The organism is Alistipes sp. D31t1_170403_E11, from assembly GCF_015553985.1.
GTDB lineage: Bacteria > Bacteroidota > Bacteroidia > Bacteroidales > Rikenellaceae > Alistipes > Alistipes montrealensis.
Window position 1 is genome coordinate 576,713 of sequence record NZ_JADNHQ010000001.1, and the last position, 57,671, is coordinate 634,383.

The window sequence follows — 57,671 nt, forward strand, 5'->3', positions numbered from 1 at the left end:
TCCTGCAGCAGAAAGGGTACGAAGTGGACACCTGCAACAATGGATACGACGCGATCGACATGGCCTCCGAAGGAGCCTACGATTTGATCATCCTCGACGAAATGATGCCCGGCATGACGGGGCTCGAAACCCTTCCCAAGATCAAGGAGGTGCGTCCTACGACGCCCGTGATCATGGTCACCAAGAGCGAAGAGGAGAACATCATGGACAAGGCCGTGGGATCGAAAATCGCCGACTACCTCATCAAACCCGTCAATCCCAACCAGGTGCTGCTTTCGATCAAGAAGAACGTACACCAGCAGCAGCTCGTGACCGAGCAGACGACGGCCGACTACCGTTCGGAGTTCGGACGCATCTCGTCCTCGCTGCAAATGGCCGATACGTTCCAGGACTGGTGTGCGCTCTACCGCAAACTCACCACCTGGGAGGTCGAACTGTCGGAATCCACCGACCAGAGCATCCAGGAGGTGCTGACCTACCAGAAAAGCGAAGCCAACCAGGAATTCTGCAAATTCGTACGCCGCAATTACTACAACTGGATCAACAAGCGCTCCGACGACACCCCCGTGATGTCGCACACGCTCATGCGCACCAACATTTTCCCCGTTGCCGACGAAAACGAGAAAACCACGCTGCTGCTGATCGACAACTTCCGCTACGACCAGTGGCGGTCGATCTCGTCGCTGCTGAGGGGTTACTACGACGTGGCACTGGACGATTTCTACTGCGCCATCCTGCCCACGGCCACGCAGTATGCCCGCAACGCCGTCTTCGCAGGACTGATGCCGCTCGCGATCGACAAACTGATGCCCAACAAATGGCTCAACGACAACGAGGAGGGCGGCAAGAACCAGTACGAAGAGGAATTCCTCAAGCGACTGATGGCCCAGAACGGCAAAAACTGGAAGTTCTCGTTCGACAAACTGGTGCGCGCCGAGCAGGGCCGTAAACTGGTCGACAATATACAAAAGGTCTACGACGCCGATTTCTCGGTCATCGTCTACAACTTCCTCGACATCCTCTCGCACGCACGTACCGAAACCGATGTCATCCGCGAACTCACCGAGGACGATGCGGCGTTCCGCTCGCTGACGCGCTCGTGGTTCGAACACTCGGACCTCTTCACCATCCTCAAGCTGCTGTCCGAGCGGGGGCACACCGTCGTCATCACTTCGGACCACGGCACGATCCGCGTAGACAACCCGGTGAAGGTTACCGGCGACCGCGAGACCTCGGCCAATCTGCGCTACAAGACGGGCCGCAACCTGGCCTACAACTCCCGCGAGGTCTACGAAATCCTGAAACCCGAGGACGTGCAACTGCCGTCGAGCAACCTCACGTCGAGTTACATCTTCGCCTACAACACCGATTTCCTGGTCTACAACAACGATGCGAACCGCCACATCCGCTACTACCGCAACACGTTCCAGCACGGCGGTATTTCGATGGAGGAGATGATCGTACCGTATATCGTTTTAAAGCCTAAGCAATAAATGAAAACCATTCACATCACCTCGCAGGACGAACTCCCGCAGGTCGCCGGGGCGATCATCCGGTCATTGGGCCGCCGTACGGTGGTCGCCTTACGCGGCGAGATGGGCGCCGGAAAAACTACGCTCATCCGCGAAATCGCAGCCCAGCTCGGGGCTACGGACACCGTGACCAGCCCCACTTTCGCCATCGTCAACCAGTACAAGGGCGAAGGCAACCGGCGTATCCACCACTTCGATTTCTACCGCATCAATGACCTGCGCGAAGCCTTCGACTTCGGCTACGAGGAGTATTTCTACTCCGGAGACCTATGCCTGGTGGAGTGGCCCGAAAAGATCGAGCAACTGCTTCCGGACAACGTGATGACGGTGCGCATCACCGTCGACAGCGACACGGCACGGACTTTCGAGATCGACTAAACGCCTCTCCGATGAGCGAATTCCGCATCGCTTTCTGCATCATCTGCCACAAATACACGCCGGTTTTGCAGGAACTCATCGACAGGCTGTCGGTCCCGGGCAACGGGATTTTCGTACATGTGGACCGCAAAGCCCGGATGAAGGATTTCGCCGCTCTGAGCGGCAAAGTCCGCTTCGTAACGCCCCGCATCGACATCCGCTGGGGCGACTACGGCCAGATATGCTGCATGCGGCGGCTCTACGAAGCGACACGCAGCGGCGACTACCGCTATATTGTCCTGCTGTCGGGCGACACCCTGCCGCTGTATGATATGACGTATATCCGGGAATTCCTGGCCGCAAGCTACGCCCGAAACACGGAGTTCGTGGCCATGCAATCCCACCTGAACCTCGAAGAGTTCTACGGGAAGGTCCGCACGGCGCACTACGTTCCCGTCCTGCGCTGGGGCGGAAAACGGAGCCTGCGCGAAAAACTCAAGATCAAATACGCCAAGCATTTCCGCCCGGCGCGCACCCGCTCTTCGGAAAGGTCCCGCCCCTGGAAAAAGGGTGCAACTGGATCACGATCACCGACCGCCTGCGCGACTACGCGCTCGAATACGCCCGGACACATCCCGATTACAACCGGTTCTTCCGCTACACGTCGTGCGGCGACGAAATCTATTTCCACACAATCCTGGGCAGTTCGCCGCTGGCCGGGAACAACACCCGCCAGTCGCTGATGTTCGCCGACTGGAACGTGCCCATCGGCCCGAAAGTCCTCGACAATACGGACATCGACCGATTGGCCGCACTGCACATAACACCGGGGGGGGGAGGACGCAGCCCTACCTCTTCGCGCGCAAAATCGCCGACGACATCGACCTCGTCAGATTCCGGAAAGCAGTCCTCGGCGAATGAGTACCCGCCGGTGAAAACACACCTGCATGACGGCCCGATTCGGGCCGTCATGTTCATTTTACACAGACGAGGAAGGCCCGGATGTTGTCCGCATCGGAAAAAACACTATCTTTGCCGAACATAAAACCCGCTCAGACAGGCAGCATCCCGGCAAAACAAACTGCGTCCGGTTCTGCACCCGGCCTGCGCTATCTCTGCGGTAACCGGATTCCCAGCCATGAAAAAAACAGTCAAAATCGCAGGCATCGTCCTGTTTTCACTCATCGGATTGCTCGTAATTCTCTTTCTGCTGGCCCGTTTCGCCTTCCGCGAAAAAGCCGTCGATTACCTGACCGGCCTGCAAAAACAGCAGCGCACGGAGTTACTGCGCAAGGCCGGTCCCTACGCTGCCGAGCCGGACGCCGACTACCGTTTCACGTATATACAGGATACTGTCCGGGCCCGGGAAATCCGCGACTATTTCCGCCTCGACACACTGGTCGACCCGGCGGCCACGACCTGGGACAACACCCTCGCGCTGGCAACCTTCGTCGCCGAAAATATCCCCCACGCCAACCAGGAAATCTACCCCGAGGTGTGCAACGCCACCCGTTTGTGGGAGTATACCCGCACGGTGGAACCGGCCTTCAACTGCCGCCTGCACTCGATCCTTCTCCACGAACTCCTGCTCGCTTCAGGCATCACGAACCGCTTCGTCACCTGCCTTCCGGCCGATTCGCTCGACTCGGACTGCCATGTGGTGAACATCGCCTGGCTGCCCGAGCGGCAGAAATGGGCCATGATCGACTCCGACATGCAGTCCTACGTCACCTCGCCCGAGGGTGAAGTGCTCTCGCTCGAAGAGATGCGACAGCGCACCATCGACGAAAAACCGATGGTCGTCCACCGGCTCCTCGGGACCCGCAACGCTGAAAACTACCTCTCTTACTGGGCCAAGAACCTCTACTGGTTCGTCTGCTGGGAAGAGACCGGATACGATAAGGAGGTCGAATACGAAGGCCGCGCCATCAAACTGCTGCCCGCGGGATTCGACGGATTCAAGAGTGCCGATGCCGTCCGGACCTCCGACGCAGCCCGTTTCTGGGCCGCGCCCGACACCGATACTACATTATAACTCATAACGTCACCATGCAGGAATACACTTCGCAACAACACCAGATTCTACGTCCCGCCGAGCAGATTTACGCCGTCATCAGCCGCTTCGACAACCTCACGCCGGCCGTTGCCGACCGCGTCGAGGAGTGGCAGGCCACCGAGGACACCTGTTCGTTCAAAGCCAAAGGATTCACCGTCCGCCTCCGCATGGAGGAACGCGTCGAGCCGCGCCATGTCAAGATCGTGGGCGACGACGGAGGAGTACCCGTGGACTTCGCCTTCTGGATTCAACTCCACAAGGTTTCGGATACCGACACCCGCATGCGGCTGGTGCTGCATATCGAGTTAAACATGATGATGAAAATGATGATCGGCAGCAAGTTGCAAGGCGCCATCGACCAGATTGCCGAGGGCATCGCCAAGGCGATGAACGCCGCTCCGCAGGTTTAGAAGGGCAATTATCCCGGACCAGCCTGTTGTATTCATACAAAACAGAGCGAAATTTTCGGCTGAGAATCATCCGCCGCAAGGCCCGCGCCGCAGGTTTTTGCGCGGCATAGCGCGCACCTTGAATCCGCCGCGACAGCGGCCTAAAATAACCGATACGGCATGAAACCGACCGACTACATCGCTTCGCTGCTCAAACCGTCCCGCAGCCCGGAAGAGGAATCTGCGGCATACAACTTCGACCAGGTCAGCAGTTACTTCTACAACAGCCCGACCCGGGACGACGCCTTCCAGACCATCGACGCCGAAACGACCGCGGACCTCGACCTGAACGCCGTGTTCGAGAAAATCGACCGCACGACCTCCAAAGTCGGCCAGCAATATCTCTACGCCCGGCTGCGAACGCTCCGGGGCGAGGAAGATGCACGGGATTTCGACCGCCGGACGGAGATTTTCGAACAGGACGAAGCGTTGACGCAGCGGTGCGAGAAACACCTCTCGCGCCTCTCGAACGAAGACGCCTACGATTTCCAGCGGCTGATTTTCGAGACCCCGGTCAAAGTCCGCCGCATCGGGTTGGTCTACACGCTGACCGCCGTCGCCATAGTCTCGCCGCTGCTCGCTCCCTTCTACCCGCTGCTGCTCCTGCTTTTCATCGCGGTTTACGCCGTCAACGTGGTGATTCACTACGGCAACAAAATCAACATCACCCGCTACGCCTTTGCGGTCCGGCAACTCGCCGCCGCCCTGAAAACAGCCCGCTATCTCGCGTCGGAGCAGGTTCCCGGCTCGGACGAGGCCACACAGCCGATCCGGCAGGTCGCCGAAGTCGAGCGGCGCAGCCGCATCGTCGGCACACAGGGTGATGGAGGCAACGACTTCGCGGCCATCGTCTGGCTGGTGATAGAACTGGTGAAGATCGCCTTCAACATCGAAGTCATCCTTTTCCACCGCTTCATCGGCAGTATCACGGCCCACCGCGACGCCATCCACGACCTGTTCCGGTTTATCGGCGAGACCGATGCGGCCATTTCAGTCATGCGCCTGCGCCGCGAAGCGCCGACCTGCCGCCCGGCATTCGTCGAAGGCAAATACCTCGAAGCCGTACAGGTCGTTCACCCGCTCATCGCCGACTGCGTGCCCAACACCCTGACGCTCGACGGCACGGGGCTGCTGCTCACCGGGTCGAACATGTCGGGCAAAACCACCTTCGTCCGCACGGTGATGCTCAACGCCCTGCTCGGGGAGACGATCTGCACCTGCTTCGCCGAGGGTTTCACAATCCCTTACATGCGGCTCTACTCCTCGATCCGCATCTCCGACGACATTTCGGAAGGTACGAGTTACTACCTGCAGGAGGTGCTCACCGTCAAGCGCCTGCTCGAAGCCGCGGAGCAACCGGCGCCGTGCCTTTTCGTACTCGACGAACTGTTCAAGGGGACGAACACCACCGAACGCATCGCGGCCGGCAAAGCCGTACTCGCACACCTCAACCGGGGGCCGCACATCGTACTGGCGGCCACGCACGACATCGAACTGGCGGAACTGCTGCGCGGCGACGGCTACGAGCTGCACCATTTCCGCGAGGAGGTGGCCGACGGGCAACTGGTCTTCGACTACCAACTGCACACCGGGCCACTCACCACACGCAACGCCATCCGCATCCTGGAGTTGTACGACTACCCGCCCGGACTGATCGCCGAGGCCTACGACACACAGGAAAAGCTCCTCGGCAGGAGCAATATGCCTATCTGACAGACAAAAGGTTGTCATCCCCGCCTCATCCAGAACCTAAGGCGCGCAAAACCCGGTTTCGCCCCGGGTCAGATCCGCGGCTTCTGCAACATGCGGATCACCAGCGAGGCGGCGTAGATCAGCAGCGCGTAAATCAGCGATATGAACGATACCTTCAAGCCGCCGGCAACCAGCGTCAAAGGGACATCGCCTACCTGCTGCACGACCTCGGTAGCATTGAACATCCCTTTTAACTGCCAGATCAGGTCGGTCACCAACACCAGCAGGCCGATCTCCTTGACCCATGCCGGAGCTTTCCACGCGGCAAACAACAGACAAATCAATTCCACGGTCAGGATCGACATGATCCATGTTCCGCCCTGAAGAAACAAATCGAACATAACGCAAAAGTTTTAAATCATTGCGGGATTATTCCCGTATTGCAAAGATACGCCGCAAAGCCGCCGTACAGCGAAAAAACAGGCCGTCGAATCCTGCTGTTACCCGGTCGAATCCCTCCGATCGGCCCCGGAAGCATTTTTTACGGAGCCGGGCAATGACACCGAGGGCAGAATTTACCTATATTTGTAGAAACGGATTCTTCGGATGAAACAGTTTCTGCCCATCGCCTGGTGGCTCGCGGCCACACTCGTCATCGCCCTCGTACTCACCGGGCTGGGGTATCTTTTCGCCGATGCCCTGTTGCTCGGTGTATTGTTCCTGCCCGGCATGCTCGCGGCCCGCTACTTCGTGCCGCAACTGTCGTTCGAAAAACGCGGACAGGGAATCCTCAACGCCGTCTACCTCGCGCTGGCGATCCTCGGCATCGAATACCTCTCGCTCATACTGGGCCATGCGCTGGTGCTCGGGGCCGGCGAGGGCGAAATGCCGGGGCTGCTGCTTAACCCGCCCTTTATCCTGCTGATACTGACAGCATTCATCGCCCCGGAAATGGTTCTCGAAAACTACCTCGAACGCTGTCAGCCTTACGCCCCTTCGATCAGTTTCGTCTCCGACCGCCGGAAAATCACACTCGACCCTGCCGAAATCCTTTACATCGAATCAAACGACGACGAGGTATGGATTCATACCGCCACCGGCGACGCCTACCGGACCAAAACCCGTATTTCGCAATGGGAAGCGCAGCTGGACAGCCGCTTCCTGCGCATCCACCGCTCTTTTATCGTCAACACGGCGCGCCTCGGCAACTGCCGCCCGGCACACGTGGAGATCGGCGGGACGACGATCGAAATCTCGCGCAAATACCGGGAAGCCGTACGCCGCCGGCTCAAAACCGCCGCGGAGGCGTAGCCCGCAGCACGAAATTTGCCATACGGGAAATATAGCCAACACATGCGGCATTCCGGCCATTGCCCGGCAGTCGCAAAACGGCGATCTTTATACCATAAAATATTGCCCTGGGCAACCGGAGCCATCAAATACGGGAAGCTATGAAAAAGTATGATGCCATCATCATCGGCTTCGGCAAAGGAGGCAAGACCCTCGCCGCCGAACTGGCCGGACACGACTGGAGCGTCGCCATGGTCGAACGCTCGGATAAAATGTACGGGGGAACCTGCATCAACGTCGGCTGCATACCGACCAAGGCGCTGATCCACAGCGCCGGGCTCGCAGCCGCAGGTCATCCGCTCACCTTCGAACAGCGCCGGGCCTACTACAAGGAGGCCGTCGCCGCAAAGACCGCGCTCGTCGGCCTGCTCCGCGACAAAAACTTCCACAAACTGGCCGACGATCCCCATATCGACGTTTACACGGGCGAAGGGCGGTTCCTCTCGCCGGAAACCGTAGAGGTGAAGAGCGCCGACGGAAGCGTGCAGATCGGCGCAAAACGAATCGTCATCAACACCGGAGCCGAAACGGTGCTTCCGCCCATTGCCGGAATCACCGGAAGCAAACGCGTCCACACCAGTACGTCGATCCTGGAACTCGACGAACTGCCCCACCGGCTGGTCATCGTCGGCGGCGGGTATATCGGGCTGGAATTCGCGTCGATGTACGCCTCCTTCGGCTCGGAGGTCACGGTGCTCGAAGGGTTCCCGGAGCTGATTCCGCGCGAGGACCGCGACATCGCGCAGGCCGTCCGCGAGGTGCTGGAGAAGAAGGGCGTCTCGTTCCGGATGAACGTCAAGGTGGAGTCCTTCCGCGACACGGCGGAAGGCGTCAGCGTCGCTGTTTCGCAGGACGGCGCAGCGTCCCTGATCGAAGCCGACGCCGTGCTGCTGGCCACGGGCCGCAAACCCGCCACCGCAGGGCTGAACCTCGAAGCGGCCGGAGTCAAAACCAACGACCGCGGAGCGATCGTCGTGGACGAACACCTGCACACCACGGCCCCGAATATCTACGCCATCGGCGACGTGACGGGCGGGCTGCAATTCACCTACGTTTCGCTCGACGACTACCGGATCATCCGGGACGAACTGTTCGGCGACGGAGCGCGCACCACGGCTAACCGCGGCCCGATCCCCTATTCGGTCTTCATCGAACCGCCACTCTCGCACGTCGGCATGCACGAAGAGGAGGCCCGCAAGGCAGGCCGCAATATCCGGGTCCGGAAAATCGCCGTCGCCGCATTCCCCCGGGCCCGCATCCTGGGCTCGGCCGAAGGGGTCCTCAAAGCGGTGATCGACGCCGACAACGACCTGATCCTGGGCTGCACGCTTTTCGGGGCCGAATCGAGCGAAGTCATCAACACCGTAGCGCTGGCCATGAAACAAGGCGTCACGGCACACGAGTTGAGCAACTCCGTCTACACGCATCCGAGCATGAGCGAATCGCTCAACGACCTGTTCGCCTAAAAGGCCGAAACAACAAACAAAGCATTTCAAAAAAAACGACAGCAGGCGATGCGGTATTACCGCATCGCCTGCCTATTTTAAAAAAGGGGTATCTATTTCGCCGCCCGGAGCTTATCCAGCACTTTCCGCACCGTCGGGTAGCAGTCGGCCGCCCGTCTTGCAGCCTCCTCCGGCGTACACCAGGCCACGGCGTCGATCCCTTCCTCGGTCTGGGGCGTCAGTCCGGCACACCCCGGCGTATGCAGTTCGTACCAATGGGTCCGCTTCAACTCCCAGCGCCCGGTTTTCGGGAAATAATAGGCGTGCAGCGTTTCGCAAAGCGGACGCACGACTTCGGCCGCTACGCCCGTCTCCTCCTCGACTTCACGAGCAGCGCACTCCTCGATGCGTTCGCCGCACTCCAGATGGCCTTTCGGCAGGTCCCAGCGCCCGTTGCGGTGGATCATCAGCCATTCGCCGCAGTCGTTCACCACCACGCCGCCCGCAGCCTCCACCGCTGCAAACTCCCCGGCAAAGGCCGCAAAAGCCGCGTCGGGATCGTCCGTAACGACGGCTACGGAGTTGTTCGATTCGAGAAAATTCAGTATCTTGGCGCGTGATATGCCGCCGCCGGCCGCCGTCGCAACGACGTACCAGGCCCCGCCGGGGGCTTCGGCAGTGAACATCACGGCCTTATCGGCAAAAAAGACGGTACGGTTCATGTTCGAAAGATTTGATGGCAAAGATACAAAAAAAGGCAGATGGGCGCAAACCCAATTTGTGTGCGGTTTGCAAAATCTTCCCGACAAATAAAAGTGTCGTAACGACACCAAATATACATAAGAAACCTCAAAAAATGAAAAAAATTCTCCTGATGATGGCTATTGCAGCTGTGGGACTGGGCGGATGCAACAAACGCCCCGAACCCCTGAAGATCGACAATGCGCTGACGGCCGAAGAGATCGCCGCCGGGCGTCTCACCCCCGAGGTGATGTGGAAGATGAGCCGCGCAGGCAGCTCGTCGATCTCGCCCGACGGCACGACGCTTCTCTACCAGCAGACCGACTACAACATGGCCGAAAACCGCGGCGTGACCACGATCTGGGTCGAGGACCTGGCCTCGAAGGCCGTAACGCGCCTAACGGACAACACGTCGAACAACGTCTCCCCGAAATGGAGCGCCGACGGCAGCCGGATTTACTTCCTCTCGGACCGCTCCGGCTCGATGCAGGTCTGGGAGATGACCGCCGCAGGCGCGAATGCCAAACAGCTCTCCGATCTGGATAAGGACATCGAAGGCTTCGGCGTCAGCCCCAAAGGCGACAAAGCGTGGTACGTGCAGCGCATACAGGTCGCCGACCGCCGGTCGTCGGACGTTTACAAGGACATGGACAAGTCGAAAGCCCGTATCTACGACGACCTGATGGCCCGCCACTGGGACTATTGGGACGAGGGCGAATACATGCACATCTTCGTCGGGGATTTCAGTCCCGAAGAGATAAAGCCCGGCGTGGACATCATCGGCGCCGAAGCTGCATGGGACGCTCCGCTGGCCCCCTATTTCGACATGGCCGAGATCGCCTGGAGCAACGCCGGCGACAAGCTGGCCTACACCTGCAAGCCGCTGACAGGAACCGCCTACGCCGTATCGACCGACTCGGACATCTTCGTCTACGACCTGGCGACGGGCGAAACCAAAAACATCTGTAAACCCCTGACCGGCAATTCTGCTGCGGAAGGAGAGGCCTGCCTCGACCTGGCCGAAATGGTCGGCTACGATAAATACCCCGTCTGGTCGCCCGACGATCGCAAGATCGCCTTCCTCTCGCAGCGCCGTGCGGGCAACGAGTCGGACAAAGCCCGCCTGTTCGTCTACGACTGCACGACTGCCGATATGCAGGATCTGACCGCCGACTTCGACTACAACGCCATGAACGTCGTGTGGAGCGGCAACGACCGCCTCTATTTCATCGCCCCGATCGAGGCTACGCATCAGATCTGCCGCGTCGCACCGTCGGTCGGCGAAGTGGAGGTCCTCACCAAGGGCAACCACGACATCAACGCCTTCACGATGGCCGGGGAGACGATCGCCGCCGAGTTGTGCACGATCTCGATGGCTACGGAATTTTTCGACGTGAATCCCGCCGACGGCACACTGACGCAGATTTCAGCCATCAACAAACCCGTCTACGACCACATCAAAATGGGCGAGGTGCAGAAACGCTGGGTGACGACCACCGACGGCAAACAAATGCTGACGTGGGTGATTCTTCCTCCCGACTTCGACCCTGCGAAGAAATACCCCACCCTGCTCTACTGCCAGGGCGGTCCGCAGAGCGTCGTATCGCAATTCTGGAGCTACCGCTGGAACTTCCAGCTGATGGCCGCACAAGGATATATCGTCGTTGCACCGAACCGCCGCGGCCTGCCCTCGTTCGGACAGGAGTGGCTCGACCAGATTTCGGGCGACTACTCGGGCCAGAACATACGCGACTACCTCGCGGCCATCGACGACGTAGCCAAAGAGCCCTGGGCCGACGAAACCCGCATGGGCTGCGTGGGCGCTTCCTACGGCGGCTACTCGGTCTACTTCCTCGCCGGATGCCACGAGAAGCGCTTCAAGGCTTTCATCGCCCACTGCGGTATCTTCGATTTCGACTCGATGTACGGTGAAACCGAGGAATTGTTCTTCGTCAACAACGACTACGGAGGCCCCTACTGGGACACGAAAAACGCCACGGCACAACGTTCCTATGCCAACTCGCCGCATAAGTTCGTCTCGAAGTGGGATACGCCGATCCTGATCTTCACCGGCGAAAAGGACTTCCGCATCCCCTACACCCAGTCGCTCGAAGCCTTCACGGCCGCCCGCGTGCTGGGCATCCCGGCGCGGCTCGTAGCGTTTGAAAACGAGGCGCACCAGGTCTTCAAACCCCAGAATGCGCTGGTCTGGAACCGAGAATTCTTCGGCTGGCTCGACAAGTACGTAAAATAGCAGCCGATCCGACCTGAAAAGGGCCGTCTGAGAATTCAGACGGCCCTTTTTCGCTATTCGCATACACAAATACGCTCTTTATTACAGCATTTCAGCCCTGTCGTTGTTTTTTAAATCGGTCTGTTCGTTGAAAAGATCGGCTTGTTCGTTGAATTTATTTTCATCTGACCCATCACCTCCCTACATTTGCTTTCGACGCAATTAACAGATTTTGACTATGAAGAAAGTAACCACCAACCGAGAGGGAGGGGGTCTGCGGTATGTCGCACCCCTGATTGAACAAATCGACGTACGGGTAGAAAAAGGATTTGCCGGAAGCGGCGATCCCGAAAACGGAGGAGGAGGAGTAACGGAACTCTCGTCCTACGACGACTCCTACAACTATTAAACGGCGGAACCATGAAAAAAATCTTCCGCACGTTGCCGGTTATCGCTGTCATGACAGCGGTGGCCGCCTGTTCCGACGGTATCGAGGAACAGAATCCCGACAGCCCCGAAACGGGCGACAAAATCCGCATCGAATTTACCGCCGAGAACCCGGATACCGGCAGCAGTTCGGCCCCCGCAGCCGAAACACGCACCAGCATCCACATCGGCGACGGAACGTTCGTATCCCGCTGGGACGACGGGAATGAGATGACCCTGCTCTATGGAAATACACCCGCCAAGGCGACTTACAGCAGTGCAACCAAAAAATTCTCAACCGAAATCACACCCGGGTCGCAAAACTTCCATGCCTTCTCGCCCCACATCGAAAGTTCCTACTCGGGCAGTGACTTCAAGATTCCCTTCGGGAACCTGCGCACGCAGGACGGCAATAACTTCAACCACCGGTACGATCCGCTGATCACCACGGCGACCCAGACCGTCGACCCGGCGACCGAAGAGCTGAATTTCACCCTCAAGCGACTGACCTCGATCCTGAAATTCGAAATCTCCGGAGGAAGCGACCAGGTAAAAGCGCTGCTGCTGACGGCCGATGAGAACCATCCCATCGCTTCGGCCCGGTTCAACAGCTCGACCGACGGCACAGGCAGTCTCGACATGAGCACCCAGGACGAAATTCCGGTAACGTCGAACGTGATTGCCATGACTTTCGACGAAGGTACGGCCCCGGCGCTGAACAACCTGCACGCCTATTTCAACCTGCCGGAAGGCCAATACGAAAGTCTGAAACTGGACATCATCACGGCAAATGACCAAATCGGGAGCATCGACCTCTCCGGCCTGCCCGAATTCGCGGCCGGCGAGCTCTATCGCCTGAAACGAACCTCTGTCCCGACTTTCACGGAGATCGAAAAACCCTCCTTCGACTGGCCCGGACAGGATATGGACATACCGCACGAAATCCTCGACGAAAACGGCGACATGGAACTCGATTACCCCGCGGTAATCACGATCAACGCCCCGGCGGGTATTGCGGAGTTGTACGTGGATGTAGTTTCCCCGGCCCTGAATGCCATGGAAATCGGACGCCTCGACCTGTTCAACGAAACCCAACTGCCCATCGGCATCAATTATTCCAACCTGGGGCTGCATTGCACGACCCAGATCCAGTACAAAAAATCCACGCTGTTCGACATTACCCGGCTCGTTCCCATGATTCCCATGCTGAAGGACGGACTGGGCGACCTGATCTACGGCGATCACGCCTTCAACGTCACGGTCGTCGACCTGGCAGGCAATACGGAGACCCAATCCCTGGTTTTCAGGTGCAACAAGGTGGAGTGTTCGGCAAGCGACCTGTGGGCCAATACGGCGACGCTGTCGATCCATGCCATCGATCCGGAGGCACAGTCGGTCTCGCTGAATTACAAGGTAAAAGGCACATCCGACTGGCATGAATTGACCGCTACGGCCGTCGACGCCGCCAACGGAAAATGGGAAGCCGCTATCACGGCCGAAAGCGTCTGGACACAGACGACGAACGACAGCGGACACACGATATACATTCCGAATTCCAACGCCGGAGTCTTCGCACAGAAGACCTACGAATACGAACTTTTCGTCGACGGCGCTTTGGAAGAAACGGGAACGTTCAAGCCGGAACAATCCGACGGAGACGTGATCGAGAGTTTCACATCGGGCAGTACCTGTTTCACGAAAGACAGTTCGAAAGCTACCTTCTGGGGCAGCGGTAACAATACGTTCGCCGCAACTCTCTGTACTTTTTCCTCTCCGTATGCCTACATGCAGGGACGGAAGAATTCACTGATCGGAATTCTGGCCCCGGGCAACCTATTTACGGGCAGGTTCCAATTCGCATTGCTTCAACAGACCGGCACGGTTGAATTCGGGCAGAAATACACCTACACCTCCCGTCCGACAGGACTGAAACTGACCTACAAAGCGGCATTCGATGTTACGGGAAGCGGATTTTACAAAAAGTGGGAGGATTCCTACCATTCCTCGATTACCTCGGGGCAGGACCAGGCAAGCATTATCGTATGTATTATCAACTGGAATGCCCGGCACAATGTAGCCTCCGGGAACAAAGCGGCCCCGACGGGCGTATGGAATCCCGAATCCCTGTATGGATTGAGCGAAGCGGAAAAAAGCGGTCTGATCGCCTACGGCGTAGCCTACCCCGACGCGAATGCCAACTCCGACACGCTGCTGAACATTCCGCTCAATTACTACGACAAGGACGCTGCCGCTCCGGACGGAAACTACACTATCATCATCTCTTGTGCAACCAGCCGCTATGGCGATTACCTGAACGGCACAGAGAATGATTTATATGTCAAGGATATCGAGTGGATATACTAACAGCCCGATAACCGCCCGGAGCAAAGCTCCGGACAATCCTGCAAACCTCCCTGTCTCCGGCAGGGAGGTTTGTCGTTTCCATACGCCGAAACAGGGTGTACGAGAAGATAAAAAGCAACCTGTTCATGATGAAAATCATGGCGTTCGTTGAATTTATTTCCGGGAAACGGAATGCGTGCCTATTTTTGCACACATTCAGATAAAAGACTCTACTCTATGCGAATAAATTTCCGGACAATTCTGCTCGCGCTGCCTCTGGCCTTCGCGTCATGCTCCGATTTTTCGGATGCAGACCCCCGGCCCGCGACCGGAACCATCAGCGTATCGGTAGGCTCCGGCCCGAAGATCGACATCGAATCCGAAGACAAAACCCGCACCGAACTCGGCGAAGACGGCGTATCGGTCAAATGGTCGTCGGACGACCAGATCGCCCTCTGGGCTGTCAACTCCCGGTCGGAGACTACACTCGACAAGCAGGTTTTCAAACTCTACCACTATAACGCCGCCTACAACACGGCCAGGTTCACGGGCAACATCGCACCGATGCCTGAGGACACTTATACGTATTATGCCGTATCGCCCGCTCCGGCCGAAAGCAACGGCACGGAGGCTACCTACCTGATCCCCGCCGTGCAGAACGGTGCGTTCAACGGCGACTGGGATGTGATGGTCGCCGAACCTGTCACAGCCCCGGCCCTGGAAAAGGACGACACCGGCAATACGGTGCAATTCCAGTTCCGCCACAAGGTCCACGTGCTGAAAATCCGCATTCCGAAGAACGACCTCGGCGAAAAAGTCTCGGAAATCACCCTGGCCTTCCCGCAGCCCGTCACTGGACGCATGACCGTAGACGCGGCCAAACCCGATGCCGCACCGACCCTTACCAGCGGCAGCAGCACGCTGACGCTGCGTTTCGACGAGCCCAAGGATGCGGGCGACGTGGTCTTCGCCGTCATCGCGCCGACCGAACTCTCCGCCGATCAAGCAGTAACCGTCACCGCCATCTGCGAGGTCGGGGAATCCGAACCGCGCGACATCGCGGGCAAGAACTTCGCTGCGGGCCACACCACCCCGATCGCCTACAACATTCCCGCCATCGGCCTCCTTTATACGCGCCTCACGTTCTCGCTGCCTGCGGACAAAGGTACGGCGACGCTGGGCGAAGAAGTTAAAAAAATCACCCTCACGGCTCCCGAAGGTTCGCTGTTCGACAACGGTTCGAATGTCCGCGAATTTACGCCGGACGCCGACGGCAGTTACACGATGGTCCTCAAACCGTCGTGGACCGACAACCTTTCGGGACAGACCGTCGAGGTAGCCTACGAATCCGAAAGCGCCGTCGTATCGGGAACATTACAGATCGGCACGATCAAACCCGAGGAGGCCAACGAGACACCCGCTTTCGCCGTACCCTATCTGCTGGCGGAGGATTTCAGCAATATAACCACATTCTCCGACAATGAGGGGACCAAAGGAGTCAACGACCCAGCAGCCATTTGGATCCCGGGACTTTCGGGCTGGTCAGCAGCGCGTGTAGGTGGTTCGGCAGGCAAAAGTGTACGAATCGTAGGACACCGCGAGGGCGGACTCTTCGTATTTGCCGATTACGAAGCCCGTATGGATTCCGCACCCTTTTCGGGCCTCAAGGAAGGTAAGAGCGTTTCCGTCAAGATAAGCTTCGATTACAGCGGTTCGACCAACAAGGGCGCACCGAAACTCAAATACGGAACGTCCACAACAGCGGGACTCGTCAACGGCGCCAATGCCAGCGTCGAAAACCAGGTCGGTAACATAACGACCAATACGAACGGCTCTTACGATAAGGTAGACCAGTCCGTCACGCCCTTCACCGCAACCTGCACGAATGCATCACGCATCGCGTGGGTGGCCTATGGTAGCGATGGCGGTTTCTCTGGATCCTATTTCTATTACGTCTACATTGACAACGTAAAAGTATCCATCGTCAACGAATAACCGCCATGAAAAAACTGCTTTATATCCTTGCATCGGCGGCCATCGCAGCCGGAGGATGCTCCCAAGAGAAAGACACGACGCCCCGGGGCGACGGCGGTACGATCCGCATCGCCTGCGAGGCCGACCTCACGATCGATTCGTCGACGGCCTCTGCCCAGGAGATGACCCGTGCAGCGGCAACACCCGCCGGAGAGGACTTCGCCCTGCGCATCACGGGGGCCGATTTCGACCGCTCGTGGGCAACGGTTGCGGCCTACAACGCCGAAGAGACGGCCTACACGTTCGTCGAAGGCGGCTACACGGTTGCGATCACCCACGGCGATCCCGAAGCCGAAGGTCTGGACAAGGCCTATTACGCAGGTTCGGTCGACGTTGTAGTCCAGCCCCGCCGCGTCTGCGACGCAAAGATCACGGCTAAGGTCTGCAATTCACAGGCTTTGGTGCGCGCCACCGAGGCTTTCAAAAAGTACTACAACAACGCCGAGTTCACCCTGACGACCGGATCGGGCGGCGAATTCACGTTCCGCCCCTGCGACGGGGAAGAGGAGGAGTCCGTCTGGGTGAAGGCCGGGACGACGCTCACCGTGAAAGGTACGGCCCGGGGCCAGAGCCAGGACGGCACGTCGGACGGCCCGCTCTACACCTTCACGCCCGAACCGCTCGAAGCGACCCGCCCAGCCACGCGCCACATCTTCACCCTCGACGCCAAGAAAGCCGGCAGTGCGACGCTGACCATCACCCTGGGCGAAGGATACACCGAAACGCAGGAGCTCGACCTCGAACTGAACGAGGGGGCCATCGAATAACGCAAATAAAAATACCGAGATATGAAAACTTTTTCCAAGATTCTGACCGCATTCGCAGCGACGGCGCTGCTCGCGACAGGCTGTGTGAACGAAGATCCCGCCTACAAGAAAAACGACCCGGGAACGACACCCCCGGACCCGAACGCGAAAGGCTACCTGGCACTGGCCGACATGAGTATGCGCGTGGTGATCGACTCAGATACCGAGACCAAGCCCGGCGACACGTCGGACGAAACAGCGAAGCCCCAGACACGTGCGGACGAAGCGCAGCCCGATGTCGACGCCTATATCGTCGAGATCCTCGACGCATCCAAGAAGTCGGTGCTTAAGGAGAAATACGGCGACCTGATGGCCTCGATCAACGAGACGGGCCGCCTGGAACTGGCCGTGGGCAGCTACACGATGGAGGTCCGTTCGGAAGAGGCCGCTTCGATGCAGGCCGCCGCCTGGGAGCACCCCGTTTATTTCGGTTCGCAGGAATTTGCGATCGAAAAGAACAAAACCACCCCCATCGACGAGATCGTCTGCACGCTGAACAACATCAAGGTAACGCTGATGTGCTCGAAAGACCTCGCCGACAAACTCACCGACGCCACCAAGTCGACCGTCACGCTGGGCGAGACGGCGATGACCTTCGAAAAGTCCGAGACCCGCGCGGCCTATTTCCTGCCGCAGGCCGAGAGCAACACGCTCAAACTGCACCTCGAAGGCGCTTTCGCCGATGATCCCGACACCCCCGTGCGCATCAACAAGACGATCTCCGATGTCAAAGCCGGGCAATGGCGCAAACTTTCGATCGTGATCACCTACTCGGACAAGGGCGACATCAAACTGGATATCACGGTCGACGGCTTCGTAGCGGACGACGAAATCCCGGTCGGCGACCCCGACAACGACGAAGAACCCGCCTTCCCCATCGCCCCGACCCTCGAATGCCCCGGATACGACCTCACGAAACCCTTCCGGCTCATGGCTTCGATGTTCGACGCCGAAGGCAACTATACCCAGCCGTTCGCGTTCGACCTCACCTCGTCCAACGGCATCGAATCGTTCGTGCTGACGATCTCCTCGGACAACGCCCAGTTGACCGGGATGGTAGCCTCCATCGGAGGCCCCGCATTCGACCTCTGCGCGATCGGCTCGTCGGATCCCGCCTACACGCTTCTATCGGGCCTCGGTTTCCCGCTGGGCGACGACCTGAAAGGCGCAAAGGCGAAGAGTTTCGACATCGCAGGCGCTATGAAACAACTCTACCCCGGTTTCGAGGGTACGCATACCTTCGCCTTCGCGATGACCGACGCCAAGGGCCTTACCTCCTCGGCATCGCTGACACTTATCGTCGATCCGGAGCATGAAAACAACGCCCCGACAGTCGTTTGGGAGGGATATGACATCGATAAGCGATACACGATAAGCGAGGATACCCCCATCGACATCAACATCGCAGCCGAAGCCGGCATCAAATCGCTCGTAGTCAAGATCGTCTCCGAGAAACTGACGCCCGAAGAGCTGCTCAGCGTTGGTATCCCCGCCGAATTCGACCTATGCGACGTTCCCGGCGCAGGCCATAATTCGCCCGAAGAGGTCGCCAACGCTCTCAAGCAGTTCGGATTCCCCGTCAACGAAGAGGTAAAGGACAAGACCGTGCTTCCCACGATCTCCATCACACCGTTCGTATCGCTGCTGTTCATGGTTGCCAACGAGTGTAACAACGACTTTGTACTTACGATTACGGACAATGCAGGGCAGACGACGGAAAAGACCCTGATGCTTTACGTTCCCTAGCCCTAAAATAAGGTTGACGAATCATGAAAAAACAACTGTCATATATGCTGTTGCTGTTGTGCACCGCGCTGACCGCCGCCTGCTCGAACGAGGGGGCCGGAAGCACCGACGCAGGCGACACGGGAGCACTCGAAATGCGGGTTTCGGCCACGCGCGCCGAAGCCGACGGGGAGTACGACCCGCTGCAACACCTTCTCGTACGCATCTACCGCGGCAGCGACGAACTGCTCCGCCAGTATACCGAAGCGACGCTTCCCACACGGCTGGAACTCACCGCAGGCGAATACCGGGTGGAAGTCGAGGCCGGAGAAACAGTCCCCGCATCGTTCACCAAGCGCTTCTACAAAGGAGACAAGAACTTTACGGTGGCGGCCGGACAGACGACTGTCGCTGAAGTCGAATGCAAACGGCAGAACGTCGTCGCCGAAGTAAAATTCGACGCTACAGTTCCGACCGCTTTCGGTGAGAATTTCCACGCATGGGTAGTCGCCGCCGAGGCGTTCGACGCAGAAAAAGCCGAGGCAGGAAGTGTCCCGGCACTGAAATACCTAGCCGACGGCACGGGCTACTTCACCATGCCCGAAGGCGTAACGACGCTCACGACGTATTTCGAAGGAACCCACCCCGAACGCGGCGTAATCACCAAAACGAGCAAATTCGAGGGTGTGCAGGCCGGCGGCAAATACAGCGTCTCGTTCAAATTCTCGAAGGACCTGCCGGGCTTCATCGAATGTTTCGTCGTCAAGGTCGACACCTCGACCGACGATCACGACGACACGTTCCCGTTCAGCCCCGAACCGTCCATCGAAAGCGACGGATTCGACATGAGCCAACCCCAGGATTTCATCCCCGGAAAGACCGCCCCGAAACGTTATATGATAACGACGATGGCGGCAGTCCGCGATGTCGAAATCAGCATCGGCAACAATACCTACGACGCGCTCAACGGCACGACCGAAGGTATCGATGTCGTCAAGGAGAACGATCTCAGCCTGACGGTCACGCTTTCCGACGCCTTCTTCGCCGGACGCCCGGGCGGCAATCAGCCGGTAACCATCCGTGTCGCCGACGCCGCCAATTCCGAAGCCTCGGCCATCTCGGAATATCGCCTGCAAGGTATCCTGCCGACCGAAAAGGCGGATTACGACCTCTGGACGAACAGCATCACGCTGCGCGCACTGATCCTCGATCCGGACATCACGACGGCAACCTTCGGGCTGCGTGCCAAAGACGGACAATGGACCGACGCCGAGGGCGTAAGCGCCGGCAACGGCATCTATACAGCCGCGTTCAACGCCGGCTGGACCGAGTCGACCAACGACGCTGGACTGACAGTCTACACTCCGGTTGCCGGCACGGGCGTTTTCGCCAACAACAGCTATGAATCGCGGGCAGTTATCGGCGATACGCTTTATACCACGGACTTCACGACGGAAGCAGGACAAATCATTCCCGGCGGCGATATGGAAAACAGTTCAATGAGTTGTTTCACTATCGATAACACGTCAACGGAGACCTGGGGCAGCGGAAACAACTCGATGAAAGCAGGACTTTGTCTTGCAAGCGAATATACAGGAATGGGCGGCAGGCAATGCGCCAAACTCACGGCCAGCGAGACCCTGGGCAACCTGGCCGCCGGAAACCTTTTCTTCGGCACGTTCGTCTTTTCAGGCTTCACGGGCCCCGGCACAGTCGGATTCGGACAGGAATACACCTATACGGCTCGGCCTAAGGCATTAAGTGTCAAATACCACGCCACAGTAGGCAAAGTCAACATCAACAAGCACAATGGTCCGCTTGCAATCGGGGAGGACGATTTCAGCCAGATATTTGTCTGCATCGTGGATTGGTCCGCCCGCCGCGAAGTAGTATCGGGTATGAGCACTCCGAGCGGCATGTGGAACCCCGCTGACCAGTCGAATCTCGAAGGTTCGGGCGCGATTATCGCTTACGGCATTCTGCCCATACACGAATCGACCGAGGGCGACACGCTGGTTCCTGCCGAAATTCCGCTTCTCTACTACGATAAGGAAGCGACAAGGCCACAAGGCAAATACACGTTAGTAATCTCGTGCTCGACAAGCGCTTACGGAGATTATATGGACGGGTGTTCTTCCAACGTCATGTATGTCGATGATTTCGAATGGGTATACTAATCACTAAACGCAAGCAGATGCGCAAGCTATTCATCCGCACGCTCGCCCTCGCGCTGTGCCTCACGGGCACGGCGCAGGCGCTGCGCGCACAGGAAACAACGGTCGCCGGAACAACGGCGACCACCGACGAACGCCCGAAAACGATCAACGAAATGCGCCGTGAGCGCGGACTTACCGATACGCACAACCTGTTCGTACCGAAAGGTCAGTGGATTTTCGGCGGTACGGCCTCCTACTCGACCCATACCAACAAAGGTTATCAGTTCCTCATCATCGAAGGCATCAATTCGAAGGGCTACACTTTCCGCGTCAGCCCGATGATCGCCTACGCTTTCCGCGACAACATGGCCCTCGGAGGACGCTTCATCTATTCGCGCACGCTGCTCAAACTGGACGCCGCCGAACTGCACTTCGGCGACGAAGAATCGGGAACGAACATCGTGGCCAAGGATTACTACTCGCTCAGGCAGACCTATTCGGCTGCGGCGATCTGGCGGCAGTACATTCCGCTGGGGCGCAACAAGCGCTTCGCGCTGTTCAACGAGATGCAGCTTTCGGCCGGAGGCACGCAGGCACGTTTTGCCAACGACTCGCCCGTAAAAGGAACTTACGAAACCGGCTATACCCTTTCGCTGGGTATTTCGCCGGGCATCGTGGCTTTCGCTACCAACAACATGGCCGTCGAAGTGAACGTGGGTGTGATGGGTATCACCTACAACCACACCAAGCAGGTTCACAACCAGGTCACTGTGGGCAAGCGCAACTCGAGCATGATGAACTTCAAGGTCAATATCTTCTCGATAGGCCTCGGCATGGCCTTCTATCTCTAAAAACGGCATACTATGACACGAAGCATACTTTATTTCCTGCTGATCCTGACTTTCTCGTGCGGCAATGCGCTGCCTCCGCAAACGGAGGCTCCCAAAGCGCAGCCGGCAACCGAGGCCGCCGTTACGGAGACCCCTGCCCCCTCGGCGGCGAAATCCGAAGTCCGGGCCGAACCGGAGCAACCCGATGCGCCCAAAGCCGCGGCAACGCCTTCTCGCCGCCCCTCGCGCAAACCCGCAGTTCCACAGCCGGCAACCGCCCCCGCTGTAATCGCAGCCGCCCCACAGGCTGAAACCGCCATCGAAGCCGAAACCACGGCTCCGGTTCCTGCCGCAGCAGAACCTGCCGGGCCCGCAGCCGAAACCGAGACCGCAGCGGCCCCCGCACCCGAAGTTTCAACGTCGGAAGCGACTCTTCCAGCCAGCGGGGAATCCTCCCCGGGCAAGGAGCAGCTGCTCGCCCTCAAAGCCGCGGACGCCGATTCGCCGATCCGCACCAAAAAGCAGTTCTTGCCCACCCGCCAACGCATCGACCGCGAGATCAACAAGCTCAAGTTCGCGTATAAAGGCGAGGTGATGATGGGCCTGACAGCCTCCTATGGTACGATGTCGAGCGACGACACGGACATCATGCTGATCATCGACGGCATCGACGCCAGCGGTACGATGGCCACCGTCAAACCCTTCATCGGCTATTTCTACCGCGACAACAACTGCCTCGGCGTCCGTTTCGGTTACAACCACATGGGCGGCAAACTCAACAACGCCAGCTACGATTTCGGCGAGAGCAACGACACCTCGGGCGATCTTCCGAAGATCGATTTCAACAGCGACAACTACTCGTTCGGCATCTTCCACCGCTCCTATGCGGGACTCGATCCCAAGGGTCGTTTCGGCCTGTTCGCCGAATTCGAACTCTCGCTGTCCACCGGTACGTCGAAGTTCTCCTACCAGCCGAACAGTTCGAGCGACGAGATGAAAACGACCCTCAGTGACAATACGCAAGTAAAACTCGCGTTTAATCCGGGAGCTGCCGTCTATATTTTCCCCAACGTCTGCGCCACGCTTTCGTTCGGACTGGGCGGCATCCAGTATACCTCGGTCACACAGAAGGACGAAGCCGGGAACAAGATCGGTTCGCGTAAAGCCTCGAACATGAAGTTCAAGCTCAACATCGCGGCCATCAACATCGGCATGACGATACACATGTGGGACAAGAAAAAGAAGTAATTTATGATCAGATACCTGAAAACAGCACTCTTTGCAGCCGCAACGCTCCTTTCGGCATCGTGCATCCGCAACGACATCCCCTATCCCGTCGTCGAAATCTCGATTACGGGCATCGAAGGCGAGGGATTCAGCCTTTCGGAGATCGACCTTGCAAACCGGACGATCACCCTGACACTCGACGAGCAGACCGACATCCGCGAGGTCAATATCCAGAAGGTGACCTACGACGTGACGGTGCACAGCATCCAGCTCGACAAGGAGGCACTCATCGGCCAGATCCGCTCGTCGGAACCGCTCATCGGAACTTTCGATATGCGCAGTCCGATCTACACCACGCTGTCGATCTACCAGGACTACGCCTGGACAATCCGTGCCGAGCAGCCCATCGCCCGGGAATTCAAGGTCTCGGGGCAGATCGGCTCGACGGTCTTCGACACCAAAAACCGCGTCGCCACAGCCTACGTAGCCAAGACTGCCGACCTGACCAACGTCACCGTCACGGCGTTTAAACTCGGCCCGGAGGAGATCACCACCTATTCGCCCTCGCTCGACGAACTTACGGGCACGAGCTTCGAATCGGTGCGTTTCGTCGACATCAGCTATCACGGGCAGAGCGAGCGGTGGCTGCTCTACGTGCTGCACACCGACAAAGTCGTGGAACTGAAGGCATACGCCTGGTCGCGCGTCATCTGGCTCTACGGCGAAGGCATCGAAGGCACGGACATGGGCTTCCGCTACCGCAAGGAAGGAGATACGGACTGGATCGATGTCACGCCAACCATTTCGGGCGGTAATTTCGAGGCCAGCATCGCCGCCGAAGCCGAAACGAAATACGAAATAAAAGCTTACTGCGAGACTGAGGAGACGCCCGAAGGAGTGTTCTTCGAGACCCAGGCCGTCGTGCAGGTCCCGAACAGCAGTTTCGAGGAGTGGAGCACCGTCAACGACATTGTCTACCCCTATACCGACAAGGCCGACGCCTACTGGGGAACGGGTAATCCGGGCGCCAAGATCGGCGGCGAAACGCTGACCCAGAGCTGTCCCCCGCGACCGGGAGGCACGGGTGTCGGGGCCAACCTCAAGTCGAAATTCGTCAACATCGTCGGATTGGGCAAATTCGCTGCGGGCAACCTTTTCGTAGGCGATTACGTCGCGACGAAGGGAACCAACGGCATCCTGACCTTCGGCCGTCCCTTTAAACAACGGCCCACGGCGCTGAAAGTCTGGGTGAAATACACCTGCGGCAAAATCGACCGGATCGACAAGATACCCGTCGGCAGCGATTTGAAAAAAGACGACCCCGACAACGGCATCGTTTATATTGCGCTGGGAACCTGGACGCCCGAAGAGTACGGCAAAGACAGCCAGGGTGAAATGCGCGGAACGCAGAACTCACCGCTCTGCGTCGATACGCGCAGCGTCACGACTTTCTTCAAACCCAACGGCAAGGACGTGGTGGGCTACGGCGAGTATGTAATGGCTGCGAATGTCGACGAGTGGACCCAGGTGACCATTCCGATCGTCTACCCCGACAAGAGCATCGAACCCACGCACCTAATGATCGTCTGCTCGGCTTCGCGCTGGGGCGATTACTTCACGGGCAGCACCAAGAGCGAAATGTGGGTCGACGACTTCGAACTCATCTACGATCCGTTGCCCGGGCAGTAACGACAGTCCGGACAAATCTGAAAAAGCGGCAGGCCGACGGGGCCTGCCGCTTTTTTTGCCGGATAATCCTTTTTTTGCAAAAAAAATATCCGGAGGGGAGGGGTAGGGTTTTAGGGCCTTCGTTCGTGATATAGATAGAATGAAGACACCCGAACATACCATTGAAGAACTGATAGCCCGCCAACTCGACGGTGCGCCCCTTACCGATGCAGAACGCCGGGAACTGCAGGAGTGGCTCGAAGCGTCCGAGGCGAACCGCCACACCTTTCTCCGGGCTTACAAAGCCTGGGGAGACGCCCGCCTTGCGGAAACCCGGTTCGACACCGGCCAAGCCCTCGAAAACATCATGGCCCGGATCGCCGAAGCGTCCAAACCCCGGCCTCTGCTGCGGCCGCAACTGCGTCGCCTGAGCATCGGTATCGCAGCGGCAGCCTGCATCGTACTGGCCGTCACCGGCTATTACCGACTGCAACCGTCGACCGCCCCGGACATCGAAGCCTTTATCCGGCAGGCCGAAGTTCCCGTATTTACCCAGAAGGAGGTGCAACTGGTGCTTTCCGAACAGAAAACCCTCTTGCTCGAAACCAAAAAATCGACGATCCGCTACGATTCGACCGCCATCCAGATCAACAATGCCGAAAAAACCATTCCCAAAAAGGAGGCTGCGACGTTCAACCAACTGGTCGTTCCCTACGGCAAGCAGACCACGCTGACGCTCGCCGACGGAACCCGCGTCTGGATCAACGCCGGGTCGCGGCTGGTCTACCCCGTTGTATTCGAAAAGCAGAAACGCGAAATATACGTCGAAGGCGAAATCTACATGGAAGTAGCGCACGATGCCGAACGGCCCTTCTCGGTACATACGGGTAAGATGGATGTCTGCGTTCTGGGAACCAAATTCTACGTATCGTCCTACGGCCGCGACCGTACGCAGGAGGTCGTCCTGCTCTCCGGCTCGGTCAGCGTGGCCCCCGCCGGACGATCCGACCGCGGAATCCGCATCGTTCCCGGCCAGCAGGCCGTTCTCGGCGCCTCGGAATCGCTGGAGGTCCGCGAGGTGGAACCCGAAAGCTACATCAGTTGGATTTACGGATACCTGCCCTTCGACAACGACCGGTTGTCGAACATCCTCGAACGCCTTTCCCGCTATTACGACTGCCGGATCGAGTGTACGCCCGAAGCGGCGGCGCTGACGCTCTCGGGTAAACTCGAACTGAAGGACGATCCCGCCGAAGTACTGAAGATCCTGAGCGTCACAGCCCCTATCAACCTGCAAATCGACGGTTCCGGAAATTTCCGGATCGACTATAACCCGACTGCTAACCACCCAAACTGACCTGCCTATGTAACAGCCCGTCTCCCGCAAAAAAGAGACCGGATGTCGTCCCACAACGACATCCGGCGCGATTGAAAATCTAAAATAGCCTATTTTAAACTTCAAATCTTTACAAATGTACAACAAAAATGGTAAAATCGGTCTTTCTGAGGCCGATAATGGGGGATTATTCCGCCTATTCCGGATAACATTCCTGTTTTTGCTGGCAACAATCGGGTTCATCCGGCCCGTCGGTGCACAAACGGCAGAGACGGCGAAAACCATCACGCTCGACGTACAGAACCGCCCCATCAAGGAGGTATTCACACAGATCGAACGCCAGAGCGACTACATCTTCGTCTACTACGACAACATCCTGGACATCCACCGCAAAGTCACCCTGAAAGTCACGAACCAGCCCATTTCGGCAGTGCTGAAACAGTTGTTCGCCGGAACCGTCAACACCTGGAAACTCTCGGGAAGGCAGATCGTCATCGGGCGCTCCGCGGCTGCGGCCACAGGTGCACCGCGGAAGATCGCGCGCATCACGGGTGTCGTCAAGGACCAGAACAACGATCCGCTCATCGGCGTCACGATCCGCGTCAAAGCCCGCCCGAGCATCGGTACGGCCACCGACATCAACGGTAAATACCTGCTCGACGTTTATCCCGACGAAGTGCTGGAATTCAGCTATGTGGGCTATAAACCGCAGGACGTTTCGGTCGCAGGGCAGGAAATCGTCGACGTAGTGATGCAGCAGAACGACGCCATCCTCGACGCCGTGGAGGTAGTGGGTTACGGCGTACAGAAAAAGATCAGCGTCATCGGTTCGCAGCAGACCATAGCGACCAAGGAACTGAAAGTCCCCGTCGCCAACCTCACGCAGGGCCTCGCAGGCCGCGTATCGGGCCTGGTCTCGGTGCAGCGGACCAGTGAACCGGGCTTCGACGACGCGAATATCTACATCCGCGGCATCTCGACGCTGACGGCCAGCATGAGCGCCCCGCTGACACTCGTCGACGGCGTTCCCCGTTCGTTCGCCAACGTCGACCCCGAAGACATCGAGAGTTTCTCGATCCTCAAGGATGCATCGGCAACGGCCGTTTACGGCGTTCGCGGCGCCAACGGTGTCATTATCATCAACACAAAAAACGGTCTGAAAGGACGCCCCAAATTCAGCGTACGCTATACCGAAGGCCTCACCAAGCCGACCAAGATCACCGATTTCGCCGACGGCGCGACCTACATGGAGATGTCGAACGAAGCCTCGCTCACCCGCGGCGGCGGCAGGCTTTACAGCCAGGACATCATCGACAAGACCCGCCGCGGAGAGGACCCTTACCTCTATCCCGACGTAGACTGGATGAAACAGATTCTGCGTGACTTCAGCCACAACCGCTCAGCCAACGTCAACGTGCAGGGCGGTTCGGACAAAGCCGTCTACTACATCGGCCTGGCCTACTACGACGAAAACGGCATGTACAAGGACACGAAACTGGCCGATTACAATTCGAACACGTTCTACCGCCGTTACAACGTCACCTCGAACCTCACGCTCAATCCGTTCCGCACCACCGAGATCAAACTGGGCATCCAGGGCTATTTGGCCAACGCCAACTACCCGGCATCTTCGCAGGCGAGCATTTTCGAATCGGCCTACTTCACGCCGCCGACCTACATCGCACCGCTCTATCCCGACGGCAAACTCGGCGCCTTTTCGGGCGGCAACCTCAATCCCGTAGCGCAGCTCGGCGCAACGGGCTATGCCAACCAGTGGCGCAGCCAGGTCTACTCGAACCTGCGCGTCACGCAGCAGCTTTACAAAGGGCTTTCGGTCTCGGGCATGTTCTCGTTCGACACCTACAACTACACGAGCAACCGTTTCACCAAAACTCCGAACACCTTCCACGCCACCGGGCGCGACGCCAACGGCAACCTGCTCTACGAACAGACCCGCCAGGGAACCGAAAACCTGGCCTACAACCTCAGTGCAAAGGGTAACCGCGCCATCTACCTCGAAGCCGCGATCAACTACCGCAACACCTTCGGCCGCCACACCGTATCGGGCATGATGCTCTTCAACCAGAGCGACGAGATCAACACCAAAGCCTCGAACGTCGAAGAGGCGCTGCCCTACCGTTTCCGCGGCCTCGCGGGACGTTTCACCTACTCGTTCGACGACCGCTATTTCGGGGAGTTCAACTTCGGATACAACGGTTCGGAGAACTTCGCCCCGAAAAACCGTTACGGATTCTTCCCGTCGGTCGGACTGGGCTGGGTAATCAGCAACGAACCCTTCTTCAAAGGAGCCACGGAGGTGGTCCAGTACCTCAAACTGCGCGGCACATGGGGCCGTGTCGGCAACAGCCAGATCAGCGGACGCCGCTTCGCCTACCTGGCCACCGTCAAGGACAACAACGACACGAGTTACCAGTTCGGCAAGAACATGGACCAAACCTACGGGACTACGGCCATCGACGAATACGCCGTCGACGTGACGTGGGAGATCGCCGACAAGACCAACCTCGGACTGGACATGCGCCTGCTGAACAACAAGTTCAACCTGCAATTCGACGCCTTCAAGGAGTCGCGCAAGGGCATCTACCTGCGCCGTACGAGCATCCCGTCCTATTTCGGCATGATCAACAACCCCTACGGCAACATCGGCAAGGTCGAGAACAAGGGTATCGAACTGTCGGTCAGCTATGCCAATTCGTGGCGGGACTGGTCGCTGAGCATCATGGGCAACTACTCGTTCAACCGGAACAAGGTCCTCGAAGACGACAGCACCGTGGCTTATCCCTGGCAGAAAACCATCGGCAACAAGGTCGACCAACGGTTCGGGCTCATCGCACTGGGACTCTTCGAAAGTCCGGAGGAGATCGCCGCAGCACCCGTACAGGTCGGCGACACGCGCCCGGGCGACATCCGCTACAAGGACATCAACGGCGACGGCAAGATCGACGAATACGACAAAGTGCCCATCGGCTGGGGAAGCGTTCCCGAGATCATCTACGGCTTCGGATTCTCCGTAGGCTGGAAGGGCCTCTCGCTGTCGGCCATGTTCCAGGGCGCCGCACACGTCGATGCGATACTCAGCGGCGAAGGCGTACTGCCTTTCGCACAGGGATCAAGCCGCGGCAACCTGCTGAGCAACATCACCGACCGTTGGACCGAAGCCGATCCCCGCCAGGATGTCTTCTATCCGCGTCTCTCGATCGGCAACATGAACATGAACTACGAGGCCAGCACGTGGTGGCTCAAGAATACCAGCTACCTGCGTCTGAAAAACATCGAACTCTCCTATACGCTCCCCGACCGCTGGATGAAACGCATCCACATCAACAATGCGCGCATTTTCATCCAGGGCGTCAACCTTCTTACGTTCAGCAAGTTCAAACTATGGGACGTGGAACTGGGCGACGGCCGCGGCGCAAAATACCCCAACATCGGTTCCGTCAGCCTGGGTATCAATTTCAACTTCTAAAATCCCCGACAAGCTATGAAACTTAAAACAATACTCACTTTACTGGCCGCCCTCGGCATCCTGACCGCCTGTAACGACGACTTCTTCGACCAGGTTCCCGACGACCGGATCACCATCGAGCAGGTATTCCAACGCACCTCCTACTCCGAGAAATACCTGGCTACCGTTTACAGCTACATCCGCGACGAATCGCACCGCACCAACGGCGTGCCCTGGGACCCGTGTTCGGACGATCTGGACGTTACCTACGACCGCGAGGATTATAACTCCTTCAAGATGAACCTCGGCAACTGGAGCGCATCGTCGAACTACTACGAGTACTGGTCGCACTACTACCGGGGCATCCGCTCGGCGACCTATTTCATCCAGCACATTGGCTCGAACCAGGAGATGCTCAGCGATCCTACGCGCGGCCCTATCGTCGTCGAACAATACAAGAACGAAGCCCGCTTCCTGCGCGCCTGGTTCTACTACTGCCTGCTGCGCCAGTACGGCCCCTGCGTACTGCTGGGCGACGAAGTACTGCCGGGCGACCTCGACCGCGACGACGTGAAGATGAACCTGCCGCGCAGTTCCTACGACGAGTGCGTGGATTACATCGTCGGCGAACTGGACGACATGATCGACAACAACCGCCTGCCGCTGCACTTCACCGTGCAGGCCGACAAGGACTACGGCCGTGCGACACTGGCCATGTGCATGGGTCTCAAGAGCCGCGTACTGCTGCTGGCCGCCAGCGACCAGTTCAACGGCAACCCGGCCTACGCCAATGTGGTCAACACGGACGGAAAACACCTCTTTTCGACCCGGAAAGACCCCGAAAAGTGGAACAAGGCCGCCCAAGCTGCAAAAGATATCATCGACCTGGGAATTTTCGACCTCTACAAGGAGTACCACACCGACGGAACGATCGACCCTTACCTGTCGTGCCGCAACGTCTTCCTGGAAAACTGGAACAGCGAGGTGATGATGGTCCGCATCAGCAACTCCCTCAAGCACTGGGAACGTTCGGCTTCACCCCGACAGTTCAGCGGCTATGAAAGCATGGGTGCGACCCAGCAACTGGTCGACGCTTTCCGCATGAAAGACGGCACGGCCATTACCCCGGACAAGGAGAGCGGTTATTCAACGGCGAACTACAAGGACGACAAGTCGGGCTGGGTATTCGCCCCCGCCGGCACGCGCAACATGTTCGTCAACCGCGAACCGCGTTTCTACGTCAACATCTGCTTCAACGGCGCCTACTGGATCGGCGACCAGAAAACCCGCATCCAGCTCTACTACACCGGAGGATCGGGTAAAAAAGGCACGTGGGACTTTCCGCGTTCGGGCTACATCGCCATCAAAAACGTTTCGCCCTCGTCCAATCCCAAGAACGACAACTACATCAAGCGTCCCTTCGTCATCATGCGCTACGCCGAGATACTGCTCAACTATGTCGAGGCACTCAACGAATACGACCCCGGAAATGCGGACATCGAGACCTACCTGAACAAAATCCGCGAGCGCGGCGGTCTGGGTCCCGTCCAAAGCGACCTCAGCCAAGGCCAGATGCGCGAACAGATTCGCCTGGAACGCCGCATCGAACTCTGCTTCGAGCAACTGCGCTATTTCGACACCCGCCGCTGGCTGATCGCCGACCAGACCGACTCAGGGTCCTTCTACGGCATGAACGTCGACGCGGGCAACAGCTTCACCGACGATGCGTTCTACGAGAAAACCGTGTTCGAGACCCGCGTGTTCCGGCCCGAGTTCTACCTTTTCCCCATTCCCCAGTCCGAAATCAACCGCGATCCGCAGATCGTACAGAATCCCGGATGGTAACCGTAAAAAACGAATAACGACTATGAAACTTACGAAATACCTGGCTGTCCTCTGCTGCGGAACGCTCTTCGCAGCCTGCGAAAACCCGATTCAGGACGACCTGAACGTAGACAACCCCGAGAACTATACGCGTATCTACACGGTCAACGCCGCCGACGACACCTCCAAGAACACCCTCACATTCCCGCTCGAACGCGACACCTCATTCATGGTCTACGCCAACCTGAGCGGCATCCGCAACCCGGGATGCGACGTGACGGTCAAATTCCGCGTCGCGCCCGAACTGGTGGAGACCTACAATCAAAAGAACCAGAGCGCCTACCCGATGATGCTCGACGGAAGCTACACGATCGAGAACCTCGAAACCGTGATTCCCAACGGGAAATACATCTCCTCGCCCATCCGGATCGCCATCAACAGCAAGGCGTTCGACGGCGTGGGCGTCTTCCTGATGCCTGTCCGGATCGAGAGCGTAACGCCCGACCTGACCATCAACGAAGCGTTGCAGACGGCTTACCTGCGCATCAACGGCTACTACACCGAAAACCCGTTCCCGAGATACGACAGGACCGGCTGGTCGATCGCCGGTTTCTCGACGCAGGAGGCTGAGGCGACATCGACCTACCCCAACCGCGGATTGGCCGTTTCGATCATCGACGGCGAAAACAACACCTATTGGGGCACGCAGTGGCGCAACGCCAAACCCGGCCCGCCGCACTGGATCGCCGTCGACATGGGCGCCCACAAGGAACTGCACGGACTCACGATCCGCGGACGGGCCGACAAGGAAGGCTCCGACGTTCCCAAGAGCAGCGGCAACCCGCGTATCTTCAACATCGACGTGAGCGACGATAACCTGAACTGGACCCATGCGGGGACCTTTACCGTCGAAAACCGGATCGAGAACACGGTATACCTCGACCACAAGGCGACGGGACGCTATTTCCGCATCTTCGTCACCGCCACGCAGGCCGACCTCTACCAGACCTGCATCGCCGAAGTATGGGCTTTCTGATCCGACTAACGAAATTTTAAAACAAAACGAGAGACTATGAAAAAGACTATATGTCTGTGGGCGCTGCTCCTGATTGCCGTTTCATGCACCAACGACGACAATTACAACGACGAGCACGGAGACAAGGCCGTCATTGAGCCCAAAGGCAGGATCATCCGCATAATGACCTACAACATCTACGGCGCACGCGCCACGAGCCCCGCCGATGCGGCCGACCTGGACGCACTGGCCGAGGTAATCCGCCGGCAGAATCCCGACTTCGTGACCCTCAACGAAGTGGATGTCTTCACCAACCGCACGGGAAAAGACGTACACCAGGCCCGCGACCTGGCGGCCAAACTCGGCATGGAGTGGCACTTCTCGAAGGCCATCGACCGCGACGGGGGCGAATACGGCGACGCCGTGCTGTCGAAACACCCGATCCTCGAAACCCGCAGCTACCGGCTCCCCTGCGCCGCTTCGCAACCGGGCGAGGACCGTTCGCTGTGCGTCATCCGCGTCGAAATCGACGGCAAGGACCTCTACGTCGCCTCGACGCATCTCGACCATCTTTCGGGCGATGCGAGCCGCCTGGTGCAGGCCAATGAAATCCGCCGTATCCGCGACACGGAACTGGGCGGGGACCTCATCCTCGCGGGAGACCTCAACGCCATTCCCAGTTCGAACGTCATCGCCACGATGACCGCGTTCCTGACCAACGTCGGAACGATCGACCAGTACACCTTCCCCTCGGACAACCCCACCCGCAAGATCGACTACATCCTGTATGCCCCGATCGAACACTTCGGCGTGCAGAACTGCACCGTGGTTCCGCGCGGCGACCAGCAGGTCGGAGGCGTCGACGCCTCGGACCACCGCCCCGTCGTGGCCGACATCCGGTTCCAGACCGAAGAGGACCTCCCCGAGACCCAGGAATAAAACACCCGGACGATGAAAAAACTACTGTTCACACTCCTCGGGCTGGCAGCGGCGCTGACGCTGCCGGCCCAGGATTTCAAGATCACCCACGGCCCGTGGCTGTGCGACATGACCGCGGACGGCGTAACCGTCCTGTGGACTACCGACAAACCCGCATTGTCGTGGGTCGAGGTGGCCGAGGACGACGGACGCAGTTTCTACGCCGCCGAACACACCCGCCATTACGAGACCGTCGCAGGCCGCAAGCAGGCGAACAAGACCCTGCACACCGTGCGGCTGAAAGGCCTGCGTCCCGGAACGAAATACTGCTACCGCATCTTCTCACAGGAGGTCCTCGAATGGAAACACGGAGACAACGTCCTCTACGGCAGGACCGTCGCCAGCAATGTTTACAAACGCGCTCCGTTCCGGTTCCGGACATTCCCGGCAACGGGAACCGACCTCTCGTTCATCATCCTGAACGACATCCACAGACGCGCCGATGACATGACCCAACTGTGCCGGGAGGTCGATTTCGGCAAACACGCCTTCGTAATGTTCAACGGCGACATGGCAAACAGTATTGAAAGTGAGGAGCAGTTGTTCCGGGATTTCATCGACGCATCGGTAAGCCTTTACGCCTCGGAGACCCCGACACTCTACAACCGCGGCAACCACGAGACACGCGGCGTCTTCGCCGACCGCCTGCACGACTATTTCCCGACGCGCGACGGCCGCTACTACCAACTCCGCAAGGTCGGATCGGTCTGTTTTCTGCTGCTCGACTGCGGCGAAGACAAACCCGACACGGACATCGAATACGGAGGACTTGCCGACTACGACGCCTATCGCCGCGAAGAGTGCGAATGGCTCCGCGAGGCGGTGGCCTCCGAGACCTTCCGCAACGCCTCGGCGCGCGTCGTCTTCCTGCACATCCCGCTCGACGGCGGGACGTGGCACGGCAACAACCACCTCAGGGAATTGTTCCTGCCGATCCTCAACGAGGCCGGCATCGATGTCATGTTCTCGGGCCACACGCACCGGTACGGTTTCCACCCGGCGGACAGCGACATCCGTTTCCCGGTCGTAGTCAACGACAACCAGAGCTACGTACAATGCGACATGACGGCCGACCGGATTGCGGTCCGGATCGTCGGTCCCGGCGGACGCGTCGCACATACGCACGAATTCCCGCTCCGCTAACCGAAAGGGAGAAAGCAATGCCCGGCACCTTCGGGTACAGGGCATTTTCTGTTTTTCAGAGGAAAAGCCGCAAAAATCCGCTGCGGCTGAGCCGGAGCCGGAGTTTGGAAAGCGCCGCCCCGATATGCTTTTCGACGGTCTTGACGCTAATGTTGAGCTGCTCGGCGATCTCCCGGTTTTTCAGGCCTGTCGTGCGGCTCAGCAAAAATACCCGGCGGCACTGTTCGGAAAGTTCGGAAATGCAGAAATCGATCTCCTCGCTCAACTGCGACAACTGGAACTCCTCCTCGATATGGTCGGCGACAAGTGTACGGATGCAAACATCCAGTTCGTCCTGCCCGGACTCCCCGCCCCGCCATTTTTTAGAGCGCAGCAAATCGATGGCGCGGTTTTTCACGGCGACAAACAGCAGCGGCAGCAGCGGCCGGTCGAAGTCCACCTCCTCCCGCCGTTCCCACAAGGCGAGAAAAACATCCTGTACGATGTCTTCCGACGCCTTGCGGTCATGGACCATCTGAAAAGCCCGTGCACACAAAGGTTCATAGTGATCGCGGAATAGCTGTTGAAAATGCGCCGAATGGTTTTCCACTGTTTTCTTAAAATACGCCGGAATACTCCGAATCATCCAAATATAGCGATAATTCGGGAAACCGCAAAATTCGAATTGTCAGTATCTTCTAAAGTGCGGTTTTCGAGCCGGTTCCACGCCGCAGGACATTCCGCAGCACTCCCACTGCGCGGGACACGGACACAAAAAAGCAGGACCCCGAAAGGTCCTGCTTTAATTATCCTGCCCGGCGTTACCTCCCGGTAATGCGGCAGTACTTGTCGTAGCGTCCTATCACGTCGTCCACATAAGCCAGCGTCTGCCGGCTGCCGGTGAATCGTCCGCACCTGACCACTTCGTTCTCGTAGAATTCCGGCTCGGCCTTCAGACTGAGGTAACGGGCCACCACCTCCCACGAGTTGGGGTTTTCGCCGTTCAGGCGGGCCAGGCGGCGGGCATCGTTCACATGGCCTATACCGCTGTTATACGAGGCCAGGATAATGCTCATGCGGTCCTTCTCGGGAGTTCCTTCCGGAAACCTAAGCGACGACATAATCTTCGACATCAGTTTGTTGGCCAGCCGGACATTGGTCTCCGGATCGGAGATCTTCGCCGTGGAAACATCGAACTGGCGCGCCACCGAAGGCATGATCTGCATCAGGCCGCGGGCCCCGCTGCGCGAGGTGATATCGGGCGTGAAGCGCGATTCGTGGTAAGCGATGGCGCTCATCAGGCGCCAGTCGTGGCCCTCTTCTTCGCTGATGTTGCGAATCAGGTTGTCGTAGGCAGAAATGACGTAACTGCCCTCGGGGAGCAGCGAGTAGTGCATTCCGGCCAGGTCGTTCAGTGCGTCGTCCGTCGCGGGTGCGCTGAACTTGGCGTTGAAGCCGTAAAATGTCGTAAGAATGGTTAAGAACGCAAACGTTAATACGGTCTTTTTTAACATAAAAGGTTGTTTTGCGGGCAGCTTACACCGCGCAGAACAGCACGTCAATCATAGAATCCCCACGAGATACCGATTTTGAACATGCCCGGATTCAGCGGATAACGAGCCGCCGAGAAATATTCTCCGTTACCGAACAGTCCTTTATTCACATGCTGATATTTCAAGAATATCCGCATTCTCTTCCACTTTCCCATAACGAAAGCGTCCATGTAGGGATAATTCCCCACTTCGACCTCCCGTTGGTTGTAATACACCGACAGAGCCGGATTGTAACTGGGCGCATAATACCTGGTATTATAGCGTCCGTCCAGACCGATCTGCAGGCGCAGCACATCGCGCACGACCCAGAATTCGTAGTAATACGAAAGGAATGCGCTCAAAAGCGGAACGGGTACAACATCTTGATCCGTACTCCACTGCAACAATACCCTGTTGTCCAAATGAAGTCCGCCTAAGCGGAAATCTTTGCGAGCATACACACTCGTGAGGCTTACGTTTCCGCTGTGCTGGGCGACGTTACTGTCCGACGCGTAGTAAATCTTGTCGGAGATGACTCCCTGCCACGCCCCCGCTTCGAATGCGAAATCGGGAACCGAAAACTTGACCTCGAACCGAGTTTCATTCTCCTTACTTAAAGGAGTGTTCCATATATAATGGTTCGAGAATAGATTCTCCTGCCAGTAGTTCGGCGAACGGCGGTCCATCGAGAACCGGCCTTCGAGAATCAGGGGGTGTCCGCGGAGCGATCCTTTCAGCGCGAGGTGCGCGCCGATCGAAAGGTCTCCGCCTCTGTATCCCGACGGGTAGAATTTGAGATTTCCGTCCCAGTCGACATATTTCTTTATCTTTCCGCTGACGGAGCCGTAAAAGAAGTAACTCGTTTTGTTGACCTTCGTATACTTTCCCGTCAGGAAATCTTTCAGTTCGAATTGCGAATAGGTATGCATGTCGATCCCGACGCCGGCGTCGAGTGTTCCCACGATCCCGTTCCGGTCCCAGGGCTGCGCCTGGACGAAGAACCGGTTCGAGATATTACGCTCGTAGATCGAGTCGCGCGTCTCCAGCGGATTGATGTACCAGTTCTCGTAGTAATTGCCCTCCGCAGAGACGAAGTCGCCGTTTTCGTCCCGGTGGTCGCGTTCGTTCGTATAGGGTGCGTTCTTGTCGGTGTAAATTTTGCTCCACGAACTGTATTCGAACGAATGGCCGACGTACACCGCCGAAAGGTTCGCCATCGAAAAATCGCTCTCCGTAAGCCGCTGCAACGGGATACCGTAAGACTGCGTGACGAAGAAGGCGTTGTTGCGGTAAAGGTTCGTAGCCTCGGCGTCAGCCAGACGCATCGGCACGCCCGAAGGCATTTCGAACGTCGTGTCCGCAATGGCCCATTCACCGACCACGCCACCGTTTTCCTGCTGCTCGATATGGTTGTTGTAGTACCCCGCATGGACCGAATAGCGCTTGCCCGTGTGGCTGACCGCCACGGCGAGGTTGTGGTTCTTGGTTCGCGACCAGACATACTGGCCGCGCGTACCCCGCGACTTGTAATCGACGTTGAAACCCGTCGTCGGGGAGATGTTCTGCGCATGCATGATACCGAAATTCTCCTCGCGGAAACGCTTCTGCCCCGACTCTGCGTAGTTCATGCGGATTATCGGCTTCTTCGTATTGTAGAAGGGCACGTTCTCCATATCGTAGGTATACGCATAATAGGGACTCGCAAAACTGAAGTCAAAGAACTGCGGACGCCGGAAATAGTTCAGCGGCAGCGACGTTTGGCCCAAAGCGCCCTGGGCGATGTCGCCCACGTCTTCCCGGTAGAACGGATAGTCGATCCGGTAATCGGTCAGCGTGGTGTCCAGCGGCCCGATCTCGACGCGGTTGAAGTCGCGGCTCACGTGCCATTTGAAGTTGTTCAGCGCGCGGATCGAATCGCTGAAAAAATAAGATTCGAGCGGCTTGCGGATTTTACGCTCCTTTTTGGTGGTATCCTGCGGCTGCTGGTCCTCCCCCTCCTCGCCTTCCGGGGTTTCGTAGGGGTTGTTACCGTAGAGATTGCCCGTCTGGCCGTTGCGCTGGGCACGCTGGAGGGTCTTCGCATCGAAGCCCTGGGAACGCACCCCCTGAGGTACTGCAAAAAACAGACCGAACAGGAGCGTCAGCAATATGCGGTTCGATAATCTCGACATGTCAGCCAAAGAGCGGAAATCCGCGGCAAATATAATTAAAAAATTTAAATATACAACTATTCGGCTTTCCCACAGCCTTTTGTCCGGCAGGCAAGCCCCCGCACGAGCGAAACGAGAATATACAGCACGATGACCGCCGGCACGGCGTAACCGCGCAGGAGGACAGCCATCACGACGGCTGCGACAATAAAGCCGTAACGCAGTTCGTTTCCTTTCCAACCGAAGCCGTGGAACTTGAGGGCAAACATCCTCACGTTCGAAATCATCAGCAGCCCCACGACCACCGCAATGGCCAGAATCGCCTCACGCGGAAGTTCCAACCCATTGGTTTCGAACAATAGCCCCAGCGAACCGCAGAGCATCGCCGCCGCCGGGCTGGGCAATCCGCAGAATTCCGTGCGCTGCGTATCGTCGATATTGAACTTCGCCAGCCGCAGCGCGGCGCAGGCCGTAAAAACAAAAACGATCAGCCCCGGATACCCCTCCGGCAGCCAGACGCCCGGCATCCGCTGATAAAGCGAATACATGATCGCCGCGGGAGCCAGTCCGAACGAAATATCGTCGGCCAGCGAATCGAGCTGCAACCCGATAGGCGAACTCTGGTTGAGCAGGCGCGCCACGAAGCCGTCGAAAAAGTCGAACACGGCGGCCAGAACCATCAGGCCGAAGGCCAGCTTCAGGTCGCCCCAAACCAGCGCCGAAACCACTGCGACCGAACCGCAGAGCAGGTTCGAAAGAGTCAGCAGATTGGGTATCGTGAATAATTTGATTTTCATTCCCAGGGCGAAAATTAATTTTCCAATAGGCGGCAAAGTTACTAAAATATTTTTATCTTTGTCGAAGTTAACTCCATATAATAACTCATGGCTAACAATAAATATTGTGTCATCATGGCGGGCGGCATCGGATCACGCTTCTGGCCCAAAAGCCGCCAGTCGATGCCCAAGCAGTTTCTCGACATCCTCGGAACAGGCAAATCCTTTATCCGCCACACCTACGAACGCTTTGCAAAGATGGTTCCGGCGGAGAATTTCCTCGTGGTGACCAACGACAAATACAAGGGCCTGGTACTGGAACACATTCCGGAAATCGGCGAAAAACAGATACTCTGCGAACCGGTAGGGCGCAACACGGCCCCGTGCGTCGCCTATGCGGCCTATACACTGATGAAGCAGAACCCCGACGCCGAAATGATCGTCACCCCGGCCGACCACCTGATCCTCAACGAGGACGACTTCCGGGAGATCATCGCCGAATGCCTCGCCTTCGCATCGGAACACGATGCACTGATGACTGTGGGCATCAAGCCCACGCGTCCCGACACGGGCTACGGCTATATCCAGGTCTCGGACAACAACCCGATCAGCAAGGTCAAATGCTTCACCGAAAAGCCCGACCTCGAACTGGCCCAGGTTTTCCTGCAATCCGGGGAGTTCTATTGGAACTCGGGCATCTTCATCTGGAAGGTGCGCTCGATCGTCGAAGCCTTCGAAAAGTACCTCCCCGAACACCACGCACTGTTCAGCGGCGTGATGCGCGCCATCGGGACCGACGCCGAACGCAACGTCGTGGAGATCGCCTTCTCGGAGTGCCGCGCCATCTCGATCGATTACGGCATCATGGAGAAGGCCGACAACGTCTATGTCCGCTGCGGCGAGTTCGGCTGGAGCGACGTAGGAACGTGGGGATCGGTCTACCAGCACTCGCGCAAGGACCGTTACGCCAATGCCATTCCCGAGAACGGCTGCTACCTCTACGAAACACGCAGTTCGATCGTCTCGCTCCCGAAGGACAAGATCGCCGTGATCAGCGGCCTGAAGGAGTATATCGTCGTCGACACGGACGACGTACTGCTGATCTGTCCCCGCTCCGAAGAGCAGAACATCAAAAAATTCATCGACGAAGTCAAGTTCCACAACGGAGACAAACACATCTGATTCAATGAATCAGATGTGTTTGGACTCTATACGACATTCCTTCCGAATCCCCCTTCCGCAGGGGGACTTTTAACAAAACCTTCCATGTCCGAACTATACGACCTTTTCAGCAAATACCCCCGCATCTCGACCGACACGCGCCGGATCGAACCGGATTCGATCTTTTTCGCCCTGCGGGGCGCCACGTTCGACGGCAACCGCTTCGTTCTGGAAGCGTTGGAAAAAGGCGCGGCATATGCCGTCTCCGACAGTCCGGAGGTCGCGGCTTCCGATGAACACCAGCGCATCCTGCTCGTCGACGACACGCTGAAAGCCTTGCAGGACCTCGCCCGCGAGCACCGTCGGGCACTCGGGATTCCGATCCTCGCCATCTCGGGCAGCAACGGCAAAACCACCACGAAGGAACTCGTCAGCCGCGTGCTGGCCGAGCGGTTCGAAGTCTACGCCACCCACGGCAACCTCAACAACCACATCGGCGTTCCGCTGACGCTGCTCGCCATGACCCGCGACACGGAGTTCGGCGTGGTGGAGATGGGCGCGAGCGCCTGCGGCGAACTGGCCCTGCTGGCGTCGATCGCCGAACCGAACTACGGGACCCTGACCAACATCGGCATGGCCCACCTGCTGGGCTTCGGGGGACCCGAGGGCGTGCGCCGCGGCAAAGGCGAGTTGTTCGACTTCCTCGCGGCAAACGGAGGCCATGCCTTCGTTCCGGCCGACGACGAAATCCTGACGAGCATGGCCTCCGAGCGCGACTCGCTGGCTACCGAATATTACTCCGTATCGCTGGCCGACGGCGTCGAGAACCACCTGGACGGCAGCTACAACCGGTTCAACATCGCGACGGCCGTCGCCATAGGACGCTATTTCGACGTTCCCGACGAACGCATCCGCCACGCCATTGCCGGCTATGTCCCCGACAACAACCGCTCGCAGCGGGTCGAAACGGCCCGCAACACGCTCGTTGCCGACTGTTACAACGCCAATCCGTCGAGCATGCGGGCTTCGGTCGGGAATTTTTTGGCCGAACCGCTCGGAGAACGCTGTCGCCGGGTGCTGATCCTGGGCGACATGCTCGAACTGGGCGAGTGGTCCGAACACGAACACGCCGCGATCATCTCGCTGGCGGCGCAAAGTCCCGCAGCGGAACTGCTGCTCGTCGGCTCCGAATTTGCCAAAGCCTACGACAACCTCGCGGAAAAGCCGGCCAACGTCACGCTCTGCCCCACACGCGACGACCTGCTTTCGCTGCTGAAAGTCTCCCCCGTGGAGAATGCCCTCGTGCTGATCAAAGGCTCGCACGGCATAGGGCTCGACCGGATACTGGAAGCTCTCTGACCGTATCCGGAAAAACGAATCGGAAAGCGAACCCCCAATAAACCGTTCTTATCTTATGAAAACACACCTGCTTGCTCTGCCCCTGCTGGCATTGCTCTCCTGCACCGGGACCCCGTCGCAGACGGCCGTCTCGCATTTCGACTGGACGGAACCGGCCGATCCGCAGGGTGAGAATCCCGAAGCGTGGACCGGGATCGAAACACCCGTCGTCTCGTTCGGCTCGACAGACCTCCGCTATCCCCGCACGACGCCCTACGAAGACGCCGTTACGAACGAAGCGACCCTCACAGGCTGGCGCGGCGAGAAAGTCTCGGCCCAGGCGGTCGTCTCCGCTCCCGCGGCTGTCGACGGTTTGACCTGCACAGCAAGTGATTTTCGTGCGGCCGACGGCGCTAAACTCGCCGGCATCACCCGTGTGCGCTTCGTGAAATACGTCGTCAGCGACCGTTTCCTGCCCGATCAGGCGTGCGGCGCCCGGCCGGTAAACAATCCGGCGCACCTCGAAGCGGACCTGCTCGACGAGGCCGCCTCATTCGACATGCCCGCCCGGTCGACCCGTCCCCTCTGGATTACGGTCGACATCCCGCGCGACGCCGCCCCCGGACACTATACCTCCCAGATCAACGTGAAGGGCAAAGGCGTCGACGAAACGCTGACCCTGCACCTGAACGTTACGGAACGTACCCTACCCGCTCCCTCCGAGTGGGCCTACCACCTCGACCTGTGGCAGCATCCGGCTGCCGTGGCGCGCGTCGAAGGGGTTCCCGTCTGGAGCGACGAACATTTCGAACGGATGCGGCCGACGATGCAACAACTCGCCGACGCCGGGCAGAAGGTCATCACGGCGACGCTCAACAAGGAGCCTTGGAACAACCAGTGCTATGACGCCTATGCCGATATGATCGTCTGGACACGTCTTGCGGACGGCACGTGGGAGTACGACTTCACGGTTTTCGACCGCTGGGTAGAGTTTATGCTCGAACTGGGTATCGGCAAGTATATCAACTGCTATTCGATGCTGCCGTGGAACAACATGCTCCACTACAAGGACGCCGTAACGGGCGAATTCGTCGATGTCAAGGCCGATCCGGGCACGCCTGCTTTCCGCGAAATGTGGAGCCCGTTCCTGCCCGCCTTCGCCGATCACCTCCGCCGGAAAGGATGGCTCGACATCACCAACATCGCCATGGACGAACGCTCCCCCGAAGTAATGGCCGAAGCGACCGCCCTGCTCAAAGAGGTCGCCCCTGAACTGGGCATCGCGCTGGCCGACAACCACAAGATCTTCAAGCAGTATCCCTATATCAAGGACATGTGCGCCAGCATCTTCGGCCCGATCGAACAAGCCGACATCGCCCAACGCCGCAGCGAAGGCCTCACGACCACGTTCTACGTCTGCTGCTCGTCGGGATTCCCCAATACCTATACGTCATCGGCCCCGGCCGAGGCGACCTACCTGAGCTGGTACGCCGCAGCCGAAGATTACGACGGATTCCTGCGCTGGGCCTACAACTCGTGGGTCGAGGACCCGATCCGCGACTCGCGGTTCCGCACCTGGGCCGCCGGGGATACCTACCTCGTCTATCCCGAAGGCCGCTCGTCGATCCGTTTCGAACGTCTCGTCGAAGGCATCCAGGACTGGGAGAAAATCAGGTTGCTGAAAACGGAATTCAGCGGCGACGAAACGAAACTGCAAACCCTCCATAACCTGCTGGAGCCGTTCCGCTCGTCCGCCGCCTTCGACGGTTGGGAACAAACCCTCCGCAATGCCCGGGCGACGCTGAACACGCTCTGATCCGCCCCACGAAACGAAACAGGCTGTGCAATAGCACAGCCTGTTTCGTTATCAATGTTTCAGCACCCTTCCGGGCGGCAGGTCCCAACCGCCGCATCTAGCACCCGACCGCCTCTATTTACGGCCCGCCGCCCCGTTTTCCGCAGGAACCGGGGCTTTTTACTGCGTATTCTTAAATTATTTTGCTATTTTTGTCTCTTGTAAACTTTCAAATCAAAGCCATGACACTCAACGAATACCAGCAGCACGCCCTCGAAACGGCAATTTACCCCGACGACCGCCGCATCATCTACCCCACGCTCGGACTTACGGGCGAAGCGGGCGAAGTGGCCGACAAGGTCAAAAAAGTGATTCGCGACGCCCACGAGGAGTTCACCCCCGAGAAGAAACTCGAAATCGTCAAGGAAATCGGCGACGTGCTGTGGTACTGCGCCACCCTTTCGCGCGACCTTGGCTACGAACTGGACGAGGTGGCGCAGATGAATGTCGACAAACTCCGCTCGCGCATGCAGCGCAACCACATCACCGGCAGCGGCGACAACCGGTAATCAAAATCAAAAACGAACATACATGGAACCGAACAAAATCCAGACTTCGCTGCCCGAAAACGCCTACCGCGAACTCAAGCCGGGCGAAGAGTACGTTCCCGTGATGCCCGCCTCGTCGAATCCGAAGGAGGTGACGCCTTATTCCGTCATCATGGGCATCGTCATGGCCATCGTCTTCTCGGCCGCCGCCGCATTCCTCGGCCTCAAGGTCGGCCAGGTCTTCGAGGCCGCCATCCCGATCGCCATCATCGCCGTGGGCATGGGATCGGTACTGGGCAAGAAAAACATGCTGGGGCAGAACGTCATCATCCAGTCGATCGGCGCCTCGTCGGGCGTGATCGTCGCCGGAGCGATTTTCACCCTCCCGGCGCTCTACATCCTGGGGCTCGACGCCGCCTTCTGGCAGGTGTTCCTCTCGTCGTTGTTCGGCGGCCTGCTGGGCATCGTGCTGTTGATCCCCTTCCGCAAATACTTCGTCAAGGAGATGCACGGCAAATACCCCTTCCCCGAAGCCACGGCGACCACCGAAGTCCTCGTCTCGGGCGAGAAGGGCGGTAACCAGGCCAAACTGCTGGCCGTCGCAGGACTCGTGGGCGGATTGTACGACTTCGTGGTCGGCACATTCGGACTGTGGACCGAGTCGGTCTCGACACGCATCTGCGAATGGGGCAACGTCGCCGCCGACAAGTTCAAAGTAGTCTTCGGACTCAACACCTCGGCCGCCGTGCTGGGCCTGGGATACATCATCGGCCTGAAATACGCCATGATCATCACCGCAGGCTCGTGTCTCGTGTGGTTCATACTCGTGCCGATGGTCGGCTCGCTGGCCGACGCCGTCGACCCCGCCGCAATGGTCTCGCTGCTGGGTGTCACGCGCGCCGACATCCTCGCCAACCCGCAGTCGATCTTCACGGCCGAAAATCTCTTCGCCTTCATCGGCAAACCCATCGGCATCGGCGGCATCGCCATGGCCGGTATCATCGGCATCATCCGCCAGTCGAAAATCATCCGCCAGGCCGTAGGCCTCGCAGTCTCGGAGTTCGGCGGCGGCAAAAGCGTGGTCGCAGCTCCCGAGCGTACACAGCGCGACATTTCGATGAAACGCATCCTCACCATTCTGATCGCCACACTCATCTCGATCTTCGTCTTTTTCCACGTCGGGCTTCTCGACGGCTGGGCACAATCCGTCACGGCCATCCTGATCGTCTTCGTCATCGCATTCCTCTTTACGACCGTTGCGGCCAACGCCATCGCCATCGTGGGTACAAACCCCGTTTCAGGCATGACGCTGATGACGCTGATCCTCTCGTCGCTGGTGCTGGTGAGCGTCGGCCTGAGCGGCACGACGGGCATGACCGCAGCGCTCGTGATCGGCGGCGTGGTCTGCACGGCCCTTTCGATGGCGGGCGGCTTCATCACCGACCTCAAGATCGGCTACTGGCTCGGCACGACGCCCAAGAAGCAGGAAGCGTGGAAATTCCTCGGCACGTTCGTTGCTGCGGCAACCGTGGCCGGCGTAATGATCATCCTCAACAAATCCTACGGCTTCGTAGGCGAAGGGGCGTTGGTCGCCCCGCAGGCCAACGCCATGGCGGCTGTGATCCAGCCCCTGATGACCGGCGGCCAGACCCCGTGGATGCTCTACTTCTGCGGTGCGGCGCTGGCGCTGGTACTGACCTCGATCGGCGTTCCGGCCCTGGCCTTCGCGCTGGGCATGTTCATTCCGATGGAGCTGAATGCCCCGCTGGTCGTGGGCGGACTGGTGGCCTGGTTCGTCTCGAACCGTTCGAAGGACGAAGGGCTGAACAAGGCCCGCTTCGACCGCGGCACGCTGATCGCCTCGGGCTTCATCGCCGGCGGCGCGCTGATGGGTGTGGTAAGCGCCATCCTGAAATTTGTCGGCGTCGACTGGTTCCTCTCCGGCTGGGCTTCGTCGAACGCAGCCGAGTGGACTGGCCTTGCGATGTACCTCGTACTGATCGGCTACTTCGCATGGCACACCCTGCGGGCAAAAAAGGAAGAGTAACATTTAATCTGCAACGACAATGGACTTGAAAGAACGTTTTCTGAAATACGTATCGTTCGACACGCAGTCGGACGAAAACAGCACGACATTCCCCTCGACCGAAAAACAGAAGGTCCTGCTCGCGGCCCTGCGCGACGAAATGGAGACCCTCGGCATGACCGAGGTCACGATGGATCAATACGGCTATGTGATGGGCACGATCCCCGCCTCGAAAGGGTGTGAGAACGCCCCCGTCATCGGCTTCATCGCCCACGTGGACACCTCGCCCGACATGAGCGGCAAGGAGATCAAACCCCATGTGATCGAAGAGTACGACGGCAGCGACATCCCGCTCAACGGACAACTCACGATGAAGGTTTCGGACTTCCCCGAACTGACCTTCTTCAAGGGCCACACGCTGATCCATACCGACGGCACGACGCTGCTCGGCGCCGACGACAAGGCGGGCGTCGCAGAGATCATGACTGCCGCGGAATACCTGCTCTCGCACCCCGAGATCAAACACGGCAAAATCCGCATCGGCTTCACCCCCGACGAGGAGGTGGGCCGCGGCGTCGACTTTTTCGACGTGAAGGCCTTCGGCGCCGACTTCGCCTACACGGTCGACGGCGGCATGGAGGGCGAACTGGAGTATGAAAACTTCAACGCCGCGAGCGCGAAGATCGAGATCCAGGGCCGCAACGTCCACCCGGGTTACGCCAAGGCGAAGATGATCAACGCCATCGACGTGGCGTGCGAGTTGCAAAGTTTGCTGCCCGCCTCGGAACGCCCGCAGTTCACCGAAGGATACGAAGGATTCTACCACTGCGTCGGGCTCAACGGCACGGTCGAAAATGCCTCGGTAAGCTACATCATCCGCGACCACGACGCCGACAAGTTCGAGCAGAAGAAGGTCTTCATGTGGGCGTGCGTCGACCTGCTGAAAAAGAAATACGGCGACGACGTGCTGAAACTCACGCTCAAGGACCAGTATTTCAACATGCGCAAGATGGTCGAGCCGCACCCGCAGGTGATCGACAAAGCCCTGAAAGCGATGGAGGCGGCCGGCGTGAAACCGCTCGTAAGGCCCATCCGCGGCGGAACCGACGGCGCACGTCTCTCGTTCATGGGACTGCCCTGCCCCAATCTTTTCACCGGCGGCATGAACTTCCACGGCAAATTCGAATACTGCTCGCTGACCACGATGCACAAGGCCCGGCAGGTGATCCTGAACCTGGCGCAGCTGTGGTGCGAATAAAAAGATAACCTATGGACAATTTCGGTTTTCTGAAGGTAGCGGCGGCTATTCCGCACGTACGGGTCGCCGACTGCGACTACAACACCGAGCGGATGGCCGCGATGGCCGAGGAGGCCGCCCGGCGGGGCGTCGAGATCGTAGCATTCCCCGAACTGAGCGTCACGGCCTACACCTGCGGCGACCTCCTGTTACAGCCGACGCTGCTCGACGCAGCCGACACGGCGCTGGAACGCCTCGTGCGCGCCACGCGTAAACTGCCCCTCACGCTGATCGCGGGCGTCCCCTTGCGCCACGGCTCGACACTCTACAACTGCGCCGTGGTCTTTACGCAGGGGCGTGTGCTGGGGGTAGTCCCCAAGACCCATATCCCCGACTACGGGGAATTCTACGAAAACCGCTGGTTCGCATCGGGCGCCGGAATTTCCGAAGAACACATCGTCGTCGCAGGCCACGAGGCCGACTTCGGCGCCGACCTCACGTTCGAAATCAACGGCACGGAATTCGGCATCGAAATCTGCGAGGACCTCTGGACTGCCATGCCTCCGTCGTCGCAACTGGCGCTCAACGGCGCAAAAGTAATCTTCAACCTCTCGGCCTCGCCCGAAGCGGTCGGCAAGCACGCCTACCTGCGGCAACTCGTGGCCCAGCAGTCGGCCCGCGCAATCGCGGCCTACGTCTACTGCTCGGCTGGCTTCGGCGAATCCTCCACCGACCTCGTGTTCGCCGGCAACGGCATCATCGCCGAAAACGGCGCAGTGCTGCGCGAGTCCGCACGCTTCTCGCCCGACGAACAACTCGTCGTCGCCGACGTGGACATCGAGCGGCTGGAATTCGAACGCCGCCGCAACACCTCGTTCCGCGCGAACGAAGGAGCTACGGAGAACACCGTCATCGAAATGGAGATTCCCGAAGGACTCCGCGGCGTGGTGCTCGACCGCGACATCGACCCGATGCCCTTCGTTCCCAAGGACGAGACGGACCGGAGCGAACGCTGCGAGGAAATCTTCCAGATCCAGTCGCACGGACTGGCCCAGCGGCTGACCCACACCCGTGCCGAAAAAGCCGTCGTCGGCATTTCGGGCGGACTCGATTCGACCCTCGCACTGCTCGTCACGGTCCGGACTTTCGACAAACTGCGGCTCGACCGCTCGGGCATCATCGGAATCACAATGCCCGGATTCGGAACCACCGACCGCACCTATAACAATGCGCTCTGCCTGATGCGCGGGCTGGGCGTCACCATCCGCGAAATCCCCATCCGCGACGCCTGCCTCCAGCACTTCAGGGATATCGGCCTCGACCCTGCGGACCGCTCGGCAGCCTACGAAAACGCCCAGGCGCGCGAACGCACGCAAATCCTGATGGACGTAGCCAACATGGAATGCGGACTCGTGGTCGGCACGGGCGACCTCTCGGAACTGGCGCTGGGCTGGGCCACCTACAACGGCGACCAGATGTCGATGTACGGCGTCAACGCCTCGGTTCCCAAGACCCTGGTGCGCCATCTGGTGAAGTGGGCCGCCCACACGGAGAAAGACGCCGCCACGCGCGCCGCGCTGCTCGACATCATCGACACGCCCGTCAGCCCCGAGTTGCTCCCGGCCGACGCCGAAGGGAAAATCACGCAGAAAACCGAGGACCTCGTGGGTCCCTACGAACTCCACGATTTCTTCCTCTACAATTTCCTGCGCGCGGGATACGGCCCGGCGAAAATCCTGCTGCTGGCCGAACAGGCCTTCGACGGGAGCTACGACCGCGCTACGATCCTCCGGTGGCTCACCGTCTTCTTCCGCCGCTTCTTCACCCAGCAATTCAAACGTTCGGCCATGCCCGACGGCCCGAAGGTGGGTTCGGTAGCCCTTTCGCCCCGCGGCGACTGGCGCATGCCCTCCGACGCCTCGGCGGCGGCGTGGCTGCGCGAACTCGACGAACTATAACGGAACGCCCTATAGATGATGAAAAAACTGCTATTACCCCTGCTCTCCCTGCTCCTGCTCGGCGGACCGGCCGCAGCTCAGGACTGGAAAGACGCCCTGAAAAAAGCCGCCACAGCGGCCGCCGACAAAGCCACCGACGGCAAACTGACGCAATATGCCCTTACCGGAACATGGAACTATACGGGTCCGGGCGTCAAGTTCGAAGGAGGCGACATTGCCTCGGAAGTCGGCGGTGCGGCCCTCGAAACCGCCGTCGTCAAACAACTCGAAAAAGCCTACGCGAAGGCGGGAATCCGGCCCGGCGCCGGTACGTTCACCTTCTCGAAAGACGACGACACCTTTACCGCAACGCTCGGGACCCACACACTCTCGGGGACCTACGAATACGACGCTCCGACGCACGTCGTAACGCTCCACTTCGCCAAGGGAAAGTTCAACCTGGGATCGGTTCCCGGCCACGCCTACATCAGCGGCACGGAGCTGGTACTGGTCTTCCCGGTCACCAAACTCGTCGAAGTCGTAACGGCACTCGGCAGCAAGGTTTCTTATTTTTCAACGGCTACCGCATTGCTGTCGAAATACAAGAACGTCTACGTCGGTTTTGCCTTTTCGAAATAACACGGACTTTCCGGCGAAAAAAACAGAAAAAAAAATTAAAAAAAATTCAATGACGGATTTACTGCAAATCCGTCATTTTTCATTACGGATTTTTATCCCTATAACCCAACTCTTTCGCAGACAGTAAGCAAATGGAGAATCTTCGTAAATAAAATATTTTACGAATTTCTTAAAGAAGTTGCAAAACTCCGATAAATGTTCTATTTTTAGGGGCGAGAAATAACACAAACCCCTCAAAATCGAATCGCTTATGAACGAACAAGCCCAACAGTACGTCGAAGATTTCATGGCCCGGTTGATTACACGTAATCCCGGAGAGCCGGAATTTCACCAGGCCGTCCGCGAGGTGGCCGAATCGCTGGCGCCCCACATCGTAACCAGCCCCATCCTGCAGAAAATGAAGGTGCTGGAACGCATTGCCGAACCCGAGCGCGTGATCATATTCCGCGTACCCTGGCTCAACGACAAAGGCGAAATCGAAATCAACCGCGGTTACCGCATCCAGATGAACAGCGCCATCGGTCCCTACAAGGGAGGTATCCGTTTCCACCCCTCGGTGAATCTCTCGATCCTCAAATTCCTGGCTTTCGAGCAGACCTTCAAGAACAGCCTCACGACGCTCCCGATGGGCGGCGGCAAAGGCGGTTCTGATTTCAACCCGAAGGGCAAGTCAGACAACGAAGTGATGAAATTCTGCCAGTCGTTCATGACCGAACTGCAGCGCCACATCGGCCAGGACACCGACGTTCCGGCAGGTGACATCGGCGTCGGCGGCCGTGAAATCGGCTTCATGTTCGGCCAGTACAAGCGCCTGCGCGACGAATTCACCGGCACGCTCACCGGCAAGGGCCGCGACTGGGGTGGCAGCCCGCTGCGCCCCGAAGCCACGGGCTACGGAACCTGCTATTTCGCCCAGGAAATGCTCGCCACGCGCAACGACTCGTTCAAGGGCAAGACCGTCTGCATCTCCGGCTCGGGCAACGTCGCCCAGTATGCCTGCCAAAAGGCTACGGAGCTGGGCGCCAAGGTCGTGACGCTCTCCGACTCGTCGGGTTACATCCACGATCCCGAAGGCATCAGCCCCGAGAAACTGGAATACGTCATGGAACTGAAAAATATCTTCCGCGGCCGTATCAAGGAGTACGCCGACAAGTATCCGTCGGCAACCTACTACCCCGGCGAACGTCCGTGGAGCGTAAAGTGCGACATCGCCATGCCGTGCGCCACGCAGAACGAACTGAACGGCGACGAAGCGCAGGCATTGGTTTCCAACGGCTGCATGTGCGTAGCCGAAGGCGCCAACATGCCCTCGACGCCCGACGCCATCCGCATCTTCCAGCAGAACAAACTGCTCTATGCCCCGGGCAAGGCAGCTAATGCCGGCGGTGTGGCCACTTCGGGACTCGAAATGACCCAGAACTCGATGCGCCTCACCTGGTCGCCCGAGGAGGTCGACGCCAAGTTGAAATCCATCATGCAGAATATCCACTCAGTCTGTGTCCAGTACGGAACCCAGGCCGACGGTTATATCAACTACGTCGTGGGCGCCAACATCGGCGGTTTCATGAAGGTTGCCAACGCCATGCTCGCCCAGGGCTGCGTTTAGATCACGGCAACAACACAAAAAAACCGGTCGGGGTATCCCGACCGGTTTTTTGTTTATATACGGAACCTTACAGAAAAAGTACCGCAAGGAGGGCTACGGCAAAACCGCCGCAGAACCCGGCCAGCACCTGCCGGCCGTTATGGCATCCGAGGTAGAGGCGCGCCGATGCGAGCGCCCCCGCGCAGAGGATCGTAACCATGAGGGGAACAAGCATGTTGCCTACGCCGACGACGTTCATCACCACGAGCAGCGCCACGACGGCCCCCATACCCGTAAGGTGGAGGCTGATTTTCCAATAGAACGACACCACGAGGCACAGCACTTCGCAGCAGGCTGCGGCAATCATAAATTTACGCAGGAAAATCGCCGAAGGGATTTTCGCAATGGTAATGGCGCACAGCACATAGCAGACAGCCCCGACGAGCAGCGGCAGGAACCGCTCCCTCCTGTCGTCGACCCGGTAATCGGAGATGCGGCCCAGCGAGCGCAGCACGCCGAGCGACAGGATCGGAATAACAATCGCATAGAGCGCCACCACCCACAGCAGGTAGAACTTCACATTGGGAGGATAGTGCGCGAAAGTGGTCATCGTCAGCAGCACCGCCATCAGGTAGATAGGCAGCAGAAACGGGTGCAGGACCCAGGATATGCCGGTCGAAAGTTTCGTGTAATTCATGCGTTCCATTTATTTACATAATCCGGCGCGATCTTCACGGCGAAATTCCGGGTGCGTCGCGACAAGACCCCGCCTAAGGCGTTTTTTGGGAGTAGGTCCGATTTGCAAACGACGCCAAAGGCGGCGGCAACAACGGCGGACAGCGATCCGACCGCCCACTTTTATATCTGCTTCCGCAAGCGTGCTACGGGTATTCCAAGCATCTCGCGGTATTTGGCTACGGTACGCCGCGCGATGCGGTAACCCTTCGAATTGAGGATGTCCATCAGCGTCTCGTCGGTCAGCGGGCGGCGTTTGTCCTCCTCGTCGATGCACTGCTGGAGGATGTTCTTGATCTCGTAGCTCGATACCTCCTCGCCCGAATCGGTCTGCATGGCCTCCGAGAAGAGCGATTTAAGGAGGATGATCCCGAACTGCGTCTGCACATACTTGCTGTTTACCACACGCGAAATGGTCGACACGTCGAGCCCCGTGCGATCGGCGATGTCCTTGAGGATCATCGGACGCAGTTTCGACTTGTCGCCGTCCTTGAAATACTCCTGCTGGTAGTCCAAGATGGTCTGCATCGTGCGCATCAACGTATCGTGCCGCTGCTTGATGGCCGAAATAAACCACTTCGCGGAGTCGATCTTGTTCTTTACGAACTGGATAGCCTCCTTGTCCTTCTCCTTGACCAGTCCGTCGGCCCCCACCATCTCGCGGATCATCTCCATATAGCGGCGGTTGACGCGCACCTCGGGAACGTTGTAGGAGTTCAGCGAGAGGCTGAACCGCCCGTCCTGGTAGTCGAGGATAAAATCGGGAATAATATAAGGCGTGGTATCCATGCCGCCCCCGGTGTAGAGGTTCCCGGGCTTGGGCGACAGGTGCTTGATCTCGGCGATCGCATCGCGGAAATCGTCCTCGGAAATTTGCAGCCGCGCCATCAACTTCTCGTAGTGCTTCTTGACGAATTCGTCGAAGTAGTTGGTGAGAATCTTTTTGGCCAGCCGCCGCGAACGGGTGTTGATCGGCATCTGGGCCATTTGCAACAGCAGGCATTCGCGCAGATCACGGGCCCCGATGCCCGCCGGTTCGAGTTCGTGGATGATTCCGAGCAGGTGCTCCAACTCTTCGGCCGTCGTTTCGAGGCCCATCGTGAAGGCGATGTCGTCGGCCACGGACTCCAGGTCGCGGCGCAGGTAACCGTCCTCGTCGATGCTGCCGATCAGGTAGACCGCCAGCCGCATGTCGCGCTCCGGAAGGTTGCGGTAGCCCAGTTGTTCGACGAGGTATTCCTGCATCGAACGCCCTTCGGTCAGGTAGACCGGGCGCTGCTTGTCGTCCTTCGAAAAATTGTTGATGCGACTCTTGTACGACGGCGTGTCGTCTTCACGGAGGTATTCGTCGACGGAAATCTGCTGGGGCTGCTGCTCCTCGTCTTCCGTCGAACGCTCCTCTTCTTCCAGCACGATATTGTCTTCGATTTCCTGTTTGATACGCTGTTCGAGCTGCACGGTGGGCAGTTCCAACAGCTTGATCATCTGGATTTGCTGCGGAGAGAGCTTCTGCTGAAGCGAAAGTACCTGTTTCTGATTAATAGCCATATTGGGTCCAAATTAAGAATTACAGCATTCTAATTTGGTCTCTTCATCATTCGGGTTTGGTTTCTTCTTAAAAATCAGCGTGCTGCGGCGTACGCGGGAACGGCTGCACGTCACGGATATTGGTCATGCCCGTCACGAAAAGCAACAGCCGGTCGAAGCCCAGGCCGAAGCCCGAGTGGGGAGCGGAACCCCAGCGGCGGGTATCGAGATACCACCAGAGCTCCTTCTCGCTCATGCCTAATTCGGTAACTCTTGCATGAAGTTTGCCATAGTCGGCCTCACGCTCCGAACCGCCGATAATTTCGCCGATTCCGGGGAACAATACGTCCATAGCGCGTACCGTCTTGCCGTCGTCGTTCTGCTTCATGTAGAACGCTTTGATATCCTTCGGGTAGTTGATCAGGATAACCGGACGCTTGAAGTGCTCCTCGACGAGGTAACGCTCGTGCTCGGACTGCAAGTCGCAGCCCCAGTCGCAGGGAAATTCGAACTTGCGGCCCGAAGCCTTCAGGATTTCGATACCCTCGGTATAGTCGAGGCGCTTGAAATCGTTGTGCAACACGAAGTTCAAACGTTCCAGCAGTCCCTGGTCCCACATCTTGTTCATAAATTCGAGGTCCTCCCGGCAGTTGTCCAGTGCATACTGAATGAGGTATTTGAGGAAATCCTCGGCCAGTTCCATGTTGTCCTCCAACTCGTAGAAGGCCGCTTCGGGCTCGATCATCCAGAATTCCGACGCATGACGCGGGGTATTCGAGTTTTCGGCACGGAACGTGGGGCCGAAAGTGTAGATGCGGCCCAGCGACAGCGCCCCCAACTCGCCTTCGAGCTGGCCCGACACGGTCAGGTTGCACGACTTGCCGAAGAAGTCCTGCGCATAGTCGATCTTGCCCTCCTCGGTCCGGGGAAGGTTGTTCAGGTCGAGCGTGGTCACCTGGAACATCGCACCGGCGCCTTCGCAGTCCGAAGCGGTAATGATCGGGGTATGGAAGTAGTAAAAACCGTTTTTGTTGAAATATTCATGAATGGCGTAGGCCATGGCATGACGGATGCGGAGCACCGCCCCGAAGGTGTTGGTGCGCGGACGCAGGTAAGCGATATCGCGCAGGAACTCCAGCGAGTGGCCCTTCTTTTGCAAAGGATAGGTATCGGGATCGGCCGTGCCGTAAACCTCGATCTTTTCGGCCTGGACTTCGACGCCCTGCCCCGAACCCGGAGATGCGACCAGACGACCGTCGACACGCAGACATGCGCCCGTAGTCACCGGCTTGAGCTGCTCCTCGGCGATCTTCGCCAGATCGACCACTACCTGTATATTACCTACGCACGACCCGTCGTTCAGGGCGATGAACGCCACGTTCTTGTTACCGCGCTTGGTGCGCACCCAACCTTTGACGACGACATCGGTATCGACAGCGCCCGACTTCAGAATTTCTACGATTCTCTGCGTTTTCATATCTTGATTATATCTGTATTTTCAGTGGTTTTTCCTGAATTGACAAAGTTAGCGATTATTTGTGATTTGTCAAAAAAAAAGTACCTTTGTCCGAGTCATACACCCCTGTAAACGATGAAACGAACGATATTGACGGCTGCATTGGCAGCCTGCACACTCTCTGCGGCAGCGCAGATGGAGGAGAGGAACCCGGTCCCGATGGCAGCCGCAGGGGGCCGCGTCTACCGCACGGAAGTCGTCCCTTACGATGCACGCCACGACGCCGAAGCCCGCAACCGCGAGGCCGGAGGCTACTGGATGGCCTTCAATCCCGAAATAGCAGCGGCAGCAGACGCCGTGTCGATCGTGGGACAGGAGATCGAAATCCCCTACGTCTGGACCGACGGCGACGTTTACCTGCACCTCGAAAACACCCGTTCGGCCTATACGCTGTTGGTCAACGACCAGGTCGTGGCCGAGGTCGAGGACTCTGCGACACCCGCCGAATTCGAACTTACGCCCTACATCCGCCAGGGCAAAAACTCGCTGAAACTGATCCTGCGCAACGCCGCAGCCGAGCAGCTCAACGCCATTCCCGCCAAACGCAAACCCTTCGAAAACAGCTACCTCTACTACCAGAACAAACGTTCGATCGGCGACTTCGAAATCGCACTCGTCCCCGACTCGACCCGTAAGTTCGGCATCCTGGACCTGGCGATCGTGGCCCGCAACTCGTACAACTACGAAGAACCCGTCACCGTCGGCTACGACATCTACTCGCCGCAGGGCAAACTGCTCGAATTCAACATGACCGAGATCACGATCCCGGGCCGTTCGACCGACACGGTGCGTTTCAGTCCCTTCATTTACCACACCTACGAAAACAAATGGGAGGCCGGGAGTAAAACGCCGCCGCTCTACAAAGTGATGCTTTTCACGCGCCGCAACGGGGTTTACAAGGAGTACATGCCGATGAAGATCGGCTTCGGCAAGACCGAACTCATCGACGGACGCATTATGCGGCTGGGCAAGGAACTTAAACTGGTCAAGGCGGAATACAACGCCGCTGCCGACCGCAAGACGACGCTCGCAGAACTCAAAGCACTGAAGGCCGGCGGCAAAAACACCATTTGCCCGGATTATCCCCAGCCGGCATGGTTCTACGAACTGTGCGACGAACTGGGACTTTACGTCATCGACCGGGCCAATATCAACGCCCCGCAGCGGAGCGGCGACCGCACGGTCGGAGGCACGCCCTCGAACGACCCGAAATTCGTCGGCGACTACCTCGAACGCGTGAAGGCGATGTACTACCGTTCGCGCAATTTTACCTGCGTCATCGCCTATGAACTGGGCGGTCCTTCGGGCAACGGCTACAACATGTACAAAGCCTACGAATGGCTCAAATCGGTCGAAAAGTCGCGGCCGGTGATCTACGCCGACGCCGACGGCGAGTGGAATTCGGACTTGTAGGGAACAGCTATCAAGCAATTAACAGACAACGCTTTAAGCTACATTGACCGACAGTTCAAAAACTGCCGGTCAATTTTTTTTATCATTTTGTAACCCGATTGTGTTCCATCTTTGAAAAAATCTTTCATATCTTTGATCACGGCCATCGACGGCTAAAACAGTACCGCAAACGACACAAACAGCGTCCCATGAAGTTCATTTTCGGCAGGCAGCAAAACGACAGCGAGTTGATCTCGGCGATCATCCGGGGCGACGTGAACGCTTACGAACAACTCTTCGTGCGCTACTACCCCACGCTGCTGCACTTCATCCGCGGAATGCTCAAGGACGACCACATGTCGGAAGACATCGCCCAGAACATCTTCATGAAACTCTGGATTCACCGCGAGAAACTCGACAGCACCCAGTCGGTGAAGAACTACCTGTTCGTACTGGCCAAACACGAAATCTACAACATCTTCAAAGCCAAGCGGACCACCATGCTCTCGCTGCTGCCCCAACTGAGCGACCGCGACATCGCGGACCGCGCCGGTTCCGCGGAGGAGCAGTACAACTACACGGAACTGAATGCGCTGCTGATGCAGGGCATCTCGAAAATGCCGCCCCAGCGGCAACTGATTTTCCGCATGAGTCGTTACGAACACCTCTCCAACCGTGAAATCGCCGAGCGCCTGGGGCTCTCGGTACGCACCGTCGACAAGCACATCGAGCTGGCTTTAAAGGACCTTCACAGCACGCTCTGTTGATTTTTCCGATTTTTTTCACTTTTTTTGTAGTTCCGGTTACGTAACAGGGGCCGCTTCGTTGTTCTTTATACAGCAGGATGAGCGGAGGAAGGCTCCGCATCCGGCGGCGAACAGAGAAAAGGACCTATGACCAAGTTAAACGAATATTTCGACAACGAACTCTCCGCACAGGAGCAGCTCGAAGTGCAGATGTGGCTCG

45 protein-coding genes (2 of these 45 running past the window's edge) are annotated in these 57,671 nt (G+C 58.3%); 36 read left to right on the forward strand and 9 right to left on the reverse strand.

All coding sequences use genetic code 11. The annotated features are described in order from the left end of the window. From I2E69_RS02230 to I2E69_RS02255, 6 genes are all read left to right on the forward strand, one after another. A protein-coding gene (locus I2E69_RS02230) for a response regulator (protein WP_195458514.1) crosses the window boundary here: on the forward strand, positions 1 to 1,493 show its 3' portion. The gene continues 58 nt to the left of window position 1, outside the view; only the last 1,493 of its 1,551 coding nucleotides appear in the window; the start codon falls outside the window, past its left edge; it ends in the stop codon at positions 1,491 to 1,493. Then, on the forward strand, positions 1,494 to 1,910 hold the full coding sequence (gene tsaE / locus I2E69_RS02235; protein WP_195458515.1) for a tRNA (adenosine(37)-N6)-threonylcarbamoyltransferase complex ATPase subunit type 1 TsaE: 417 nt from the start codon (positions 1,494 to 1,496) through the stop codon (positions 1,908 to 1,910). Positions 1,911 to 1,921: 11 nt separating this feature from the next. After that, positions 1,922 to 2,632 (forward strand): beta-1,6-N-acetylglucosaminyltransferase, encoded by a 711-nt coding sequence (locus I2E69_RS02240; RefSeq protein WP_195458516.1) that lies wholly within the window; start codon positions 1,922 to 1,924, stop codon positions 2,630 to 2,632. A 395-nt stretch (positions 2,633 to 3,027) separates the two neighbouring features. After that, complete coding sequence (locus I2E69_RS02245; RefSeq protein ID WP_195458517.1) at positions 3,028 to 3,924, forward strand: transglutaminase domain-containing protein; 897 nt, start codon at positions 3,028 to 3,030, stop codon at positions 3,922 to 3,924. 14 nt (positions 3,925 to 3,938) lie between these two features. Then, positions 3,939 to 4,355: an SRPBCC domain-containing protein gene (locus I2E69_RS02250; protein WP_195458518.1), complete on the forward strand. Its 417-nt coding sequence runs from the start codon at positions 3,939 to 3,941 to the stop codon at positions 4,353 to 4,355. 159 nt (positions 4,356 to 4,514) lie between these two features. Beyond that, positions 4,515 to 6,107: a MutS-related protein gene (locus I2E69_RS02255; protein WP_195458519.1), complete on the forward strand. Its 1,593-nt coding sequence runs from the start codon at positions 4,515 to 4,517 to the stop codon at positions 6,105 to 6,107. A 68-nt stretch (positions 6,108 to 6,175) separates the two neighbouring features. Here I2E69_RS02255 and I2E69_RS02260 read toward each other — a convergent pair whose 3' ends face one another. Beyond that, positions 6,176 to 6,487, reverse strand: a complete 312-nt coding sequence (locus tag I2E69_RS02260) for a hypothetical protein (RefSeq protein WP_195458520.1) — start codon at positions 6,485 to 6,487, stop codon at positions 6,176 to 6,178. A gap of 205 nt (positions 6,488 to 6,692) precedes the next feature. Here I2E69_RS02260 and I2E69_RS02265 point away from each other — a divergent pair, with 205 nt between their 5' ends. Both I2E69_RS02265 and I2E69_RS02270 read left to right on the forward strand, forming a co-directional pair. Then, positions 6,693 to 7,397, forward strand: coding sequence for a LytTR family DNA-binding domain-containing protein (locus I2E69_RS02265; protein WP_195458521.1), 705 nt, complete (start codon positions 6,693 to 6,695; stop codon positions 7,395 to 7,397). Between the two features lie 140 nt (positions 7,398 to 7,537). Continuing rightward, positions 7,538 to 8,902 carry an FAD-dependent oxidoreductase gene (locus I2E69_RS02270; protein WP_195458522.1) on the forward strand — a complete coding sequence of 455 codons (1,365 nt, stop codon included), beginning with the start codon at positions 7,538 to 7,540 and terminating at the stop codon, positions 8,900 to 8,902. A 92-nt stretch (positions 8,903 to 8,994) separates the two neighbouring features. Here I2E69_RS02270 and I2E69_RS02275 read toward each other — a convergent pair whose 3' ends face one another. After that, complete coding sequence (locus I2E69_RS02275) at positions 8,995 to 9,603, reverse strand: NUDIX hydrolase (protein WP_195458523.1); 609 nt, start codon at positions 9,601 to 9,603, stop codon at positions 8,995 to 8,997. Between the two features lie 134 nt (positions 9,604 to 9,737). Here I2E69_RS02275 and I2E69_RS02280 point away from each other — a divergent pair, with 134 nt between their 5' ends. The 16 genes from I2E69_RS02280 to I2E69_RS02355 all read left to right on the forward strand — a co-directional run bounded on the left by I2E69_RS02280 (position 9,738) and on the right by I2E69_RS02355 (position 34,832). Then, on the forward strand, positions 9,738 to 11,876 hold the full coding sequence (locus I2E69_RS02280; protein WP_195458524.1) for a prolyl oligopeptidase family serine peptidase: 2,139 nt from the start codon (positions 9,738 to 9,740) through the stop codon (positions 11,874 to 11,876). 217 nt (positions 11,877 to 12,093) lie between these two features. Continuing rightward, positions 12,094 to 12,264: a hypothetical protein gene (locus I2E69_RS02285; protein WP_195458525.1), complete on the forward strand. Its 171-nt coding sequence runs from the start codon at positions 12,094 to 12,096 to the stop codon at positions 12,262 to 12,264. Positions 12,265 to 12,275: 11 nt separating this feature from the next. Next, positions 12,276 to 14,645: a PCMD domain-containing protein gene (locus tag I2E69_RS02290; RefSeq protein ID WP_195458526.1), complete on the forward strand. Its 2,370-nt coding sequence runs from the start codon at positions 12,276 to 12,278 to the stop codon at positions 14,643 to 14,645. A gap of 216 nt (positions 14,646 to 14,861) precedes the next feature. Continuing rightward, on the forward strand, positions 14,862 to 16,619 hold the full coding sequence (locus I2E69_RS02295; protein WP_195458527.1) for a fimbrillin family protein: 1,758 nt from the start codon (positions 14,862 to 14,864) through the stop codon (positions 16,617 to 16,619). Positions 16,620 to 16,624: 5 nt separating this feature from the next. Beyond that, positions 16,625 to 17,425 (forward strand): DUF4493 domain-containing protein, encoded by an 801-nt coding sequence (locus I2E69_RS02300; protein WP_195458528.1) that lies wholly within the window; start codon positions 16,625 to 16,627, stop codon positions 17,423 to 17,425. 21 nt (positions 17,426 to 17,446) lie between these two features. Then, positions 17,447 to 19,210: a DUF4493 domain-containing protein gene (locus I2E69_RS02305; protein ID WP_195458529.1), complete on the forward strand. Its 1,764-nt coding sequence runs from the start codon at positions 17,447 to 17,449 to the stop codon at positions 19,208 to 19,210. A 23-nt stretch (positions 19,211 to 19,233) separates the two neighbouring features. Then, positions 19,234 to 21,366 (forward strand): DUF4493 domain-containing protein, encoded by a 2,133-nt coding sequence (locus I2E69_RS02310; RefSeq protein WP_195458530.1) that lies wholly within the window; start codon positions 19,234 to 19,236, stop codon positions 21,364 to 21,366. Between the two features lie 17 nt (positions 21,367 to 21,383). Then, positions 21,384 to 22,196 (forward strand): hypothetical protein, encoded by an 813-nt coding sequence (locus I2E69_RS02315; protein WP_195458531.1) that lies wholly within the window; start codon positions 21,384 to 21,386, stop codon positions 22,194 to 22,196. A gap of 12 nt (positions 22,197 to 22,208) precedes the next feature. Next, a complete protein-coding gene (locus I2E69_RS15185; RefSeq protein WP_229095331.1) occupies positions 22,209 to 23,423 on the forward strand; it encodes a hypothetical protein in 1,215 nt (404 codons plus the stop codon). Between the two features lie 3 nt (positions 23,424 to 23,426). Beyond that, positions 23,427 to 25,091 (forward strand): PCMD domain-containing protein, encoded by a 1,665-nt coding sequence (locus I2E69_RS02325; RefSeq protein ID WP_195458532.1) that lies wholly within the window; start codon positions 23,427 to 23,429, stop codon positions 25,089 to 25,091. A gap of 139 nt (positions 25,092 to 25,230) precedes the next feature. Further along, positions 25,231 to 26,427, forward strand: coding sequence for a FecR family protein (locus I2E69_RS02330; protein ID WP_195458533.1), 1,197 nt, complete (start codon positions 25,231 to 25,233; stop codon positions 26,425 to 26,427). A 199-nt stretch (positions 26,428 to 26,626) separates the two neighbouring features. Beyond that, on the forward strand, positions 26,627 to 29,893 hold the full coding sequence (locus I2E69_RS02335; RefSeq protein ID WP_195458534.1) for a TonB-dependent receptor: 3,267 nt from the start codon (positions 26,627 to 26,629) through the stop codon (positions 29,891 to 29,893). A gap of 15 nt (positions 29,894 to 29,908) precedes the next feature. After that, the gene (locus tag I2E69_RS02340) at positions 29,909 to 31,717 is read left to right on the forward strand and encodes a RagB/SusD family nutrient uptake outer membrane protein (protein ID WP_195458535.1); all 1,809 of its coding nucleotides are present in this window, start codon (positions 29,909 to 29,911) and stop codon (positions 31,715 to 31,717) included. Positions 31,718 to 31,739: 22 nt separating this feature from the next. Next, positions 31,740 to 32,732, forward strand: a complete 993-nt coding sequence (locus I2E69_RS02345) for a BT_3987 domain-containing protein (RefSeq protein ID WP_195458536.1) — start codon at positions 31,740 to 31,742, stop codon at positions 32,730 to 32,732. Positions 32,733 to 32,768: 36 nt separating this feature from the next. After that, positions 32,769 to 33,650 (forward strand): endonuclease/exonuclease/phosphatase family protein, encoded by an 882-nt coding sequence (locus I2E69_RS02350; RefSeq protein WP_195458537.1) that lies wholly within the window; start codon positions 32,769 to 32,771, stop codon positions 33,648 to 33,650. A 12-nt stretch (positions 33,651 to 33,662) separates the two neighbouring features. After that, on the forward strand, positions 33,663 to 34,832 hold the full coding sequence (locus I2E69_RS02355) for a metallophosphoesterase family protein (RefSeq protein WP_195458538.1): 1,170 nt from the start codon (positions 33,663 to 33,665) through the stop codon (positions 34,830 to 34,832). Between the two features lie 55 nt (positions 34,833 to 34,887). On the opposite strand, the gene I2E69_RS02360 is transcribed toward I2E69_RS02355, so the two are convergent. The 4 genes from I2E69_RS02360 to pssA form a co-directional block, all read right to left on the reverse strand. Beyond that, positions 34,888 to 35,421 (reverse strand): RNA polymerase sigma-70 factor, encoded by a 534-nt coding sequence (locus tag I2E69_RS02360; protein ID WP_195458539.1) that lies wholly within the window; start codon positions 35,419 to 35,421, stop codon positions 34,888 to 34,890. A 211-nt stretch (positions 35,422 to 35,632) separates the two neighbouring features. After that, on the reverse strand, positions 35,633 to 36,325 hold the full coding sequence (locus I2E69_RS02365) for a transglycosylase SLT domain-containing protein (protein WP_195458540.1): 693 nt from the start codon (positions 36,323 to 36,325) through the stop codon (positions 35,633 to 35,635). Positions 36,326 to 36,369: 44 nt separating this feature from the next. After that, on the reverse strand, positions 36,370 to 38,514 hold the full coding sequence (locus tag I2E69_RS02370) for a putative porin (RefSeq protein ID WP_195458541.1): 2,145 nt from the start codon (positions 38,512 to 38,514) through the stop codon (positions 36,370 to 36,372). A 56-nt stretch (positions 38,515 to 38,570) separates the two neighbouring features. Further along, the gene (gene pssA / locus I2E69_RS02375; RefSeq protein WP_195458542.1) at positions 38,571 to 39,290 is read right to left on the reverse strand and encodes a CDP-diacylglycerol--serine O-phosphatidyltransferase; all 720 of its coding nucleotides are present in this window, start codon (positions 39,288 to 39,290) and stop codon (positions 38,571 to 38,573) included. An 87-nt stretch (positions 39,291 to 39,377) separates the two neighbouring features. Here pssA and I2E69_RS02380 point away from each other — a divergent pair, with 87 nt between their 5' ends. The 9 genes from I2E69_RS02380 (at position 39,378) to gdhA (ending at position 51,556) form a co-directional block, all read left to right on the forward strand. Further along, positions 39,378 to 40,451: a mannose-1-phosphate guanylyltransferase gene (locus I2E69_RS02380; protein ID WP_195458543.1), complete on the forward strand. Its 1,074-nt coding sequence runs from the start codon at positions 39,378 to 39,380 to the stop codon at positions 40,449 to 40,451. 84 nt (positions 40,452 to 40,535) lie between these two features. Next, a complete protein-coding gene (locus tag I2E69_RS02385) occupies positions 40,536 to 41,789 on the forward strand; it encodes a UDP-N-acetylmuramoyl-tripeptide--D-alanyl-D-alanine ligase (RefSeq protein ID WP_195458544.1) in 1,254 nt (417 codons plus the stop codon). Between the two features lie 55 nt (positions 41,790 to 41,844). Further along, the gene (locus I2E69_RS02390; RefSeq protein ID WP_195458545.1) at positions 41,845 to 43,584 is read left to right on the forward strand and encodes a DUF4091 domain-containing protein; all 1,740 of its coding nucleotides are present in this window, start codon (positions 41,845 to 41,847) and stop codon (positions 43,582 to 43,584) included. Between the two features lie 221 nt (positions 43,585 to 43,805). Next, positions 43,806 to 44,132, forward strand: coding sequence for a nucleoside triphosphate pyrophosphohydrolase family protein (locus I2E69_RS02395; RefSeq protein ID WP_195458546.1), 327 nt, complete (start codon positions 43,806 to 43,808; stop codon positions 44,130 to 44,132). A 22-nt stretch (positions 44,133 to 44,154) separates the two neighbouring features. After that, complete coding sequence (locus I2E69_RS02400; RefSeq protein WP_195458547.1) at positions 44,155 to 46,158, forward strand: OPT family oligopeptide transporter; 2,004 nt, start codon at positions 44,155 to 44,157, stop codon at positions 46,156 to 46,158. A gap of 19 nt (positions 46,159 to 46,177) precedes the next feature. After that, a complete protein-coding gene (gene pepT, locus I2E69_RS02405; RefSeq protein ID WP_195458548.1) occupies positions 46,178 to 47,395 on the forward strand; it encodes a peptidase T in 1,218 nt (405 codons plus the stop codon). An 11-nt stretch (positions 47,396 to 47,406) separates the two neighbouring features. Next, positions 47,407 to 49,332, forward strand: a complete 1,926-nt coding sequence (locus tag I2E69_RS02410) for an NAD(+) synthase (RefSeq protein ID WP_195458549.1) — start codon at positions 47,407 to 47,409, stop codon at positions 49,330 to 49,332. Between the two features lie 15 nt (positions 49,333 to 49,347). Then, the gene (locus tag I2E69_RS02415) at positions 49,348 to 49,950 is read left to right on the forward strand and encodes a DUF4923 family protein (RefSeq protein ID WP_229095332.1); all 603 of its coding nucleotides are present in this window, start codon (positions 49,348 to 49,350) and stop codon (positions 49,948 to 49,950) included. Positions 49,951 to 50,200: 250 nt separating this feature from the next. Then, complete coding sequence (gene gdhA / locus I2E69_RS02420; protein WP_195458550.1) at positions 50,201 to 51,556, forward strand: NADP-specific glutamate dehydrogenase; 1,356 nt, start codon at positions 50,201 to 50,203, stop codon at positions 51,554 to 51,556. A 67-nt stretch (positions 51,557 to 51,623) separates the two neighbouring features. Here gdhA and I2E69_RS02425 read toward each other — a convergent pair whose 3' ends face one another. From I2E69_RS02425 to asnS, 3 genes are all read right to left on the reverse strand, one after another. Beyond that, on the reverse strand, positions 51,624 to 52,232 hold the full coding sequence (locus tag I2E69_RS02425; RefSeq protein ID WP_195458551.1) for a hypothetical protein: 609 nt from the start codon (positions 52,230 to 52,232) through the stop codon (positions 51,624 to 51,626). Between the two features lie 161 nt (positions 52,233 to 52,393). Then, the gene (rpoN, locus tag I2E69_RS02430) at positions 52,394 to 53,818 is read right to left on the reverse strand and encodes an RNA polymerase factor sigma-54 (RefSeq protein ID WP_195458552.1); all 1,425 of its coding nucleotides are present in this window, start codon (positions 53,816 to 53,818) and stop codon (positions 52,394 to 52,396) included. A gap of 67 nt (positions 53,819 to 53,885) precedes the next feature. Continuing rightward, positions 53,886 to 55,274 (reverse strand): asparagine--tRNA ligase, encoded by a 1,389-nt coding sequence (gene asnS / locus I2E69_RS02435; protein ID WP_195458553.1) that lies wholly within the window; start codon positions 55,272 to 55,274, stop codon positions 53,886 to 53,888. Positions 55,275 to 55,388: 114 nt separating this feature from the next. Between asnS and I2E69_RS02440 the strand changes: the two genes are divergently transcribed. The 3 genes from I2E69_RS02440 to I2E69_RS02450 all read left to right on the forward strand — a co-directional run. Next, positions 55,389 to 56,726: a glycoside hydrolase family 2 TIM barrel-domain containing protein gene (locus tag I2E69_RS02440; RefSeq protein ID WP_195458554.1), complete on the forward strand. Its 1,338-nt coding sequence runs from the start codon at positions 55,389 to 55,391 to the stop codon at positions 56,724 to 56,726. Between the two features lie 188 nt (positions 56,727 to 56,914). Continuing rightward, the gene (locus tag I2E69_RS02445) at positions 56,915 to 57,472 is read left to right on the forward strand and encodes an RNA polymerase sigma-70 factor (protein WP_195458555.1); all 558 of its coding nucleotides are present in this window, start codon (positions 56,915 to 56,917) and stop codon (positions 57,470 to 57,472) included. A 126-nt stretch (positions 57,473 to 57,598) separates the two neighbouring features. Then, on the forward strand, positions 57,599 to 57,671 hold the 5' portion of the coding sequence (locus tag I2E69_RS02450) for a FecR family protein (RefSeq protein WP_195458556.1). The gene runs 911 nt beyond the window's last position; only the first 73 of its 984 coding nucleotides appear in the window; it begins with the start codon at positions 57,599 to 57,601; its stop codon lies beyond the right edge, outside the window.

Bases quoted from the DNA above. Each gene is read 5' to 3' on its own strand.
- tsaE (WP_195458515.1), top strand. From the start codon at position 1,494: ATGAAAACCATTCACATCACCTCGCAGGACGAACTCCCGCAGGTCGCC.
- I2E69_RS02240 (WP_195458516.1), top strand. From the start codon at position 1,922: ATGAGCGAATTCCGCATCGCTTTCTGCATCATCTGCCACAAATACACG.
- I2E69_RS02245 (WP_195458517.1), top strand. From the start codon at position 3,028: ATGAAAAAAACAGTCAAAATCGCAGGCATCGTCCTGTTTTCACTCATC.
- I2E69_RS02250 (WP_195458518.1), top strand. From the start codon at position 3,939: ATGCAGGAATACACTTCGCAACAACACCAGATTCTACGTCCCGCCGAG.
- I2E69_RS02255 (WP_195458519.1), top strand. From the start codon at position 4,515: ATGAAACCGACCGACTACATCGCTTCGCTGCTCAAACCGTCCCGCAGC.
- I2E69_RS02260 (WP_195458520.1), bottom strand. From the start codon at position 6,487: ATGTTCGATTTGTTTCTTCAGGGCGGAACATGGATCATGTCGATCCTG.
- I2E69_RS02265 (WP_195458521.1), top strand. From the start codon at position 6,693: ATGAAACAGTTTCTGCCCATCGCCTGGTGGCTCGCGGCCACACTCGTC.
- I2E69_RS02270 (WP_195458522.1), top strand. From the start codon at position 7,538: ATGAAAAAGTATGATGCCATCATCATCGGCTTCGGCAAAGGAGGCAAG.
- I2E69_RS02275 (WP_195458523.1), bottom strand. From the start codon at position 9,603: ATGAACCGTACCGTCTTTTTTGCCGATAAGGCCGTGATGTTCACTGCC.
- I2E69_RS02280 (WP_195458524.1), top strand. From the start codon at position 9,738: ATGAAAAAAATTCTCCTGATGATGGCTATTGCAGCTGTGGGACTGGGC.
- I2E69_RS02285 (WP_195458525.1), top strand. From the start codon at position 12,094: ATGAAGAAAGTAACCACCAACCGAGAGGGAGGGGGTCTGCGGTATGTC.
- I2E69_RS02290 (WP_195458526.1), top strand. From the start codon at position 12,276: ATGAAAAAAATCTTCCGCACGTTGCCGGTTATCGCTGTCATGACAGCG.
- I2E69_RS02295 (WP_195458527.1), top strand. From the start codon at position 14,862: ATGCGAATAAATTTCCGGACAATTCTGCTCGCGCTGCCTCTGGCCTTC.
- I2E69_RS02300 (WP_195458528.1), top strand. From the start codon at position 16,625: ATGAAAAAACTGCTTTATATCCTTGCATCGGCGGCCATCGCAGCCGGA.
- I2E69_RS02305 (WP_195458529.1), top strand. From the start codon at position 17,447: ATGAAAACTTTTTCCAAGATTCTGACCGCATTCGCAGCGACGGCGCTG.
- I2E69_RS02310 (WP_195458530.1), top strand. From the start codon at position 19,234: ATGAAAAAACAACTGTCATATATGCTGTTGCTGTTGTGCACCGCGCTG.
- I2E69_RS02315 (WP_195458531.1), top strand. From the start codon at position 21,384: ATGCGCAAGCTATTCATCCGCACGCTCGCCCTCGCGCTGTGCCTCACG.
- I2E69_RS15185 (WP_229095331.1), top strand. From the start codon at position 22,209: ATGACACGAAGCATACTTTATTTCCTGCTGATCCTGACTTTCTCGTGC.
- I2E69_RS02325 (WP_195458532.1), top strand. From the start codon at position 23,427: ATGATCAGATACCTGAAAACAGCACTCTTTGCAGCCGCAACGCTCCTT.
- I2E69_RS02330 (WP_195458533.1), top strand. From the start codon at position 25,231: ATGAAGACACCCGAACATACCATTGAAGAACTGATAGCCCGCCAACTC.
- I2E69_RS02340 (WP_195458535.1), top strand. From the start codon at position 29,909: ATGAAACTTAAAACAATACTCACTTTACTGGCCGCCCTCGGCATCCTG.
- I2E69_RS02345 (WP_195458536.1), top strand. From the start codon at position 31,740: ATGAAACTTACGAAATACCTGGCTGTCCTCTGCTGCGGAACGCTCTTC.
- I2E69_RS02350 (WP_195458537.1), top strand. From the start codon at position 32,769: ATGAAAAAGACTATATGTCTGTGGGCGCTGCTCCTGATTGCCGTTTCA.
- I2E69_RS02355 (WP_195458538.1), top strand. From the start codon at position 33,663: ATGAAAAAACTACTGTTCACACTCCTCGGGCTGGCAGCGGCGCTGACG.
- I2E69_RS02365 (WP_195458540.1), bottom strand. From the start codon at position 36,325: ATGTTAAAAAAGACCGTATTAACGTTTGCGTTCTTAACCATTCTTACG.
- I2E69_RS02370 (WP_195458541.1), bottom strand. From the start codon at position 38,514: ATGTCGAGATTATCGAACCGCATATTGCTGACGCTCCTGTTCGGTCTG.
- pssA (WP_195458542.1), bottom strand. From the start codon at position 39,290: ATGAAAATCAAATTATTCACGATACCCAATCTGCTGACTCTTTCGAAC.
- I2E69_RS02380 (WP_195458543.1), top strand. From the start codon at position 39,378: ATGGCTAACAATAAATATTGTGTCATCATGGCGGGCGGCATCGGATCA.
- I2E69_RS02385 (WP_195458544.1), top strand. From the start codon at position 40,536: ATGTCCGAACTATACGACCTTTTCAGCAAATACCCCCGCATCTCGACC.
- I2E69_RS02390 (WP_195458545.1), top strand. From the start codon at position 41,845: ATGAAAACACACCTGCTTGCTCTGCCCCTGCTGGCATTGCTCTCCTGC.
- I2E69_RS02395 (WP_195458546.1), top strand. From the start codon at position 43,806: ATGACACTCAACGAATACCAGCAGCACGCCCTCGAAACGGCAATTTAC.
- I2E69_RS02400 (WP_195458547.1), top strand. From the start codon at position 44,155: ATGGAACCGAACAAAATCCAGACTTCGCTGCCCGAAAACGCCTACCGC.
- pepT (WP_195458548.1), top strand. From the start codon at position 46,178: ATGGACTTGAAAGAACGTTTTCTGAAATACGTATCGTTCGACACGCAG.
- I2E69_RS02410 (WP_195458549.1), top strand. From the start codon at position 47,407: ATGGACAATTTCGGTTTTCTGAAGGTAGCGGCGGCTATTCCGCACGTA.
- I2E69_RS02415 (WP_229095332.1), top strand. From the start codon at position 49,348: ATGATGAAAAAACTGCTATTACCCCTGCTCTCCCTGCTCCTGCTCGGC.
- gdhA (WP_195458550.1), top strand. From the start codon at position 50,201: ATGAACGAACAAGCCCAACAGTACGTCGAAGATTTCATGGCCCGGTTG.
- I2E69_RS02425 (WP_195458551.1), bottom strand. From the start codon at position 52,232: ATGAATTACACGAAACTTTCGACCGGCATATCCTGGGTCCTGCACCCG.
- rpoN (WP_195458552.1), bottom strand. From the start codon at position 53,818: ATGGCTATTAATCAGAAACAGGTACTTTCGCTTCAGCAGAAGCTCTCT.
- asnS (WP_195458553.1), bottom strand. From the start codon at position 55,274: ATGAAAACGCAGAGAATCGTAGAAATTCTGAAGTCGGGCGCTGTCGAT.
- I2E69_RS02440 (WP_195458554.1), top strand. From the start codon at position 55,389: ATGAAACGAACGATATTGACGGCTGCATTGGCAGCCTGCACACTCTCT.
- I2E69_RS02445 (WP_195458555.1), top strand. From the start codon at position 56,915: ATGAAGTTCATTTTCGGCAGGCAGCAAAACGACAGCGAGTTGATCTCG.